The 57,671-nt window shown below is 41.9% G+C and carries 59 protein-coding genes and 5 tRNA genes (2 of these 64 running past the window's edge); 46 read left to right on the forward strand and 18 right to left on the reverse strand.

The features are described from left to right. The 10 genes from NO991_RS12930 to purF all read left to right on the forward strand — a co-directional run. A protein-coding gene (locus NO991_RS12930) for a monovalent cation/H+ antiporter subunit D (protein ID WP_371352105.1) crosses the window boundary here: on the forward strand, positions 1–1,242 show its 3' portion. It extends 276 nt beyond the left edge of the window; only the last 1,242 of its 1,518 coding nucleotides appear in the window; its start codon lies beyond the left edge, outside the window; the stop codon is at positions 1,240–1,242. Continuing rightward, positions 1,242–1,778, forward strand: coding sequence for a Na+/H+ antiporter subunit E (locus NO991_RS12935; protein ID WP_054553165.1), 537 nt, complete (start codon positions 1,242–1,244; stop codon positions 1,776–1,778). The genes NO991_RS12930 and NO991_RS12935 overlap by 1 nt, the downstream gene beginning before the upstream one ends. Further along, the gene (locus tag NO991_RS12940; RefSeq protein WP_054553164.1) at positions 1,772–2,041 is read left to right on the forward strand and encodes a K+/H+ antiporter subunit F; all 270 of its coding nucleotides are present in this window, start codon (positions 1,772–1,774) and stop codon (positions 2,039–2,041) included. The genes NO991_RS12935 and NO991_RS12940 overlap by 7 nt, the downstream gene beginning before the upstream one ends. 8 nt (positions 2,042–2,049) lie before the next feature. Next, positions 2,050–2,382, forward strand: coding sequence for a Na+/H+ antiporter subunit G (locus tag NO991_RS12945; RefSeq protein ID WP_054553163.1), 333 nt, complete (start codon positions 2,050–2,052; stop codon positions 2,380–2,382). A gap of 141 nt (positions 2,383–2,523) precedes the next feature. After that, positions 2,524–3,318 (forward strand): tRNA pseudouridine(38-40) synthase TruA, encoded by a 795-nt coding sequence (truA, locus tag NO991_RS12950; protein ID WP_138619867.1) that lies wholly within the window; start codon positions 2,524–2,526, stop codon positions 3,316–3,318. 158 nt (positions 3,319–3,476) lie between these two features. Then, complete coding sequence (gene accD, locus NO991_RS12955; protein WP_054553161.1) at positions 3,477–4,352, forward strand: acetyl-CoA carboxylase, carboxyltransferase subunit beta; 876 nt, start codon at positions 3,477–3,479, stop codon at positions 4,350–4,352. Positions 4,353–4,377: 25 nt separating this feature from the next. Then, positions 4,378–5,643, forward strand: coding sequence for a bifunctional tetrahydrofolate synthase/dihydrofolate synthase (folC, locus tag NO991_RS12960; protein WP_371352106.1), 1,266 nt, complete (start codon positions 4,378–4,380; stop codon positions 5,641–5,643). An 11-nt stretch (positions 5,644–5,654) separates the two neighbouring features. Continuing rightward, positions 5,655–6,308: an SPOR domain-containing protein gene (locus tag NO991_RS12965; RefSeq protein WP_371352107.1), complete on the forward strand. Its 654-nt coding sequence runs from the start codon at positions 5,655–5,657 to the stop codon at positions 6,306–6,308. 61 nt (positions 6,309–6,369) lie between these two features. Then, the gene (locus tag NO991_RS12970) at positions 6,370–6,864 is read left to right on the forward strand and encodes a CvpA family protein (protein ID WP_036969851.1); all 495 of its coding nucleotides are present in this window, start codon (positions 6,370–6,372) and stop codon (positions 6,862–6,864) included. A gap of 18 nt (positions 6,865–6,882) precedes the next feature. After that, on the forward strand, positions 6,883–8,409 hold the full coding sequence (gene purF, locus NO991_RS12975; RefSeq protein ID WP_054553158.1) for an amidophosphoribosyltransferase: 1,527 nt from the start codon (positions 6,883–6,885) through the stop codon (positions 8,407–8,409). An 82-nt stretch (positions 8,410–8,491) separates the two neighbouring features. Here the strand turns inward: purF and NO991_RS12980 are convergent, their stop codons facing one another. After that, positions 8,492–9,091, reverse strand: coding sequence for a Yip1 family protein (locus NO991_RS12980; protein ID WP_054553157.1), 600 nt, complete (start codon positions 9,089–9,091; stop codon positions 8,492–8,494). 230 nt (positions 9,092–9,321) lie between these two features. Here NO991_RS12980 and miaE point away from each other — a divergent pair, with 230 nt between their 5' ends. Then, the gene (miaE, locus tag NO991_RS12985; protein ID WP_055021736.1) at positions 9,322–10,080 is read left to right on the forward strand and encodes a tRNA isopentenyl-2-thiomethyl-A-37 hydroxylase MiaE; all 759 of its coding nucleotides are present in this window, start codon (positions 9,322–9,324) and stop codon (positions 10,078–10,080) included. A 72-nt stretch (positions 10,081–10,152) separates the two neighbouring features. On the opposite strand, the gene NO991_RS12990 is transcribed toward miaE, so the two are convergent. The 3 genes from NO991_RS12990 to NO991_RS13000 all read right to left on the reverse strand — a co-directional run bounded on the left by NO991_RS12990 (position 10,153) and on the right by NO991_RS13000 (position 12,277). Then, a complete protein-coding gene (locus NO991_RS12990) occupies positions 10,153–10,875 on the reverse strand; it encodes an amino acid ABC transporter substrate-binding protein (RefSeq protein ID WP_371352108.1) in 723 nt (240 codons plus the stop codon). Between the two features lie 120 nt (positions 10,876–10,995). Beyond that, positions 10,996–11,730 carry a UDP-2,3-diacylglucosamine diphosphatase gene (locus NO991_RS12995; protein WP_054553155.1) on the reverse strand — a complete coding sequence of 245 codons (735 nt, stop codon included), beginning with the start codon at positions 11,728–11,730 and terminating at the stop codon, positions 10,996–10,998. Between the two features lie 55 nt (positions 11,731–11,785). After that, positions 11,786–12,277, reverse strand: coding sequence for a peptidylprolyl isomerase (locus tag NO991_RS13000; protein ID WP_054553154.1), 492 nt, complete (start codon positions 12,275–12,277; stop codon positions 11,786–11,788). Between the two features lie 177 nt (positions 12,278–12,454). Between NO991_RS13000 and cysS the strand changes: the two genes are divergently transcribed. Both cysS and NO991_RS13010 read left to right on the forward strand, forming a co-directional pair. After that, entirely contained in the window at positions 12,455–13,834 is a 1,380-nt protein-coding gene (gene cysS / locus NO991_RS13005) for a cysteine--tRNA ligase (protein ID WP_054553153.1), read from the forward strand. A 137-nt stretch (positions 13,835–13,971) separates the two neighbouring features. Then, entirely contained in the window at positions 13,972–14,856 is an 885-nt protein-coding gene (locus tag NO991_RS13010; RefSeq protein WP_209327058.1) for a DMT family transporter, read from the forward strand. A 50-nt stretch (positions 14,857–14,906) separates the two neighbouring features. Here NO991_RS13010 and folD read toward each other — a convergent pair whose 3' ends face one another. Then, positions 14,907–15,761: a bifunctional methylenetetrahydrofolate dehydrogenase/methenyltetrahydrofolate cyclohydrolase FolD gene (folD, locus tag NO991_RS13015; protein ID WP_054553151.1), complete on the reverse strand. Its 855-nt coding sequence runs from the start codon at positions 15,759–15,761 to the stop codon at positions 14,907–14,909. Positions 15,762–16,102: 341 nt separating this feature from the next. On the opposite strand from folD, the gene NO991_RS13020 reads away from it, so the two are divergent. The 12 genes from NO991_RS13020 (at position 16,103) to NO991_RS13075 (ending at position 26,257) form a co-directional block, all read left to right on the forward strand. Then, positions 16,103–16,179, forward strand: a tRNA-Pro gene (locus NO991_RS13020). Between the two features lie 50 nt (positions 16,180–16,229). Beyond that, a tRNA-Arg gene (locus NO991_RS13025) sits at positions 16,230–16,306 on the forward strand. A gap of 23 nt (positions 16,307–16,329) precedes the next feature. Continuing rightward, positions 16,330–16,405 (forward strand) — tRNA-His (locus NO991_RS13030). A gap of 16 nt (positions 16,406–16,421) precedes the next feature. Next, positions 16,422–16,498 (forward strand) — tRNA-Pro (locus NO991_RS13035). Positions 16,499–16,621: 123 nt separating this feature from the next. Next, positions 16,622–16,698: transfer RNA gene (locus NO991_RS13040), tRNA-Pro, on the forward strand. Positions 16,699–17,108: 410 nt separating this feature from the next. After that, entirely contained in the window at positions 17,109–18,413 is a 1,305-nt protein-coding gene (gene tig / locus NO991_RS13045; RefSeq protein ID WP_054553149.1) for a trigger factor, read from the forward strand. A 273-nt stretch (positions 18,414–18,686) separates the two neighbouring features. Further along, positions 18,687–19,304 (forward strand): ATP-dependent Clp endopeptidase proteolytic subunit ClpP, encoded by a 618-nt coding sequence (clpP, locus tag NO991_RS13050; protein ID WP_054553148.1) that lies wholly within the window; start codon positions 18,687–18,689, stop codon positions 19,302–19,304. Between the two features lie 135 nt (positions 19,305–19,439). Then, on the forward strand, positions 19,440–20,723 hold the full coding sequence (clpX, locus tag NO991_RS13055; RefSeq protein WP_054553147.1) for an ATP-dependent protease ATP-binding subunit ClpX: 1,284 nt from the start codon (positions 19,440–19,442) through the stop codon (positions 20,721–20,723). A gap of 143 nt (positions 20,724–20,866) precedes the next feature. Then, complete coding sequence (gene lon / locus NO991_RS13060; protein WP_371352109.1) at positions 20,867–23,251, forward strand: endopeptidase La; 2,385 nt, start codon at positions 20,867–20,869, stop codon at positions 23,249–23,251. A 173-nt stretch (positions 23,252–23,424) separates the two neighbouring features. Continuing rightward, on the forward strand, positions 23,425–23,715 hold the full coding sequence (locus tag NO991_RS13065) for an HU family DNA-binding protein (RefSeq protein ID WP_175580427.1): 291 nt from the start codon (positions 23,425–23,427) through the stop codon (positions 23,713–23,715). Between the two features lie 158 nt (positions 23,716–23,873). Then, positions 23,874–25,775 carry a peptidylprolyl isomerase gene (gene ppiD, locus NO991_RS13070; protein ID WP_300544854.1) on the forward strand — a complete coding sequence of 634 codons (1,902 nt, stop codon included), beginning with the start codon at positions 23,874–23,876 and terminating at the stop codon, positions 25,773–25,775. A gap of 83 nt (positions 25,776–25,858) precedes the next feature. Next, positions 25,859–26,257, forward strand: coding sequence for a GNAT family N-acetyltransferase (locus tag NO991_RS13075; protein ID WP_054553144.1), 399 nt, complete (start codon positions 25,859–25,861; stop codon positions 26,255–26,257). A gap of 94 nt (positions 26,258–26,351) precedes the next feature. Here the strand turns inward: NO991_RS13075 and NO991_RS13080 are convergent, their stop codons facing one another. From NO991_RS13080 to pspF, 6 genes are read right to left on the reverse strand one after another with little or no spacing between them, the layout of a single operon-like run. Further along, on the reverse strand, positions 26,352–27,113 hold the full coding sequence (locus NO991_RS13080; protein WP_054553143.1) for an ATP-binding cassette domain-containing protein: 762 nt from the start codon (positions 27,111–27,113) through the stop codon (positions 26,352–26,354). After that, positions 27,113–28,105: an oligopeptide/dipeptide ABC transporter ATP-binding protein gene (locus NO991_RS13085; protein ID WP_054553142.1), complete on the reverse strand. Its 993-nt coding sequence runs from the start codon at positions 28,103–28,105 to the stop codon at positions 27,113–27,115. Before NO991_RS13085 ends, NO991_RS13080 begins: the two co-directional genes overlap by 1 nt. A gap of 2 nt (positions 28,106–28,107) precedes the next feature. Beyond that, positions 28,108–29,001: an ABC transporter permease subunit gene (locus NO991_RS13090; protein WP_054553141.1), complete on the reverse strand. Its 894-nt coding sequence runs from the start codon at positions 28,999–29,001 to the stop codon at positions 28,108–28,110. Then, positions 28,988–30,022: an ABC transporter permease subunit gene (locus NO991_RS13095; protein WP_054553140.1), complete on the reverse strand. Its 1,035-nt coding sequence runs from the start codon at positions 30,020–30,022 to the stop codon at positions 28,988–28,990. Before NO991_RS13095 ends, NO991_RS13090 begins: the two co-directional genes overlap by 14 nt. Next, positions 30,022–31,629, reverse strand: coding sequence for an ABC transporter substrate-binding protein (locus tag NO991_RS13100; RefSeq protein WP_371352110.1), 1,608 nt, complete (start codon positions 31,627–31,629; stop codon positions 30,022–30,024). The genes NO991_RS13095 and NO991_RS13100 overlap by 1 nt, the downstream gene beginning before the upstream one ends. Positions 31,630–31,644: 15 nt before the next feature. Beyond that, on the reverse strand, positions 31,645–32,718 hold the full coding sequence (gene pspF, locus NO991_RS13105; RefSeq protein ID WP_054562065.1) for a phage shock protein operon transcriptional activator: 1,074 nt from the start codon (positions 32,716–32,718) through the stop codon (positions 31,645–31,647). Positions 32,719–32,906: 188 nt separating this feature from the next. Here pspF and pspA point away from each other — a divergent pair, with 188 nt between their 5' ends. The 9 genes from pspA to NO991_RS13150 all read left to right on the forward strand — a co-directional run bounded on the left by pspA (position 32,907) and on the right by NO991_RS13150 (position 40,147). Beyond that, on the forward strand, positions 32,907–33,569 hold the full coding sequence (pspA, locus tag NO991_RS13110; RefSeq protein WP_054553137.1) for a phage shock protein PspA: 663 nt from the start codon (positions 32,907–32,909) through the stop codon (positions 33,567–33,569). Positions 33,570–33,626: 57 nt separating this feature from the next. Next, complete coding sequence (gene pspB / locus NO991_RS13115) at positions 33,627–33,860, forward strand: envelope stress response membrane protein PspB (protein ID WP_036969793.1); 234 nt, start codon at positions 33,627–33,629, stop codon at positions 33,858–33,860. After that, positions 33,857–34,258 (forward strand): envelope stress response membrane protein PspC, encoded by a 402-nt coding sequence (gene pspC, locus NO991_RS13120; RefSeq protein ID WP_300359876.1) that lies wholly within the window; start codon positions 33,857–33,859, stop codon positions 34,256–34,258. Before pspB ends, pspC begins: the two co-directional genes overlap by 4 nt. Before the next feature lie 62 nt (positions 34,259–34,320). Beyond that, positions 34,321–35,733 (forward strand): YcjX family protein, encoded by a 1,413-nt coding sequence (locus NO991_RS13125; protein WP_371352111.1) that lies wholly within the window; start codon positions 34,321–34,323, stop codon positions 35,731–35,733. Next, a complete protein-coding gene (locus tag NO991_RS13130) occupies positions 35,730–36,764 on the forward strand; it encodes a TIGR01620 family protein (protein ID WP_138617105.1) in 1,035 nt (344 codons plus the stop codon). The genes NO991_RS13125 and NO991_RS13130 overlap by 4 nt, the downstream gene beginning before the upstream one ends. Before the next feature lie 134 nt (positions 36,765–36,898). Further along, positions 36,899–38,080 carry a methionine gamma-lyase gene (gene megL, locus NO991_RS13135; RefSeq protein ID WP_138599307.1) on the forward strand — a complete coding sequence of 394 codons (1,182 nt, stop codon included), beginning with the start codon at positions 36,899–36,901 and terminating at the stop codon, positions 38,078–38,080. A 226-nt stretch (positions 38,081–38,306) separates the two neighbouring features. After that, on the forward strand, positions 38,307–39,104 hold the full coding sequence (phhA, locus tag NO991_RS13140) for a phenylalanine 4-monooxygenase (RefSeq protein ID WP_054553132.1): 798 nt from the start codon (positions 38,307–38,309) through the stop codon (positions 39,102–39,104). Between the two features lie 9 nt (positions 39,105–39,113). Beyond that, positions 39,114–39,458 (forward strand): 4a-hydroxytetrahydrobiopterin dehydratase, encoded by a 345-nt coding sequence (locus NO991_RS13145; RefSeq protein ID WP_036969771.1) that lies wholly within the window; start codon positions 39,114–39,116, stop codon positions 39,456–39,458. Between the two features lie 119 nt (positions 39,459–39,577). Next, positions 39,578–40,147, forward strand: a complete 570-nt coding sequence (locus NO991_RS13150; RefSeq protein ID WP_187490891.1) for a hypothetical protein — start codon at positions 39,578–39,580, stop codon at positions 40,145–40,147. 31 nt (positions 40,148–40,178) lie between these two features. Here NO991_RS13150 and NO991_RS13155 read toward each other — a convergent pair whose 3' ends face one another. After that, entirely contained in the window at positions 40,179–40,475 is a 297-nt protein-coding gene (locus NO991_RS13155; RefSeq protein ID WP_300359870.1) for a type II toxin-antitoxin system RelE/ParE family toxin, read from the reverse strand. 6 nt (positions 40,476–40,481) lie between these two features. Continuing rightward, entirely contained in the window at positions 40,482–40,724 is a 243-nt protein-coding gene (locus NO991_RS13160; RefSeq protein WP_187490893.1) for a type II toxin-antitoxin system Phd/YefM family antitoxin, read from the reverse strand. A 147-nt stretch (positions 40,725–40,871) separates the two neighbouring features. On the opposite strand from NO991_RS13160, the gene NO991_RS13165 reads away from it, so the two are divergent. The 7 genes from NO991_RS13165 to NO991_RS13195 all read left to right on the forward strand — a co-directional run bounded on the left by NO991_RS13165 (position 40,872) and on the right by NO991_RS13195 (position 44,494). Next, positions 40,872–41,219, forward strand: a complete 348-nt coding sequence (locus NO991_RS13165; RefSeq protein ID WP_187490894.1) for a hypothetical protein — start codon at positions 40,872–40,874, stop codon at positions 41,217–41,219. Between the two features lie 288 nt (positions 41,220–41,507). Then, the gene (locus NO991_RS13170) at positions 41,508–41,849 is read left to right on the forward strand and encodes a hypothetical protein (protein WP_166341570.1); all 342 of its coding nucleotides are present in this window, start codon (positions 41,508–41,510) and stop codon (positions 41,847–41,849) included. A 189-nt stretch (positions 41,850–42,038) separates the two neighbouring features. Beyond that, the gene (locus NO991_RS13175) at positions 42,039–42,425 is read left to right on the forward strand and encodes a hypothetical protein (RefSeq protein ID WP_166341568.1); all 387 of its coding nucleotides are present in this window, start codon (positions 42,039–42,041) and stop codon (positions 42,423–42,425) included. A 92-nt stretch (positions 42,426–42,517) separates the two neighbouring features. After that, positions 42,518–42,934, forward strand: a complete 417-nt coding sequence (locus tag NO991_RS13180) for a hypothetical protein (protein WP_166341566.1) — start codon at positions 42,518–42,520, stop codon at positions 42,932–42,934. 67 nt (positions 42,935–43,001) lie between these two features. After that, positions 43,002–43,508: a hypothetical protein gene (locus tag NO991_RS13185; RefSeq protein WP_371352112.1), complete on the forward strand. Its 507-nt coding sequence runs from the start codon at positions 43,002–43,004 to the stop codon at positions 43,506–43,508. 243 nt (positions 43,509–43,751) lie between these two features. Then, positions 43,752–43,868 (forward strand): RHS repeat-associated core domain-containing protein, encoded by a 117-nt coding sequence (locus NO991_RS13190; protein ID WP_206004323.1) that lies wholly within the window; start codon positions 43,752–43,754, stop codon positions 43,866–43,868. Positions 43,869–44,032: 164 nt separating this feature from the next. After that, positions 44,033–44,494: an ankyrin repeat domain-containing protein gene (locus tag NO991_RS13195; protein WP_166341562.1), complete on the forward strand. Its 462-nt coding sequence runs from the start codon at positions 44,033–44,035 to the stop codon at positions 44,492–44,494. 287 nt (positions 44,495–44,781) lie between these two features. On the opposite strand, the gene NO991_RS13200 is transcribed toward NO991_RS13195, so the two are convergent. The 5 genes from NO991_RS13200 to map all read right to left on the reverse strand — a co-directional run bounded on the left by NO991_RS13200 (position 44,782) and on the right by map (position 53,535). Next, a complete protein-coding gene (locus NO991_RS13200; RefSeq protein ID WP_371352114.1) occupies positions 44,782–45,873 on the reverse strand; it encodes an efflux RND transporter periplasmic adaptor subunit in 1,092 nt (363 codons plus the stop codon). Continuing rightward, the gene (locus tag NO991_RS13205) at positions 45,870–48,980 is read right to left on the reverse strand and encodes an efflux RND transporter permease subunit (protein ID WP_371352115.1); all 3,111 of its coding nucleotides are present in this window, start codon (positions 48,978–48,980) and stop codon (positions 45,870–45,872) included. Before NO991_RS13205 ends, NO991_RS13200 begins: the two co-directional genes overlap by 4 nt. Positions 48,981–49,257: 277 nt before the next feature. Further along, positions 49,258–50,085 (reverse strand): 2,3,4,5-tetrahydropyridine-2,6-dicarboxylate N-succinyltransferase, encoded by an 828-nt coding sequence (dapD, locus tag NO991_RS13210; RefSeq protein ID WP_054553126.1) that lies wholly within the window; start codon positions 50,083–50,085, stop codon positions 49,258–49,260. 9 nt (positions 50,086–50,094) lie between these two features. Then, a complete protein-coding gene (gene glnD, locus NO991_RS13215) occupies positions 50,095–52,713 on the reverse strand; it encodes a [protein-PII] uridylyltransferase (protein WP_062566881.1) in 2,619 nt (872 codons plus the stop codon). 12 nt (positions 52,714–52,725) lie between these two features. Next, on the reverse strand, positions 52,726–53,535 hold the full coding sequence (map, locus tag NO991_RS13220) for a type I methionyl aminopeptidase (RefSeq protein ID WP_268842776.1): 810 nt from the start codon (positions 53,533–53,535) through the stop codon (positions 52,726–52,728). 247 nt (positions 53,536–53,782) lie between these two features. Here map and rpsB point away from each other — a divergent pair, with 247 nt between their 5' ends. From rpsB to NO991_RS13245, 5 genes are all read left to right on the forward strand, one after another. Then, positions 53,783–54,511, forward strand: coding sequence for a 30S ribosomal protein S2 (gene rpsB / locus NO991_RS13225; protein WP_054553123.1), 729 nt, complete (start codon positions 53,783–53,785; stop codon positions 54,509–54,511). 103 nt (positions 54,512–54,614) lie between these two features. Next, complete coding sequence (gene tsf, locus NO991_RS13230; RefSeq protein WP_138599316.1) at positions 54,615–55,466, forward strand: translation elongation factor Ts; 852 nt, start codon at positions 54,615–54,617, stop codon at positions 55,464–55,466. Positions 55,467–55,617: 151 nt separating this feature from the next. After that, on the forward strand, positions 55,618–56,367 hold the full coding sequence (pyrH, locus tag NO991_RS13235; protein WP_054553317.1) for a UMP kinase: 750 nt from the start codon (positions 55,618–55,620) through the stop codon (positions 56,365–56,367). 14 nt (positions 56,368–56,381) lie between these two features. Next, on the forward strand, positions 56,382–56,939 hold the full coding sequence (gene frr / locus NO991_RS13240) for a ribosome recycling factor (RefSeq protein ID WP_054553121.1): 558 nt from the start codon (positions 56,382–56,384) through the stop codon (positions 56,937–56,939). Positions 56,940–57,043: 104 nt separating this feature from the next. Continuing rightward, a protein-coding gene (locus tag NO991_RS13245) for an isoprenyl transferase (protein ID WP_371352116.1) crosses the window boundary here: on the forward strand, positions 57,044–57,671 show its 5' portion. The gene runs 152 nt beyond the window's last position; only the first 628 of its 780 coding nucleotides appear in the window; it begins with the start codon at positions 57,044–57,046; its stop codon lies beyond the right edge, outside the window.

The following is a 57,671-nucleotide window of genomic DNA, read 5'->3' on the forward strand; positions in this document are numbered from 1 at the left end:
GCGGTCGTAGTGCTTTATAGCTGTGCAGGTGATGATAAAAAAGGGAGCTTTTTCCATCCGTTAGTGCACTTTTTAGTGTTAGGTGTAAATGGTGCCTTTTTAACGGGCGATGTATTTAACCTGTTCGTATTTTTTGAAGTGCTGTTGATTGCTTCGTATTCATTATTGATGCATGCCGGCAATAAACATAGCACCCGAGCTGCACTGCAATACGTCATTTTAAACCTGATTGGTTCAAGCGTATTCTTAATTGCGCTGGGTGTACTTTATGGTGTGCTAGGCACATTGAACATTGCTGATTTAGCGCAAAAAGTACCACAGCTGACGGGTGATGATGTTTACCTTGCTAAAATTGGTGGCTTGCTGTTAATCGTGGTATTTGCGTTAAAAGGCGCGTTATTACCGTTACATTTATGGCTACCGAATACCTACGCCAGTGCAATGCCATTAGTTGCTGCATTATTCGCGATTATGACCAAGGTCGGTGTGTATGCCATGTTGCGCGTGTATACCGTAATATTTGGTGATAATGCTGGTGAGCTTGCTCATATGGCACAGCCTTGGTTATGGGGCTTAGCACTAGCGACCATCGTAATGGGTGGTATTGGTGTATTAGCGAGTCAAGATTTTAGAAAGCTTATTGCGAATCTGGTGGTTGTATCTGTCGGTACTTTAGTGGCATTGGTTGCGATTCAAAATGTTGCTGCAACCGCGGCATTACTTTACTACTTAGTGCATTCAACCATTATTTGCGCTGCACTATTCTTAATTGCGGATTTAATTGCTCAGCAACGTGGTAAAGTTGCCGACCGGTTAGTCGCAGGGCGCGCCGTTGCACAGCCATATTTACTTGGTACTTGTTTTGTAGTGGCTGCGCTTGCTGTTGTGGGTATGCCACCGTTATCTGGCTTTGTCGGCAAAGTATGGATTTTAAAGAGCACGCTAGATAGCGAAAAAGCCATGTTGTTTTGGCCAATCTACCTAGTGTCTAGTTTAGCGTTATTAGTGGCGGTTTCACGAGCTGGTACTAGCTTATTTTGGGATCACACCCATAAAGACAGTGAAGCAATTGAAGGCACTAAAGCACACCCTGTTAAAGTGATAGCTGTAGTTGCATTACTTACGTGTTCACCTTTAATGGTTGTGTTTGCAGGACCTATTTCAGACTATATGTTAGCAACATCAGAGCAGTTGTTTGATATCAACACTAGCATCAACGCTGTATTACAAGGAGGCCAATAATGCGTTTAGAAGCTCGCTTTCGTTGGTTGCCAACACCATTTCGCAGTGTTTTATTATTCATTGTATGGCTGTTGTTAAATAACAGTGTGTCGCCAGGACACCTGTTTTTAGCTGCATTTTTTGCCATTACTATTCCGTGGATCACATTCCCATTTCGTGATCCTCAGCCGCTTATTGTTAGGCCAGGTCTTGCGTTTAGGCACTTATTGTTAGTGCTGTACGATATTGTGACTGCTAACTTACAAGTAGCCCTGTTGATCCTTGGGCCAACGAAAAAGTTACGCCCAGGTTTTATCAAAGTACCGTTGGATTTAAGCCATGAAATGCCAATCACTATTTTGGCCAGCACAGTATCTTTAACACCAGGTACAGTGAGTGCAGAGGTTTATCCTATTCCTGAATCACTCGAAGAGGGCGAAGAAATTCAGCAGCGCTACTTATTGATTCATGTACTCGATTTAGCTGATGAACAAGCGTTAATTAATACTATTAAGCAGCGCTACGAAGCACCGCTTAAGGAGATTTTTCGATGCTAGATACCGTTTTTCTAATTGTTTTTGCAATGATAGCCATATCTTTATTGTTAAACCTATGGCGTTTAATTGTTGGGCCGTCGGTACCTGATCGTATATTGGCTTTAGATACTATGTTCATAAATACCATTGCTTTAATTATTCTTTATGGCATGAGCATGGGCACCGATTTATATTTTGAAGCCGCATTATTAATCGCCATGCTTGGCTTTGTGAGCACTGTAGCTGTATGTAAATACCTGCTGCGTGGCGATATTATTGAATAAGGTAGCAAATGATGAGTGAATGGATTGTATCAATCTTATTATTAATTGGTGGTTGCTTTATTCTTATAGGTTCAATCGGACTTGTGAAAATGCCTGACTTTTTTATGCGCCTGCACGGCCCAACTAAAGCAACAACGCTTGGCATGGCATCACTGCTAATTGCTGCCATGGTGTATTTTAGCTACACCCACGATGGCATCAGTGTGAAAGAAATTTTGATTTCAATTTTCTTACTGATCACCGCACCTATTAGCGGCTATATGCTGATCAAATCAGCCATCCACCACAAGCTTCGTGCTAAAGATGGCACCAAGGGCCTCGATAACATCGAAGAAGATTAATACTAGCTCGCAACAATAGTTAAGCGAATTGGTGTGATATCTGAGTAACCAGAACAATGTGATCTACTACTGTGGCTTTTATTGCGCTCGTAGATCGCATAAAATGCCCCGTCATTTAGTACAGTAGGTAAATAGAGCATTATGCGAGTAGCACTTGGAGTAGAGTACAACGGCGCGCGTTACAGTGGTTGGCAACGTCAATCACACGTCAATAGCGTACAACAAGAAGTAGAAACGGCGTTGTCGCGTATTTGTAATCATCCAGTCGAAATAGTTTGTGCAGGCCGCACCGATGCGGGTGTACATGGCACTGGGCAGGTGATCCATTTTGATACTCACGCTGAGCGTGAAATGGTCGCGTTTACGATGGGTATGAATACCTTACTGCCAAAAGATATTGCTATTCGCTTTGCCAAGCCTGTAAGCGAAGACTTTCATGCTCGTTTTAGTGCCACAGCGCGTCGTTATCGCTATGTGATTTATAATTACACCTATCGCGGCGCTATCATGAGTGAAGGGGTGACCCATTTTCATCACCCATTAGACGAAACTAAAATGCAAGAAGCCTGTCAGTATTTAATAGGTGAGCATGATTTTACTTCGTTTAGAGCACTACACTGCCAAGCCAATACAGCTAATCGTACTATTCACCATTTATCGGTAAAACGCCAAGGTGATTATGTGATCATTGATATCAAAGCCAATGCGTTTTTACATCACATGGTACGAAACATTACCGGGTGTTTGATGGACATTGGTCTTCATAAGCATGAACCTGTGTGGTTAAAAGAATTACTTGATTTAAAAGAGCGCGCTAAGGCAAGTGCAACAGCAAAAGCCGCTGGCCTTTACTTAGTTGACGTGGATTACCCAGAACATTTTGGCATTCCTAAAACACCATTAGGGCCTTTGTTTTTACCTGATTCAGACGGTTAGACTTTAGTGGACTACTACTAAGACCAGTTTTTTATATCGTCTGCGGGTAATTCATGTTTTAATTGAAAAAATCTGTCTGTTTATTTGTTATCAGAAACACAAGCGAGTGTTTCCAATTAAACAGACTGCGACACAGAACAGCATTAAGAGAGTTGCAAATGAGTTGGTTAGAAAAAATCTTACCTAAAACGACTAAATCATCAGGTCGTAAAGAAATCCCAGAAGGGGTTTGGGCTAAGTGTACAGACTGTGATTCAATTTTATATAAAGCAGAACTAGAAAAAGCACTCAACGTGTGTCCTAAGTGTGATCACCACATGCGTTTAAGTGGCCGTAAACGTCTTGAAAACTTTTTAGATGATGCTGATCGCCAAGAAATTGGTGCAGAGCACGAACCAAAAGACGTATTAAAGTTTAAAGATTCTAAAAAATATTCTGACCGTATTACCCAAGCACAAAAAGCAAGCGGCGAAAAAGACGCACTTGTAGCAATGAAAGGCCGCCTAAAAGGTATTCCTGTTGCTGCTGTTGCTTTTGAGTTCTCGTTTATGGGTGGTTCAATGGCGTCAGTAGTAGGTGCTCGTTTTGTTGAAGCTGTAGATCAATGCTTAGAGCACAACATGCCACTTATTTGTTTCTCTGCATCAGGCGGCGCGCGTATGCAAGAAGCACTTATGTCGTTAATGCAAATGGCTAAAACAAGTGCTGCACTTGCAAAAATGAGCGAAAAAGGCTTACCGTTTATTTCAGTATTAACTGATCCAACAATGGGTGGTGTATCTGCATCATTGGCAATGCTTGGTGATGTAAACGTTGCTGAACCTAAAGCGCTAATCGGTTTTGCGGGTCCTCGTGTAATCGAGCAAACAGTTCGTGAAACGCTTCCTGAAGGTTTCCAACGCAGTGAATTCTTGCTAGAGCATGGTGCAATCGACATGATTGTAGACCGTCGTGAAATGCGTGACACCCTTGCACGTATCTTAGCGAAATTTATGAACTTGCCTTCTACTGAACAAGAGCATAGAGTAGCGTAAATTTCAGCTTAACTGATTAAACGCTATGACAGAAATCCTTCCTAGCCAATCATCAAGCCTTGATGATTGGCTTTGTTATTTAGAAAGTGTCCATCCTGCTAATATCGAAATGGGTTTAGAGCGCGTAGAACGCGTGGCAAACCAAGTCGGCTTACTCGATACATCAAGCAAAATAATCCTCATTGCAGGCACCAACGGTAAAGGGACTACAGCCCGTTGCCTAGAAAGCTTATTACTTGCACAGGGTTACAGCGTCGGTACTTATGCTTCGCCGCATCTTATTCGTTATAACGAGCGCGTACGCATTAATGGCCAAGAGCTTGACGATCAATTCCATGTTGATGCTTTCGATATGCTTGAAAAAGGCCGTGGTGACACGCAGCTTACTTATTTTGAGTACGGTACATTAGGTGCACTGGCTATTTTCAAACGTCACGCCGTTGATTATGTGCTGCTAGAAGTGGGGCTGGGTGGCCGTTTTGATGCGACTAATATCGTGAACCCACATGCTTGTGTGATCACCACCATAGATTTAGACCATAAAGAATACCTAGGTGATACTCGAGAACTTGTTGGTTACGATAAAGCCGGTATTTTCCGTACCAACACACCAGCTATTGTTGGCGATTTAGCGATTCCGCATACAGTGACTGATCATGGTAATGAAATTAACGCTGATATGGTGTTATCAGGCCGTGACTTCATATTCACAGAAGACAGTGAAGGCTTTAACTGGCAGTACCAAGGTAAAGATTGGCGCTTAGCTAAGCCTGCTATCCCTTGTCAAAATGCAGCAACCGCGTTGACCTTACTTGCAAAGCTTGAGCTACTACCAAGCGAGCAACAAGTGCGTGATTGCTTAGCGAATCTGACTGTAGAAGGGCGCTTTCAGCAGTTAAGTGAGCAGCCGCTTATTTTTACCGATGTTGCGCATAACCCTGAGTCAGCTCGATATTTGGCACGCAAATTAAGCGTGTATAAAGATCAAGGGTTTAAAATTCATGCATTAGTCGCTATGCTTGCAGATAAAGATAAGGTGGCTGCAATGTCGGCCGTGGCAAATGTTGTTGACCAGTGGTCGTTAGCAAGTTTAGATTGTTTTCGCGGCGATAAAGTTGAGAATCTTGCTAAAGCACTAGCCGAAACCACATCAACAGCGCCTAGTACGCACTATGAGAGTGTTGAAACTGCGCTAGATACGTTATTACCAAATGTTGATGAAAACACGTTAGTGATTGTGTTCGGTTCGTTTATAACTGTGGCTGCAGCCATCAATTACTTTAAAAAATAGAGAGGAAATCGGTGAACGCAGGGTTTATTAATCGCTTAGTAGGCACCACGATTGTGGTTGTGGCGGCTATTGTCTTCATTCCAAACATTTTGGATGGTGAGAAGGTTCATTATAAAGAAGGCTTTAAAGCTATTCCTGAACGCCCTGAGTTCACTACGATAGACTTGCAAGAGGTGATTGATAATAAAGTCGCCTCTGCCGAGCAACCTTCGCAAATCCCGGTTGAAGATACGCAAGCAAACGATGCTGATCTTGTCGCAAATGAAACCCAGCAAATTGATACTGCACCGCAAATGGTTGAAGCTTCAACTGATGAGCCGGTAATTAACAAAGCTGAGCCGAAAGTTGCAGTGCAAGAGCCTGCCAAGCCAGTCGCTAAAGCCCCTGAGCCAACCCGTAAGCCAGAAGAGAACCTCACACAAATGGCTTATGTTATTCAACTGGGCAGTTTTTCTCACGCACCTAATGTGAAATCACTACAAGAAAAATTAAAAGCGAATGGTTTCAAAACCTTTACGCGTCCAATCAAAACCCCGAACGGCACACTGACAAAAGTCTTTGTAGGTCCTTCACTTAGCAAAAAAGAGTTAGAAAGTAAGCTTCCTGAGTTAAAGCAGTTAACCAAGTTAAACGGCAAAGTTACTCAGTTTGAAATTACAAAATGATCTGGTATTTTGAGTATACCTCTTATAGAATGCGCCCCAAATTAACGACTAGTTGGTTCTTATGATCTGGGTTGATTACGCCATACTTGGCATTATTGCACTATCCACTATCATCGGCTTAATACGTGGCTTTGTAAAAGAAGCAATGTCATTAGCTGTATGGGCTGGCGCATTTATCATCTCTAGTTTGTTTTACCAATATTTAGCATCCTTCCTAACAAGTATTTCAGAACCCCTTTTAAGAAATGCAGCCGCAATAGCCATATTATTCTTTGCGACACTCCTGTTGGGTGGGTTACTAAACTATATTTTAGGTGAACTTGTACAACGTACTGGTTTATCTGGCACAGACCGTGTTTTCGGCATAGTGTTTGGTGCTCTTCGTGGCGTGTTGGTCGTAAGCGCGTTACTCTTCTTTCTTGATGCTTTTACCGGTGCACCTAATACGCATTGGTGGGGCAACTCTATTTTGATTCCAGAATTTGGCTTTGTTGTTGAGTGGTTCTTCTCGTACCTCGAAAACAACTCGAGCTTTTTAAATTCTGTAAACCGTTAATCGGCGAGGATAAATTTAATGTGTGGTATCGTTGGCATAGTCGGAACTTCTCCTGTTAATCAGGCGTTATATGACGGCTTAACTGTTTTGCAACACCGCGGTCAAGATGCAGCTGGCATCATTACCATTGAAAACAACACGTTTAGCTTACGTAAAGCCAATGGCCTTGTAAAAGATGTATTTCATACCCGTCATATGAAACGTCTGCAAGGTACAATTGGTATTGGCCATGTTCGCTACCCGACAGCTGGTTCTTCTAGCTCGTCTGAAGCGCAACCTTTCTATGTTAACTCGCCATTTGGTATCGCACTTGCGCACAATGGTAACTTAACAAACGCAGAAGCATTAAAGCAGCAATTATTTTCAGAAGCTCGCCGTCATGTTAATACAACATCTGACTCTGAAATTTTACTTAACATCGTGGCACATGAGTTAAGCAAATCAAATAAGCTAAAACTTGATGCTGAAGATATCTTCACTGCGATTACTGAAGTGAATAATAAAGTAACCGGTGGTTACGCAACGATTGCAATGATCATTGGTCACGGTATTGTTGCGTTTCGTGATCCGAACGGTATTCGCCCATTAGTATTTGGTAAGCGTGAAACAGCAAATGGTACTGAGTACATGTTTGCATCAGAAAGCGTTGCTTTAAAAACAGATGGCTTTGAGTTTGTTCGTGACGTTGCACCAGGTGAAGCAATTTACGTAACTGAAGATGGTCAACTTTTCTCACAAGCGTGTGCTGAAAAAGCAACTTACTCGCCGTGTATCTTTGAGTTTGTTTACTTTGCACGCCCAGATTCAACAATTGACCGTATGTCTGTTTATGCAACACGTGTAAACATGGGTACTAAGTTAGGTGAGAAAATCGCACGTGAATGGGCTGACAAAGACATCGACGTGGTTATTCCAATTCCAGAAACATCATGTGACGTAGCACTTGAGATTGCATCAGCCCTTAACCTGCCATACCGCCAAGGTTTTGTTAAAAACCGCTACATTGGCCGTACGTTTATCATGCCAGGCCAAGAAATGCGTAAGAAGTCAGTTCGTCAAAAACTGAATGCCATTGACCGTGAGTTCAAAGGTAAAAACGTATTACTTGTTGATGACTCAATTGTTCGTGGTACAACGTCAGCGCAAATCGTTGAAATGGCCCGAGAGTCAGGTGCGAAGAACGTTTACTTCGCATCAGCAGCGCCAGAGATTCGTTTCCCGAACGTTTACGGGATTGATATGCCATCGGCAGCTGAGCTAATTGCTCATGGCCGTGAAGTTGAAGATATCAACGCCAGCATTGGTGCAGATGGTCTTATCTATCAATCGCTAGATGATTTAATCTCAGCAGTAAGCCAAGAAAACCCAGAAATCACCCGTTTTGAAACATCAGTATTTGATGGTCAATACATCACAGGTGATATCGACCAAGATTACCTAAACCACATTGACCGTTTACGTAATGATTCAGCGAAATCAACTCGTGAAAATGCGATGTCAGCAAGTTTAGAGTTACATAACCAAGAAGAAAACAGCGCTGATTAATCAGCCTTGATTTGATTGGTATAAAAAAGGAGCTTCACAGCTCCTTTTTTGTTTATGGAAAGAAAGGAAAATAACAATGAACTCAAGTAAACATAGGGTGGACAATTCCGTTAGTCCATAAAATAGCTGTCGCAGCTAAAATAATTACCAATAAAATCAGCCCGCACGTGACTACTGAACTGGCATAGATAAAACCTCGCTCTTCAGGAATATGCATTAAAATTGGCACTCCTGTATAGAGCAAGTAAACTGAGTAGGCCAGTGCTACAAGACCTACACACACCACAAACCATAGCTCAGGTAAGAATGCCGCAAATGAAGACATAAATACTGGCGTGGCAGTATACGCAGCAAGTTCTAGGGTTTGTGTAAAGGTGGGTTTTGCACCAAAGGTCACTGCCATCCAATGAGCTAAGTATGCAAGTGCAAACACGCCCGCAATTAGTGCAAAGTACATCGCAACCGCGATAAGTAATGCACTATCATGGGTTAGATATACTGCTTCACCTGCGCCAATACTCCAGCCCAAATAAACTGATGAATAGTAGCCCATGAGTGAAGGGATACAAGCAATTAATAAAATGTGCGATAAGCTATAGCGCAAGCTTTCGTGACGGTTATCAATTGTCTGCCATTCTTCGAGTGGGTGAGCGTATAAGCCCCATAAGTGGTTTAGAATCATAATTATTGCCCCTGTAAAAAAGGAATATGAGCTGCTTTATTTTTGTACAGCTTTGATTAAGTTATGGTTCAGTAATTAAATCTTGTCAAGAAGCTGAAATAATCGATATAGCCGATTAAATGTAACTCTTTAGTGCATATAGAAAATTACTTTGCACTGATGTGGGTCATGGAATGCGGGCTAATTTATGTGATAAAATCGAATTAAGATTTTTGATGAGAAGTTATTCAGTGCCTTATTCTGATTTATTAGCGCCCATTCATTCTTTTTTAAAGTGCGAAACGCCTGATGAGTGGATTGCTGCGGCAACCAAAAAAGAAAACTTAGATGTGGTTTTAATTGATCACCTAATTTGTGAATTAAAAGCAGCTCAGTCTGCGATGTTTTTAATTCGTAAGTATGCAGTTGATAAAGAAAGTAGTGATGCGTTGCTTGAGTGGTTAAAACCCTTTGAAACGCTTGTTTATAAGCGTGAAGGTGATTGGCGAGAGCTTGCAGATAAAAACAAGCTGACTAAATCAATGATCCCAAAATCGAATTCACCTTATGGGCAAGACCTTATCGATAAAATGGTGATGCTTATAAAAGAAGAGCTCCATCACTTTTATCAAGTGCTTGAGATCATGGATGAATACGGCATTGAATATAAAAGCATTACCCCATGTCGTTATGCCAAAGGAATGCTGCGCCATGTAAAAACTTACGAGCCTGATGCTTTGGTAGATAAATTAATTATCGGTGCTTACATCGAAGCCCGCTCATGCGAGCGTTTTGCTAAATTAGCCCCGCATGTTGATAAGCGCTTAGGTGACTTTTATATTTCATTATTGCGCTCTGAAGCGCGTCATTACCAAGACTATTTAACTCTTGCACAAGAAATCAGTGAGTTTGATATCACGGAGCGTGTGGAATTTTTTGGTCAGCTTGAAGCTGAGCTTATATCAACTCCTGACGAAGACTTTAAATTTCATAGTGGTGTGCCAGCTTAGGTAAGCTTTTTTGAGTACCTATGTATTACAAGTAAGCTCAGTTCCTTAAAATTTGAATTCTTATTACCGCAACTAGCGCAGGTTTCTGCTTAATAATTGAGTTAATTGACGAGTTTGCTCGTCAGTAAACTCATAGCTTTGAAGAATTTCTTCTAGTTCACCTGAAGCCACAATCGCTTTTAGACCTAAATGTAAGCTACGTTGAAATTGCATTGCTTGGGGATGATGTTTGTCGCTGATCACGTGTAAATTTTGCGTAGCTAAAGTCGGGGTAATATATTCAACTTCTACTTGCTTTGCTTGTTGTAACCGCTCGCTGTTGCTGAGCCAATACAAAGCGACTTCTTTTGTGCCTGCAACTAAATCAACGCGGCCATGTTTTAGTAGTAATAAGCTATCAATTAAGCTATAAGTGGTTGTTACAGTAAGCTCTGGGTGTTGTTCAAACTCTGGGCTAACTGCATAGTCTTCTCCTTTACTAATCGTATAGGGTTTTAGTGAATATAGTGAGCCAGTAAAAGTTATCTCGCTGCCTGCGCGTTTAAAAAGTACTGTGTGAGCTGTCGCAAGAGGTTGTGAATAAATAAAGCTTCGCGTTCTTAACTCAGTATAATAAGCTCCGAGTACTGCCACACGTCTATGTCGTTTTGCCAGTTTTAATGCTCGAGCCCATTGAGTATATTCGATAGAGGCTTTTTGATTTTGTGTTTTCAGTGCTACGATGATCACTTCATGAAGCCAGCCAGGCTTGTGTTGTTCACCAATAAAATAGGGTGGGAATGGTTCAGTGACCAATTGCCAAGTTTGGCAGTGGACTGAAAAGCTGAACAGTAAACAGCAACAGAAAAGGCTTAATCGGTTCATAAACAGAGAAGGTATTTAACATTACTGTTTACAGCATAGTTAAAAATACGCTTATTTAAAGGGCGTATGGACTAGTTTTTGTTTTTCAGGGGTAGCTCTTAAGTATGAACCTTGTTCATACCAGTCACCCAGTACAGTGCGGGTTAGCGTTTTACCATTTATATTATAGTGATGCACATTGGGGCGGTGGGTATGACCGTGGATCATATTAGCAACCTGATGCTTTTCAAACATGGCTAAAACCGCATCTTCAGTTACATCTAAAATCTCTAATGCTTTGCCAGCTTGGCTTTGTTTTGATTTTTCGCGGGCGTTGCGGGCAATTTTCTTACGATACCAAAGCGGCATAGCAAGCATTAGTTTTGGCCACCACCAACCACGGCTTTTTTTACGAAACTTTTGGTATTCAATATCTTGAGTGCACATTTCATCACCGTGCAAGATAACTGTAGGAGTTCCGTATAAATCAATAACAACTTGTTCAGGTAGTAAAGTCATACTTGCGCTTTTAGCATAGTCTTCTCGCATAATGAAATCGCGATTACCATGGATAAAAAACACCTCAGTACCACTTTCACTGACTTGGCTTAAACGTGCGGCAACACTCTTTGAAAGGTCAGTTTGATAGTCATCACCGACCCATACTTCAAAAAAATCACCCAAAATATACAGCGCATCAACGTCATCATTAATAATCTTGTTATCAAGAAAATCAAAAAATGCCGCAGTGATGTCTGGGCGGTTTTCTGTTAAATGGAGGTCGGCAATAAAATAACTTTGTTTCATGGTTACTCGCAAAAAAGCGGGCAACAGGCCCGCTTAAAAAGACTAAACGATTAAATTAGCTAACCGTTACTTTTTCGATGATGACATCTTCAAGAGGTACGTCTTGGTGGAAACCAGCGCTGCCAGTAGCAACACCTTTGATTTTGTTTACCACGTCCATACCTTCAACAACTTCTGCGAACACGCAGTAGCCCCAGCCTTGTGATGTTTCACTGCTGAAGTTTAAGAAGTCATTGTCGTTAACGTTAATGAAGAACTGCGCAGTTGCTGAGTGTGGATCCGGCGTACGTGCCATTGCTAATGTGCCCACTTTATTTGCAAGGCCGTTGTTTGCTTCATTTTCGATAGGGTTGTTTACTTCTTTTTGAACCATACCCGGCTCAAAACCACCGCCTTGTACCATAAAACCATCGATTACTCGGTGGAAGATAGTACCGTTGTAAAAGCCAGCGCTGGCATACTCTAAGAAGTTTTTAACTGTGTTTGGTGCATCGCTTTCGTGCATCTTGATTGTGATGTCACCAAAGTTTGTGTGTAGTACAACCATGAGGTTTCCTATATCAGGTTTAATAATGGGGCTATTTTATAGTAGTTGTGTTTGATTAACAAAGAGCTTGTTTAAAACGATTAACAAACTGCTTATTCAATTGATAAAGCGCTAGAGCAGCGGCTTTGCAAGTGTTACCATAGAGAATCTCGAAACACCGTTAAGGACATTTTATAAATGGTACAAATTTACAACACACTTACGCGACAAAAAGAGCAGTTTAAACCCCTTGTTGATGGCAAAATCGACATGTACGTGTGTGGTATCACCATTTATGATTACTGTCACATCGGTCATGCTCGTACTTTCGTTGGTTTTGACGTGATTGTTCGTTACCTACGCCACATTGGTTACGATTTAAAATATGTTCGTAACATCACAGATGTTGATGACAAAATCATTAAGCGTGCTAACGAAAATGGTGAGTCAATTAATGACTTAACGACTCGTATGACTAAAGCCATGCATGAAGATTTCGACAGCTTAAATATGCTGCGTCCGGATGTTGAGCCTACAGTAACAAACCATATGGATGAAATCATCGCGATGGTTGAGCGTCTAATTGCCAAAGGCCATGCGTATGTTGCTGCAGATGGTGATGTATTGTTTGACGTATCAACCTTTGAGCAATATGGTGCTTTATCACAACAAGACCTAACCATGCTACAGGCTGGTTCACGTGTTGAAGTTGCACAAGATAAGCAAGATCCACTTGATTTCGTGCTTTGGAAAAAAGCCAAGCCAGAAGAGCCGTCATGGTCTTCACCATGGGGTGAGGGTCGTCCTGGTTGGCATATCGAATGTTCAGCAATGAGCTCTAAGCACTTAGGCGAACATTTTGATATTCACGGTGGTGGTTCAGATTTACAGTTCCCGCACCATGAAAACGAAATTGCTCAGTCATGCTGTGCAAATAACGGCAAATACGTGAATACGTGGATCCACACAGGTATGGTACAGGTTAATAAAGAGAAGATGTCTAAGTCATTAAACAACTTTTTTACCGTACGTGACGTATTAAAAGAGTACGATGCTGAATCAGTTCGTTATTTCTTAATTTCAGGTCATTACCGTAGCCAGCTTAACTATTCGCAAGAAAACCTTGAGCAAGCACGTTCGTCACTTGAACGTATTTACACTGCATTGCGTGGCGTAACGCCAATCGAGTGCGATTTAGCTAGCAATGAATATGTGGCTAAATTCAGAAAAGCGATGGATGATGACTTTAACACACCAGAAGCACTACCCGTGTTATTTGAACTAGCAAAAGAGCTAAACCGTGTTAAAGACAGCGATGCAGAGCAAGCTGGTAAGCTCGCTTATGTACTGCGCAGTGTTGCAGAGGTACTAGGCGTTGCACAACAAGACCCAGAAGCCTTTTTACAAGGTGGCCAAGCTGATGATGAAGTAGCACACATCGAAGCGTTAATAGCAAAACGTAATGAAGCCCGCGCAAACAAAGATTGGGCGGCAGCTGATGAAGCCCGCGATGCATTGAATGCACTTGGTGTGGTACTCGAAGATTCTGCTGGTAAAACAACGTGGCGTAAAGCCTAAGTATCCATCGAAAGATAACTCATTAAAAAAGGTTGCCTACGAGGCAACCTTTTTTGTTTTTAATTAGATACAGCTATTGACCTCAACTGCACTTGAGCTTTTACCTTGCCATCTCTTCGTATTAACAAGGACAGACATTGAATATTTTACTTGCCATGATCCCCGCCTTTTTATGGGGCACCACCTATGCAGTAACCAAATATGCCACACCTGATTGGCCGCCACTTTTATTAGGCGCATTGCGTGCACTACCTGCAGGGTTGTTACTTTTATTACTTAAACCTAGTTTGCCAACCCGTTCGCAGTGGCCAAGTTTGTTAACGCTAGGTGCTGTGAATATCGCGTTGTTTTTTGCCTTTATTTTTATCATGGCAGTAAACCTTCCTGCAGCTATAGCTGGGGTAGGGATGGTGTCTGTGCCGGTTGTTGCTTTGATATATGCTTGGCTTACTAAAGGACAGCGCCCTGCAAAAATTCAAGCATTCTGTGCTATGGCGCTGGTGGTATTGGCATGGTTGTTGTTTGACCCAGCACACGTGTCATTAAATGTATTGGGAGTGGCTGCTTTATTTGGGGCCTTACTGACTATTGTGATTGGTAGCACCTTGGTACAGAGTTTGTCGGTGCATATTCATTGGTGGGTTGTGCTTACCTGGCAGTTAATCATTGGCGGCACTATTTTATTATTGGCTGCGTTTATTGATGGCAGTTTACTTCACCCAGAACAATACCAAGTGGTATTTGAGCCTATCTCAGCGCTGCAATATTCGGCATTATTTTGGTTAATCGTGCCCAATACTGCCATCGCTTATATTCTGTATGTTTGGTTATTAGGACGCATGACTGTAGCTGAGTTTTCATTCGGAACGATAGCTAACCCAATTGCGGGAATCGTATGCGCTGTTTTACTCATAAACGAACAATATCAAGACTGGCAATACCTATTGATGTTTATGATGATTGTGTTTTCAGTGCTCCCCCAGATGTTAAAGCTCAGACTGTTCAAACTACAAAAAACTTAAAATCAAAAAAGGCTGCCAATTGGCAGCCTTTTGCAATAATTTAGCTCTTCTTAGCTGTGGTACTTTTCACACGCTTCAAGGGTGTTTTCGATTAAGCTTGCCACAGTCATTGGACCAACACCACCTGGTACTGGTGTAATGAAATGTGCTTTTTGTTCAGCGATATCGTATTCAACATCACCAACAAGCTTGCCAGATTCAAGGCGGTTAATACCTACATCGATTACGATAGCACCTTCTTTAACCCAATCACCCGGAATAAACTCAGGTTTACCCACCGCTACAACTAATAAATCGGCGCGGCGAACATGCGTTTCTAAATCTTGAGTAAACTTATGACACACCGTTGTTGTACAGCCTGCAAGTAAAAGCTCAAGTGACATAGGACGACCAACAATGTTTGATGCACCAACAACAACTGCGTGCATACCTTTGTAGCGAACACCGGTAGAGTCAAGTAGGGTGATAATCCCTTTTGGCGTACAAGGGCGAAGTGCCGGCATACGCTGAGCTAAACGACCAATGTTATAAGGGTGGAAACCATCAACATCTTTATGTGGTGTGATGCGTTCAAGAATTTTTTCAGCATCAAGACCTTGTGGTAAAGGTAACTGTACTAAGATACCGTCTACTTCTTTGTCTTCGTTTAGTTGATCTATTAATGCAAGTAAGTCTTGCTCAGTTGTGTCGCCAGGTAAATCGTAAGACTTAGATACAAAGCCGACTTCTTCACATGCTTTACGTTTAGAACCAACATACACTTGGCTAGCTGGATCTTGACCAACTAACACAACTGCTAGTCCTGGAGCGCGTAATCCATTCGCTACACGCTCTGCAACTCGCTCTGCTACATTGCTGCGTACTTGTTTAGCTATTGCCTTACCATCGATGATGTTTGCCGTCATGGGTGACCTTTAATTGGGGTTAGTTAACTTGATACTGATACATCTAAATATGATTATCCAATAAAGGGGGCGTGGATACACAAATCATGTTTGTTTGATCATATTTATTTATGCTGCGTATTTTCGCAGAAAAGCATCATAGCGCCAAGATGCAATCTTATATAAAGCGCTACTTTATAAAAAAGAGTTCAAATTTTAGCTTATATTTGCAATATTTAACCATTATGAACTAAAAGTGACCGATTGAATTATTTTCTTAAAAAAATGTTTGACCTGACTCGGTCAAATCACTATTATGCACCCCGTTGTTAACGAGGTCACTCGCAAACAACAGTAAGCATCGGCGATTAGCGCAGTTTGGTAGCGCACTTGGTTTGGGTCCAAGGGGTCGCAGGTTCAAATCCTGCATCGCCGACCACTTCTTCTTTAAGAAGCGGCGCTTACAGGCAAACTTATGAAGTTTTCGATGCGCCCGTAGCTCAGCTGGATAGAGCAACGCCCTTCTAAGGCGTTGGTCGAAGGTTCGAATCCTTCCGGGTGCGCCATTTGAAAATATGTAAATACCGTGGTGATTGTAGCTCAGTTGGTAGAGCCCCGGATTGTGATTCCGGTTGTCGTGGGTTCGAGCCCCATCAGTCACCCCAATTTACTCTAAGATATCGGCGATTAGCGCAGTTTGGTAGCGCACTTGGTTTGGGTCCAAGGGGTCGCAGGTTCAAATCCTGCATCGCCGACCACTTTTAGAAAGTTCAAGGTCAAAGAACGATTGGTTTGGGTATATCCAATTCAGTCGAAGGTGTAAATTTTGCATCGCCGACCACTTCTTAAGCGGTATTTATTTTCAAAACTTCTCTCAGTATCGGCGATTAGCGCAGTTTGGTAGCGCACTTGGTTTGGGTCCAAGGGGTCGCAGGTTCAAATCCTGCATCGCCGACCACTTTTAAAGAATTATGGTCAAAGAACGATTGGTTTGGGTATATCCAATTCAGTCTCAGGTTCAAATCCTGCATCGCCGACCACTTCTAAATTTCTAAACACATCCTTTAATTCAGCTTAATTCTCCTTTGTTATTTTGTTGCGTTCGTTTTTTACGCATTTAAACGCTGATTGCTGCTATATACGCCAAATAATTGCCCCCCAGACTCGACTATCATAAATATTAGGTTATAATGCCGCGTCTATTGTTTAACATAGTGCCCATAGGGGCAAAGCAGCAATGGTATCTCATGGTTACAATGCGCCGTTTTAAGTTGAAATTTTCAGCGTTAAAACTTGCTATCACTCATGGAGATCACCTTGTTTGTAAGGAAGGCGAACAGTCGCCAAAATTGAAGATTGAGGTAAATCATGCAAGTTTCTGTTGAGACGACTCAAGGCCTTGAGCGCCGTCTGACCATCACCGTTCCTGCAGAGAACGTTGAGACTGAAGTAAAAAAACGCTTACAACAACTGTCTAAAACCCAGCGTATCGATGGTTTCCGTCCTGGTAAAGTACCAGCGTCTATCATCAACAAGCGTTACGGTGCTGCAGTACGTCAAGAAGTTGCTGGCGAATTAATGCAACGCAACTACATCGAAGCAATCGTTTCTGAAAAAATTAACCCAGCTGGTTCACCTACTTTCGCTCCTAAAGCGTTAGAAGCTGGTAAAGATTTAGAATTCGATGCAACTTTCGAAGTTTACCCAGAAGTTGAAATCCAAGGTTTAGATAAAATCGCTGTTGAAAAGCCAGCTGTATCTGTAACTGACGAAGACCTAGCTAACATGCTAGAAACTCTACGTAAGCAACACGCTTCTTGGGCTGAAGTTGACGCAGCTGCTGGCGAGAACGATCGTGTAACTATCGACTTCGTTGGTTCTATCGAAGGCGAAGAGTTCGAAGGCGGTAAAGCTGAAGACTTCCCACTAGAACTTGGTCAAGGTCGTATGATCCCAGGTTTCGAAGACAACATCGTTGGCAAAAAAGCGGGCGAAGAAGTTGTTGCTGAAGTAACTTTCCCTGAAGAGTACCACGCTGAAAACCTTAAAGGTAAAGCAGCTACTTTCGCAATCACTGTTAAGAAAGTTGAAACTCAAGAGCTTCCTGAGCTTAACGACGAGTTCGCAACTAAATTCGGTGTAGCTGAAGGCGGTGTTGACGCTCTTAAAGAAGAAGTTAAAAAGAACATGACACGTGAGCTTGACCAAGCAGTTAAAGCTAACGTTAAAGATCAAGCTATCAAAGGTCTTTTAGCTAACAACGAAATCGAAGTGCCAAAAGCGCTAGTAGATCAAGAAATTGATGCACTACGTCAGCAAGCTGCACAACGTTTCGGTGGCGACGCTAAAAACATGCCTGAGCTTCCAGCTGAATTATTCCACGAGCAAGCTGTAACTCGCGTTAAGACTGGCCTATTACTAGGTGAAGTAATCAAAGCGAACGAGCTTAAAGTTGACGACGCTAAAGTTGAAGAGTTAATCGCAACTGTAGCTTCTGCATACGAAGATCCAACTGAAGTAGTAGAGTACTACAAAGCAAACGATCAGCTTATGCAGCAAATGCGCAACGTAGCGATGGAAGAGCAAGCAGTTGAAGCTATCCTAGCTAAAGCAAACGTGACTGACGTTGAAAAAGCATTCGACGACATCATGAATCCACAGCAAGGTGCTTAATAAGTCATTGACTTAAGCTCTCGCTAGCGATTAAATGGCTCGTGTTACCCTGTATTTATACAGCGTACTCGGGCCATTTTAGTTTGTGGTATCAGTTTCAAAAAAACCAACAATACTGATGTTATTTCAGAACTTTTTTCGACGAGGATTGAATTTGTTCTGATAAGTTCCTATATAGTTATAAAGATTGAATAGACAGCTTAATTTACATTAGTATAAATGTGCTTTCCTTATAGTAAGGATGAGTCGCAGCGGATAAGGAATTAAATAAGAATGAATAGCGGTATGATAGACCCTCTAAACGCACTAGTCCCTATGGTTGTTGAACAAACAGCTAAAGGTGAGCGCTCATATGATATTTACTCACGTCTTTTAAAAGAGCGCATTATTTTCTTAACTGGCCAAGTAGAAGATAACATGGCTAATTTGATTCTTGCGCAAATGCTGTTTTTAGAATCAGAAAACCCAGAAAAAGATATTTATCTTTATATCAATTCGCCAGGCGGTTCTGTGACTGCGGGTATGGCAATTTACGATACAATGAATTTTATCAAGCCTGATGTAAGCACAATTTGTGTTGGCCAAGCGGCAAGCATGGGTGCATTTTTGCTATCAGGTGGTGCTAAAGGTAAGCGTTTTTGTTTACCTAACTCACGTGTAATGATCCACCAACCATTAGGTGGTTTCCAAGGTCAGGCATCTGACTTTGAAATTCATGCCCGTGAAATCTTATCAATTAAAGATAAGCTAAACCGTTTAATGGCTGAACATACTGGCCAGCCACTCGATGTGGTTTCTCGTGATACCGATCGCGACAACTTCATGAGCGCAAGCGAAGCGGTTGAATACGGCCTAGTTGATTCAGTATTTTCAAGCCGCGAATCGAAGTAATCTGAATAGCTAATAATAACGTATTGTTAGCTATCACCCTTTACTATGCGAAAACTAATATTCTTTGATATAGTTAAACATAGTGAATTAGCAGTGGCCTAGTGCTACTGCCAACGTAATAAATGAGGTAGCTGAATGTCTGACACTCCTACAGACGGCGACAAAAGTAATAAATTGTTATACTGCTCTTTCTGCGGCAAAAGCCAGCACGAAGTTCGCAAACTAATTGCTGGTCCTTCAGTATATATTTGCGATGAATGTGTTGAGCTGTGTAACGATATTATCAGGGAAGAAATCAAAGACATTGCGCCGAAGCATAATGCGTCTGATAAACTGCCTGTGCCGAAAGAAATTCGTAATCACTTAGATGATTACGTGATTGGCCAAGACCACGCGAAAAAAGTGCTGTCGGTTGCGGTATACAATCACTACAAACGTTTACGCAATCAAACAATCAATGCGGATATTGAGCTTGGTAAGAGTAATATTCTACTAATCGGTCCTACAGGTAGTGGTAAAACATTACTTGCTGAAACCATGGCCCGTTTACTTGATGTACCATTCACGATGGCGGATGCAACGACACTAACTGAAGCAGGTTATGTAGGTGAAGACGTTGAAAACATCATTCAAAAGCTACTGCAAAAATGTGATTACGACGTAGAAAAAGCACAACGTGGTATTGTTTACATCGATGAAATCGACAAGATTTCTCGTAAGTCTGACAATCCATCGATCACCCGTGACGTATCGGGCGAAGGTGTACAACAAGCCTTACTTAAGCTAATTGAAGGGACGGTTGCATCTGTACCACCACAAGGCGGCCGTAAGCATCCACAGCAAGAATTCTTGCAAGTTGATACATCTAAGATCCTATTTATCTGTGGCGGTGCGTTTGCAGGCCTAGATAAAGTGATTGAACAACGCAGCCATAAAAATACCGGTATTGGTTTTGGTGCTGAAGTTAAGCAATCATCAGGTAGCCGTAGCTTAAGTGAAACATTTAAAGATGTTGAACCAGAAGATTTAGTGAAATACGGTTTAATCCCTGAGTTCATTGGTCGTCTTCCAGTTGTTGCGACATTAACTGAACTAGATGAAGCAGCGCTTATTCAAATTCTTAGCGAACCAAAAAATGCATTAACTAAACAGTTCTCTGCATTGTTTGCGATGGAAGATGTTGAGCTTGAGTTCCGCGAAGATGCACTTAGCGCAATTGCTCATAAAGCAATGGAGCGTAAGACTGGTGCTCGTGGCTTACGTTCAATCGTTGAAGGCGTATTACTTGATACTATGTATGAATTACCTTCGATGGATGATGTTAGCAAAGTGGTTATTGATGAAACCGTTATTAAAGGTGAGTCAGACCCAATTTTGATTTACCAAAGCGGTAACCAAGACAAAGCTGCATCAGAATAAAGCTGTAATAGTTTAAAAGTTAAGCAGTTGAACACGAAAAAGGAGCCAAAGGCTCCTTTTTTTATAAATATGTTGAACTTTCCCTTACATATCCCCATATACTTGAGTAATCTTTAAAATAAATGAAGTGCGAAGAGAATATAATGACGCTTGAGAGAACAGATCGAGTCGAAATCCCCGTGTTGGCACTGCGCGATGTAGTGGTTTATCCACACATGGTGATCCCGCTATTTGTTGGTCGTGAAAAATCAATAAAATGCCTAGAAGCGGCGATGGACAAGGACAAACAAATTTTCCTAGTGGCGCAAAAAGACGCCTCTGTTGATGATCCGCAGCAAGATGATATCTACCGTGTTGGCACCATTGCCACAGTACTTCAGTTATTAAAGTTACCTGATGGCACCGTTAAAGTGCTTGTTGAAGGCACACAACGTGCAAGCGTTGAAACGTTTTTAGATAACGATGATTTCTTTGTGGCTGAAGCACAGTTCATCGAATCAAGCCATATCGACGAGCAAGAACAAGATATCTTTATTCGCAGCGCAATTAGCCAATTTGAAGGCTATGTAAAGCTTAATAAGAAGATCCCACCTGAAGTACTTACTTCTGTGTCTGGCATTGATGAAGCTGCGCGTCTTGCTGATACCATGGCAGCACACATGCCGCTTAAGGTACCTGAAAAGCAAAAAGTGCTTGAGATTGCCGATGTGACTGAGCGTCTTGAATACTTAATGGCGCTGATGGAAGGCGAGATTGACTTACTGCAAGTTGAGAAAAAAATCCGTACTCGCGTGAAAAAGCAGATGGAAAAGTCGCAGCGTGAGTATTATCTCAACGAGCAAATGAAAGCGATTCAAAAAGAGCTTGGCGAACTTGATGATGTACCCGATGAATTCGAAGCAATTAAAAAACGCATCGAAGAGTCTGGTATGCCTAAAGAAGCGCAAGAGAAAGCAAACGCTGAGTTATCTAAATTAAAAATGATGTCGCCGATGTCGGCGGAAGCAACCGTCGTGCGCTCGTATATTGATACGCTAATCAATGTACCTTGGAAAAAACGCTCTAAGGTGAAAAAAGACTTAGCTGGCGCACAAAAGATTTTAGATAGTGATCATTACGGCTTAGATAAAGTTAAAGAGCGTATTATTGAGTATCTAGCGGTGCAACAACGCACTAATAAGCTTAAAGGCCCAATTTTATGTTTAGTCGGTCCTCCTGGTGTAGGTAAGACTTCGCTAGGTCAGTCAATCGCACGCTCTACAGGTCGTAAATATGTGCGTATGGCATTAGGTGGCGTTCGTGACGAAGCGGAAATCCGTGGTCACCGCCGTACTTACATTGGTTCTATGCCTGGTAAGTTAATCCAGAATATGACTAAAGTTGGTGTAAAGAACCCATTATTCTTATTAGATGAAATCGATAAGATGTCATCAGATATGCGTGGCGACCCTGCATCAGCATTACTTGAAGTACTTGATCCTGAGCAAAACAGCCATTTTGCTGATCACTACTTAGAAGTTGATTACGACCTATCTGACGTGATGTTTGTGGCAACATCAAATAGCTTTAATATCCCAGGTCCGTTATTAGACCGTATGGAAGTTATTCGCCTTTCGGGTTACACCGAAGACGAGAAGCTAAACATTGCTAAACAGCACTTGATTCCAAAACAAGTTAAGCGCAATGGTTTAAAAGAGCATGAAGTTGAAATTGCTGACAGCGCAATTATTGGCATTATCCGCTACTACACACGTGAAGCGGGCGTTCGTAACTTAGAGCGTGAAGTGTCAAAACTATGCCGTAAAGCAGTTAAAAACATCCTGCTTGATAAAGACACTAAAAAGGTCCTTATCGACGATAACAACCTTGAAGAGTTCTTAGGTGTACAACGCTTTGATTATGGTAAAGCAGAAGACGGTGACCGTATTGGCCAAGTAACGGGTCTTGCGTGGACTGAAGTAGGTGGTGATTTACTGACTATTGAATCAGCGGCTGTACCAGGTAAAGGCAAGTTAACTTACACAGGTTCGCTTGGTGATGTAATGCAAGAGTCAATTCAGGCTGCGATGACGGTTGTTCGTAATCGTGCTGAAAAACTTCGCATTAATAGCGACTTCTATGAAAAACGTGACATTCATGTTCACGTGCCAGAAGGTGCAACACCAAAAGATGGCCCAAGTGCTGGTATTGCCATGGTAACTGGTTTGGTATCGAGCTTAACGGGTAATCCAGTGCGCTCAGATGTAGCAATGACAGGTGAAATCACATTACGTGGTGAAGTATTACCAATTGGTGGCTTAAAAGAAAAGCTACTGGCAGCGCATCGTGGTGGAATTAAAACCGTTATTATACCAAAAATTAACGAACGTGACTTAAAAGAGATCCCAGACAACGTATTAGAGGGCCTTGAAATTCACCCAGTTACATGGATTGATGACGTTTTAAAACTGGCTTTGAAGCACCCAGTAGAGAGTTTTTCTGTCGAAACTGAAAAAAACCAGAAAAAAACCGCAAAAAAGTGCATTTAGGGGCTTTTCAAATGCAAAGGGTATGATAAGTTAAGCACTAGTTTTCAAGCCTAGGCCTTATGTAGCCTAGGGTTGAGAAAAATATAATAAACTGAGCATAAACTTAATTTGCTCATAAATTTTCAAAACAGTGATGTTATTTTTTATAAAAACAATCGCTCTTGATAATAACAATGAAAGAGGATGATATTGTGAATAAATCTCAATTAATCGATCAAATCGCAGCTGACGCTGACATTTCTAAAGCGGCTGCAGGTCGTGCACTAGATTCATTCATCGAGGCTGTTTCAGGCGCTCTTAAAGATGGCGATTCAGTAGCGCTAGTTGGCTTTGGTACTTTCTCTGTACGTGAGCGTGCAGCGCGTTCAGGTCGTAACCCGCAAACTGGTGAGACTATCCAGATTGCTGCAGCAAACATTCCTTCTTTCAAAGCAGGTAAAGCGCTGAAAGACGCAGTAAACTAATCATTAAAGATTAGTTGGTGAGAGATACCTAATCACACTTAAATTGAATTTAGGTAACTTATCACCAGTTACTTCAAGTGAAAAAGCGTATCTGGTAAGATACGCTTTTTTTACATGAGCAGGGTTAATTTGTACCTGATCAGAATAGAGATAGATAAATGCTTGAGAAAATCAGAGAAGGTTCGCAGGGACCTGCAGCCAAAATTATTTTAGGCGCGGTGATTTTATCTTTTGCTTTAGCTGGGATCGGTGGTTATTTAGGACAAACCACAGAGCAACCCGTTGCAGAAGTAAATGGAGTTAAAATTAGCCAAACCGAATTCAGCCGTGCATACCAAAACGAACGTAACCGTTTAGAACAACAATTTGGTGAATACTTCGCACAAATCGCTGCTGATCCAAATTACATGGCACAAATTCGCCAAGGCGTAATCGACCGTTTAGTACAACAAGAATTGCAAACTCAACTAGCGGCAGAATTAGGTCTTCGTGTAAGCGACGAAAGTGTTCGTAAAGCAATTTTAGAAATGCCTTACTTCCAAGTAGGCGGCCAGTTTAGCAACGACCGTTACTTACAAGTTATTCGTCAAATGAATTTCCAACCAGATGCTTTCCGTGAATATTTACGTGAAGATATGACACGCAGCCAATTAGTGGGTGCCGTTGCTGGTACAGATTTCATCTTAGAAAATGAATTAAACAACAGCGTTGCTCTACAACAGCAAACGCGCAGTATTGATTACTTAGTTGTTGCTAAAGAATCATTACAAGCTGGTATCGAAGTAACAGAGCAAGAAATTGTTGATTACTATGAGTTGAATCAACCGCAATTCTTAGCACCAGAGCAAGTGTCTGTAAGCTACATTGACTTAAATGCAGCGAGCTTAACGCTTGATTCAAGTGTTTCAGAAGAAGATATCAAAGCTTACTATGATCAAAACAGTGCCCAATATGTTGAGCCTGAAAAACGTCGTGTATCGCACATCTTAATTGATAACAGCGAAGACGATGATGCAGCAAAAGCGAAAGCTGAAGAGCTACTAACGCAGTTACAAAACGGTGCTGATTTTGCTGAGCTAGCTGAGTCATCTTCTGATGACGTAGTGAGTGCAGAAATGGGCGGTGACCTAGACTGGATTGAGCGTGATATGATGGACCCTGCGTTTGAAGATGCAACGTATGCTCTTGAAAACAAAGGTGACACTTCTGACGTTGTAGAATCAGAGTTTGGTTATCACATCATCAAACTTACTGATATTCAAACACAGCAAGTTAAACCATATGCTGACGTAAAAGATGAGCTTCGCGCTGAACTTGAGCGTACTAAGAAAATTAATGCGTTCTATGAAAAGCAAACTCAAATGGGTGAGCTTGCGTTCGAAATTTCAGATACTTTAATTGATGCAGCAGAAGCAGCAGGCGTTGAAGTGCAGAAAACAGAACTTGTGACTCGCAATGCATTACCTGAGCCGCTAAACAACCCACAAGTTGTTACTGCTATTTTCTCACCTGAAGTGTTAGAAGATCGCATGAACTCAGAAGTAATTGAAGTAGGTGATGAACATGCTGTTGTTGTTCGTGTAAACGATCACAAAGCTGCGACTACGAAAGCACTAGCAGATGTGTCTGAGCAAATTAAGGCGACGTTAGTTTCACAAAAAGCATCGGAGCTTGCTAAAGAAAAAGCACGTACTCTATACGCTGAGATCGAAGCTGGTAAGAGCCTAAACGAAGTTGCACAAGCTGAAGGCCTAACAGTACGCCAAGAAGCTGCACTTGCTCGTCAAGCTTACACAGTGTCACCAGCTATTGTTCAACAAGCTTTCAAAATGGCTCACCCACAAGGTGCACCAGAGGTTGAAGTTGTTGACCTAAACAATGGCGATGCGGCAATTGTTGCGCTAAAAGCAGTTAATCCAGCGACTGAAGTTGAGATTAATGAGCAACAAAAGCAAAACATCACGATGGCTCAAGTGAATAAAAACTACATGGTATTTATTGCAGCACTAAAAGCACAAGCTGAAGTGCAAGTACCAAAAGCGACTCAAGCTGCTGAATAATTAGCAAACTGAGTTAAATAAAAGGCGCCTACTGGCGCCTTTTTTGTTAACGTTAAAGGTAATGCAAGTTATAAGGAGCTTTTATGGAGTACAGTCTAATAGAGCAGCTACCAAGCGCAGAAGAATACTGTGATATGCGCCTTAAAGCTGGCTTATCAGCACGTTCATTAGCGGCTGCAAAGGCGGGGTTACCAAACTCTCTTTATGCTATTTGTATTCGTAAAAACGATGAGTTGATTGGCATGGGCCGCGTTATTGGTGATGGCGGCTGTAATTTTGAAGTGGTTGATATTGCTGTATCACCTGAATATCAAGGGCAAGGGTTAGGGCGTGTCATTATGGAACATGTTGACCGCTACATCGAATCTGCCGCTTATGAAGGTAGTTACGTCACTATGGTCGCTGACAAACCTGGCTTTTACGAAAAGCTTGGCTACAAGTTTGTCGCACCACAAAGCCAAGGGATGTATAAAAAGTTTTGATAAGAGTAAAGCTGCAAGGGGAGTGATCGAATCACTCAGTAGGAGGCGTTTTAACGCCGAATCAAACTGACAGCTTACGGCTGATAGCTCACTATCAACAGTTCAACAACTTCTGCGTTACCACCGATTGGGGGTCTTGGAAAATCGCTTCGGTTTGGCCGTATTCAACAATCTCACCGTGATCAAGTACCACAAGTTGGTCGCTAATATGACGCACCAAACTTAGGTGATGCGTAATAAGTACATAGCTAAGGCCTGTGTCTTTTTGTAGACGTAGCAATAAGTTTACCGTTTGTGCGCGTACAGACGGGTCAAGGGACGATAACGCTTCATCGAGCACGACAACCTTAGGGTCTAAAATTAAAGCCCGTGCAAGCGCTATACGTTGTAATTGACCACTACTAAACATATGCGGGTAATAGTGCTGGTGATCTAAAAGCAAGCCCACTTTTGCGAGGGTTTGCTTTATTTTATCTTCACGCTCTTCTTTGTTTAAATCAGTGTTGTACTGTAAACAGTCATTGAGCATATCGCCAATGGTTAAACCTGGATTCAAAGACGCTTCAGAGTCTTGGAAAATCAACCTAATATGGCGACAGTCGTTATCACGCAAGCCATCATTTTCGATGATATTGCCATCAAGTAGAATTTGCCCTTTATCTGCGTTATCAGCCCCAGCAAGCAATTTGGCGAGAGTACTTTTACCTGAGCCAGTTTCGCCAATAATGGCGATCGTCTCGCCTTGCCCTAAGCAAAACGAAATATCTTTTAATACAGTAAAGCTTCTACGTGAAAATAAACCGGCACGTAAATTAAAACTCTTTGATAATGCTTGAACTTTGAGTAGGGGCTGCATTATTTCATCGCCTTAATTAATGGGAAATGACAGGCGTAACTCTGGCTATGATGCTTGGTCAATTTCGGGGTAACGACACACTCTTTTTGTGCTTGTGGGCAACGTGGGCCTAAGCGGCAGCCAATAGGTAAATGTTGTAAAGTTGGAATGGTGCCTTTTAAAGCATAAAACGGCTCCTTATGGGCAAGCCCTTGCTCATAATCAGGCAAACTTTTTAACAGTGCTTGGGTATAAGGATGTCGCGGCTGGCTAAAAATTTTGTTAGTCGGCCCAGCTTCAACCATCTGACCGCAGTATAAAACATGCATGCCATGAGACCACTCTACAATTTCCTCAAGCTCGTGAGAGATCATCAAAATCGACATGTTCTTTAGCTGGTTTAAGCTTTTTAGCAGTCTAAATACCTGCGCACGCGTGGTGCTCTCAAGAGCGGTCGTTGGCTCATCGGCAATCAATAGTTTTGGGGTACGCGCAATGGCCATGGCAATCATCACTTTTTGACAAATACCTTCAGAGAGCTCATGAGGGTAGCTGTCGAGCACCTTCTTATGGTCTTTAATACCAACCTTGTGGATTAACGCTTTTACTCTGTCTTTTCGTTGTCTGTTTCGTTTTAAGAAAAAACCACTGGTTGCTTGTTCAGGTAAGGTCTCGGCAATTTGGTCGAATATCTTGGCAGTTGGATCTAGGCAGCGGCTTGGATCTTGGTAGATCATAGCAATGTCTTGACCTACGAGTTTACGGCGTTGCTCGTTAGATAAGCGCATTAAATCCACGCCACGCCAATGCATGCGGTCTGCAGTGATATGCCAACGTTTGTTTAAAACTCCAACAATGGCTTTTGCAATTAAGCTTTTACCTGAGCCAGACTCACCAACCAAAGCATGTACTTCGCCTTCTTTTAAGGTCATGCTGACTCTATCCACCGCACGAATCACGGTATCTGAAGTGCGTAACTCTATAGTGAGGTTACGAATATCGAGTAATTGCATAATTAGTCGGCCTTACGTTCTTTAAGCACTTGGCGTAAACCGTCACCTACTAAATTGGTAGACAGCACTGCTAAAAATAATAATACGCCTGGTAAGCCAACAGTCCAAGGGGCAAGGTAAATTAAACCTAGATTTTCAGCCAAAATAGCGCCCCATTCTGTGGTGGGGGGCTGGGCGCCCAATTTTAAAAAGCCAAGTGCCGAGATATCCAAAATCGCAGTAGAAAGCGCCATGGTAAAAATAACCACAATATGCTCGTAAATGTTCGGAAAAATACCACGAGCAAGAATATGCCAATTGGATGCGCCATCAAGCTTGAATGCTGTTATGTAATCTTTGTTCAGCTCTTCGACAATTAAGTTACGCACCGAGTGAATAAACTGAGGCAATAAGGCTAATATAATCGCCCATACTGTATTCATTAAGCCAGGGCCAAGAATCGCAATAATAATGATGGCCAGTAATAATGATGGAATTGATAAGGTAATATCAAGCAAGTGATTTAAAAAGCTTGAGCGAATACCTTTGCTAATTCCTGCAAAGGTGCCCACTAACACACCTATCACTGTGGTGATCAAAGCTGCGACAACCGATAAACCAAAGGTGTAAGTTGCACCATTCATTAAACGTGACAATACATCTCGGCCTAAATCGTCGGTGCCTAATAAAAAGCGTACGTCACCTGCATCATGCCACGATGGCGGTAATAGCAGTGCATCGCTGTGTTGCTGGTTCACGCCATAAGGTGCAAGGAGTGGTGCAGACACTGCCAGTAACACTAAAGCAATAAACAACCATAAGCCGACAAGGGCAGGGTGATTGGTTTTAAATTTCTTCCAAAATCGCGCTAACGGCGATTTATTCGACTCTTCAGAGAATAAATTAAACTTTGCCATGTGCTTGGTTCCGCGATAATGGGTCGAATAAGGTATAAGTGAGTTCAGCAATAATGGTAGCTAAAATAACGAACATAGAAACAGCGAGTAAGCCACCTTGAATTGCAGGGTAGTCACGCTGATAAATACTATCGATAAGCCAACGACCAATGCCCGGCCATGAGAAAATAACCTCGGTGATCATCGCAAGGGTGATCAAGGTACTAAACTGTAGACCTATTTGTTTAATCACCGGTAGCAGCGCATTACGCAGAGCGTGGTGAATAATCAGCTGCGCACGGTTTAAGCCCTTTGCGCGCGCTGTTTTAATATAACTTTGATCGAGTACTTTCAGCATTGAATCACGGGTAAAGCGAACTAGTACTGTGGTCGGATACATAGCAAGTACTATGGTAGGTAGTGTTAAATGATGGATTGCATCTAAAAATGCCATGCCATCATAGGGGAAATCAGCTAAAAAGATATCAATAAGTATAAAGCCGGTAACTGGTTCTATTTCGTAAAGAAGGCCCATTCGGCCCGACATAGGAAACCAGCCTAGTTGCAGGGAAAACACCATAATTAGTAACAATGCTAACCAAAAAACGGGCATTGAATAGCCAAAAAGTGTGCCGGAATTTATCAGTTTATCAGGCCAACGTTTGTAGTAGGCAGCGGCTAAAATACCACTTGGTACGCCAACTATGACGGATACAATGAGCGCATAAAGACTCAATTCGAGTGTTGCTGGAAATAAGTCTTTTATATGTTGAAATACACTCTCACCAGATGCAAAAGAAATTCCCCAATCCCCCTGAATAATGCGTTCTAAAAAGGCAAAGTATTGCACCACGTAGTTGTCGGTAAAGTGAAACTTTTCCTCTAACACACTGGTTTGCGAGAACGTACTATTAGTAATACCGCTTAAGTTAGTTAGCGCATCACCCGGGAACATAAAGCTCAATGAAAAGGTAAAAATACTCAGCGTCAGCATCATAAACATTAACAACGCTAGACGACGAAGAATATAATCAAGGATCATTATTCTTTCCTCGCGTTAGCTAGTGAAATGCCGCCGAATGGGCTTAAATTTATACCTTTTACGTCACTACTTGCTGCTTGAAAGCGCATACCATGGGCTATCGGCAAAATAGGCAGCTCTTGCACTATGATCCGCTGCGCCTGATTGTAGTATTGTTTTCGTTTTTCAAGATCTGTGGTGTCGAGGGCTTGAGTAAGTAATAAATCAAATTCAGGATGACACCAATTGGCAGGGTTTTTACCACTAAATGTTGCGGTGCAACTTAACAATGGGCTCATAAAATTATCAGGATCTGGCGTATCAGCAGCCCAACCAAGTAACACACTATCGTGTCTATGCTCACCAACGCGTTGTAAAAAGGTGTTCCACTCATACTCGACGATATTAACGTTTACACCAATCTTGCGTAAATCACTTTGCATCAGCTCAGCCATTTTACGGGCGTTTGGATTATAAATACGGCTTACCGGCATAGCCCAAATATTCATATCAAAGCCATTTTTGTAGCCAGCTTCTGCGAGCAAGGTTTTGGCAAGAGCTGGGTTAAATTCAGGCATGGCTTTTTGCGCTTCAAATGCCCACGAAGCCGGAGGCAGTAATGACTGCGCTTTAATGCCGTTACCGTAATACACCGCTTGCATGATTTTATCGACATCAATGGCGCTGGCGAGTGCTTGGCGTACACGTACATCATCAAAAGGCGGGCGCTCAGTATTAAAGGCCCAGTAACCAATATTTAAGTTTTGCTCTTTTTGAACTTTAATGTCTTCACGTTGCGATAAAATACTTAACTGCGCGCTGCTTGGGTGCGCAGTCACATCACACTCTTTAGTGAGCATTTTCGCAACGCGAGTGGTGCCGTTTGGCGTAATGTCATACACCAGTTGTTCAAGTGCTACAGGATGTTTCCAGTAGTCAGGGTTTCGGTAATAGCGAATTAAGCGGTCTCGACGATATTCTTTATATACATAAGGGCCAGTACCCACAGGGTATTGGTCAAATAAGTTTTCTTGGTTTCGCTCTTTAAGCTGCATGGCGTATTCTTCCGATAACACCACGGCAAAGTCGGTTGCAAGGTTTGCTAAAAAGCTGCTTTCAGCATTATAAAGCTCAAACCGTACTTGGTAATCAGAAACACGCACAATGCGACGAATAAGCTGATCAATACCCACACTTTGAAAATAAGGGTAACTGGCATCACCAACAAAGTGATAAGGGTTATAAACGTCGAATAAGCGGCTGAAAGTAAAAATTACATCATCAGCGTTAAAATCACGGCTTGGGGTAAAGTATTTTGTGGTATGAAATTTAACCCCTTTACGCAGGGTAAAGGTAATTGCTTTGCCGTCAGGGCTAATTTTCCAATCAGTTGCCAGCTCTGCTTTAAAATCGGCAGACACCGGATCAATACTTAACAGGCGATCATATAACTGATTGGCGATAATATCGATGGTCGAACCTGTCGTTGTCACTTGTGGATTAAACGACACAGGGTTTGCTTCAGCGCAATAGACTAAGCCCTGGTTTTTTTGTTCTGTGGTTTTTTCTTCGTTATCTAGGCAGCCTACTAAGCACACCAAAGACAAAGCAAGTAACGGTTTAAACACCTGATTAGCCTCTAACTATTGCTGCTGATCTAATAAATTGTATTTTTTCAAATAGCCACGTAATTGATGATACGTTAATTCTAAATGTTCTGCAGTTTTCTTTTGGTTAAATTGGCTATGTTCAAGTGCTTTTTTAATGACATCAATTTCAAAGTCGTTAGACAGCTGCTTTAAATTACAAGGAAATTGAATGTCGGGCTTATTGAGTGTCACAACGTCTTGATTTTGTGTTGTGGCGATAGGCGCAGCTTCGACATTTGCAACTGGGGCACTGCTAACGGCAGCTTTTACGCGCTGTTTAGGTCTAAATTTACTCGCAAATGGATCTAAAATAATCTGGTGAACGGGAATATGTTCGTTACCATGACGATATAAACTACGTTCAACCACATTCTTTAATTCACGAATATTACCCGGCCACTCATAAGATTGTAGCGTTTCGATGGCGCTACGCGTAAAGCCACTAAATAGCTCCCACTCAAGGTCGCGGGCCATGTTAATTGCAAATTGTTCTGCCAGTAACATGATATCTTCTTGGCGTTCACGCAGCGGGGGTAGGGTAATCACATCAAAAGCGAGGCGGTCGAGTAAGTCGCTTCTAAATTCGCCTTGCTCAGCAAGGGTTGGTAAGTCTTCATTAGTCGCACAGACTAAACGGGTATCGACTTTAACGGTTTGCTTACCACCAACGCGTTCAAACTCGCCGTATTCAATAACGCGTAGTAGTTTTTCTTGTACCATCGCCGAGGTATTGGCTAATTCATCAAGGAATAGCGTACCGCCATTAGCACGCTCAAAGCGGCCTTCGTGGCGTTTACTGGCACCGGTGAATGCGCCACTTTCATGACCAAATAATTCACTTTCGAGCAGGTTTTCGTTAAGCGCTGCACAGTTAAGCTTTATATAGTTTTGATCCCAACGCTTAGATAAGAAGTGCAAACGGGCAGCAATGAGTTCTTTACCCGTACCGCGCTCACCAATAATAAGGACCGGCTTTTCTAAACTAGCTAGTTGCGAAACTTGATCAAGTACACTTAAAAAACTGTCAGATTGGCCGAGTAAATTATCCTGTTGGCGAAATTGGCTCATATTCCCTAACTCTTAGTCATTTTTACTAAGATCTAGTGTATTTCATTATCTATTAGAACTAAAGAAATTTATAAATTTAGTTTAACTGTTTGAATATATTAAGTTATTCTAAGTTTATAAAAGTTGGCAAGCATATTGATACTAGATATACCAACTGATTAAGTTAAAACACCAAAGAGGTAAATGTTATGGGAATTTTTTCACGTTTTGCAGACATCGTTAATTCTAATATCAATGCCATCTTAGATAAAGCAGAAGACCCAGAAAAAATGGTTCGCCTGATCATCCAAGAGATGGAAGATACATTAGTAGAAGTTCGCTCTACATCAGCGAAAACACTTGCTGAGAAAAAAGAGCTAGTACGTCGCGTTGAAACTTTAAAAGTTCAAGTTGCAGACTGGCAAGAAAAAGCTGAATTAGCACTAAGTAAAGACCGTGATGATTTAGCGCGTGCAGCACTGATTGAAAAGCAAAAGTCAGCAGATGCAGTCGCAGCGGTTGAAACTGAGCTTGAGCATGTAGAGTCTCACATCGAGAAACTACAGCAAGAAGTGAGCACGTTACAAGAGAAGCTAGCTGATGCAAAAGCGCGTCAAAAAGCAATCATCTTACGTCAACGCTCTGCTGAGTCACGTCTTGAAGTTAAAAAAGCACTCGACAGCTCTAAAGTTGAAGACGCTTTAAACCGCTTCGAACGTTACGAAACTAAGATCGATGGTCTAGAATCACAAATAGAGTCTTATGATCTTGGTAAAAAATCATTAGCTGACGAAATTGCTGGTCTTCAGCAAGACGAAAAGATTGATGATGAGCTCGCTGAGCTTAAGAAAAAACTAGCAGATAAAAAATAATAAATGGGGGCATGTCCCCCAATGCTTAAACACATAACGGATTGACAGGAGAGTACCATGTTCGACGCAGAAGTTTTGATGGCACCGATTATTGTTTTTATGGTGGTTGTTGCCCCACTTTGGCTAATTTTACATTACCGTAGCAAAAAACAAGTGAGCCAAGGTTTAAGTGAACACGAGCACCGCCAATTATTAGAGCTTGCACAAAAAGCAGATAAAATGGCAGAGCGTGTTGAAACATTAGAAGCCTTACTTGATCAAGAGGCTCCGCAGTGGAGACGTAAAGTATGAGTATCAAACGCGAACTATATAAAGATCCTGAACGTGGCAAGTTAGGTGGTGTATGTGCAGGTATCAGTGATTACTTTAACATGGAGCTTTGGCTGGTACGTATCTTAGTTGTTTCGGCAGCGTTATTATCAGGTGGTCAATTTATTGTTGTTGCTTACATTGCTGCTTGGTTTATTTTAGATAAAAAACCAGCAGAAAAAACAGAGAAAAGCACAGACAGCATTCACCAAGACCCGCTTGAAGTAAAATTTAAAGTATGGCAAAAAGGGGAACCACCTCGCCGTGCATTGCAAGACTTAAAAGATCGTCTTGCTCGAGTTGATGGTCGTTTACAAGAGATGGAACGCTATGTCACATCAACAGAATTTACGGTTAGCCGTGAAATCAACAAACTTTAAAGGATATATACGCACCTTGTTTGCATCGTGATACCCAGCGCAAATAAGGTGCTAGACACTTTATGAGCCAATCATTTGCAAAGAACACCTTTAATTCGTTAAAAAATAAAGCGGAAAAAGCCCTTCACCGTAGTTTAGATCAACACGTGAAGTTAGCCGTTACAGGCTTAAGTGGCAGCGGCAAAACCGCTTTTATTACCGCCTTGGTTAAACATTTAACCAGTCAAGCTGACGAAAAAAACTTACCTTTTTTTGATGTGATGCGCGAAAAGCGTCATATCGCTACAAAAATTGTGCCGCAGCAAGCACTGACAATACCGACATTTGAATACACAAATGCATTATCAGCGTTATTACCTGTTGAAGGTGAGCCAGCTTGGCCTGCCTCTACCGAGCGTATAAATACGCTACGTTTAGCTATTAAGTACCAAAGTAATTCGGGGCTACGCGGTCACTTTGCACCGCAATCAACACTCTATTTAGACATTATTGATTACCCAGGTGAATGGCTACTTGATTTGCCAATGCTAGAGCAATCATTTGCTGATTGGTGTGAGTCACAATACTCACTCTTGCAGCAAACCGCACGCAACGAAAAAGCGAAGCCATTTTTAACAGCCCTTGCTGAACTTGACCTATCAGCCAGTGTTGATGAGAGCAAACTTGCTGATGTCGCTGCGCTTTATCAGCAGTTATTAGTGGGCCTTAAAAAAGACACCAAACTTGCCATGCTGCAACCTGGTCGCATGCTGATGCCAGGCGAGCTTAAAGGAGCGCCGCTACTGCAGTTTTTTCCGGTTGCGAATGTGCCTGACGAAATAATCGAAGGGTCGAATCTAGCGCATCTTAAAAAGCGCTATAAAGCCTATGTAAAAGAGGTTGTAAAACCTTTTTACGAGCAGCATTTTCGTCATTTTGACCGACAAATTGTGCTAGTGGATGTGCTCAGTGCTTTGAATGAAGGCAGCGAAACCCTGCATGAGCAAAGCCGTGTTATTAACCAATTGTTGGCCCATTTTAATTATGGTGAAGCAAGCTTCTTTAAACGTTTGTTTAAACCAAACATCGACAAGCTACTGTTTGCGGCCAATAAGTCAGATCATATTAGTGCGCAATATCATAAAGACTTAGCGCTATTGCTTGATTCAATCGTGCATGACCAATCGAATCATTTAAAGTTCGAAGGCGTGCAAATCGAAACCATGGCAATGTCATCTATCTGCGCTACAGAGCCGCGCCAAGTGGCTGAAAAAGGCCAACAGTTAGCTTGTATTTATGGCAAGCCTTTAGGCGAACAAGAATGGCTAACGTATTTACCACCGCAACCACCGTCACGCCTGCTCAACAAACAAGAGTGGCCAAAACAGGGCTTTGAGTTCTTATCGTTTTCGCCACTGCCATGCCCTGATAAACGGTTAAAACATATTCGTTTAGATCATGTCATGCAGTACCTGATAGGAGATAAACTAACATGAGTGAGCAACCAAAGGAGATGAACTTTCAGGCAGGTCGCCGTATTTCAAGCTCTGCAAGTAATGAAGCGCCAGCGAAGGAGTTAACTGTTGCTAAAGTGATAGAAAACGCCGAATTTATCGACACTGAAGAAGATCAGCAAGATAGCATTGAGCTTGAGCCCGTGTATAAAAAGTCTAAATGGCAAACCCTAAAAGGGGTGTTTGTTGTTAGCTTTTTAATTTTAGTGCTACTTGAGTTTGCGATGTCATTGTTTGTGACGTTCCAGCAATCAATTATTTTAGGTTCGGTGTATTTAACGGCTGTTCTCAGTGGTGTGCTACTAATTGCCCGTGTTATTTGGCGCGAGTACCGCATGCTAAGAAGTTTAAAGCGCAATCAATTACATCGTACCGAAGCCGACCGTTTACTCAATAGCGAGCAAGTAGGAGAAGCACTGCCGTGGCTTGAAAAGCTTAATAAACATCAAACGCTTACAGGGTTTGAAGAGTTTAAGCAACAAATAGCAAGTCACCATACCGATAAAGAAATCATGACCTTATACGCCGATAGCTTATTGGTCAGCCAAGATCAGCAAGCGAAAAAACTGATTAACCGTTTTGCCACTGAGTCTGGTTTATTGGTTGCGCTAAGCCCTCTGGCTTTAGTTGATATGATGGCGGTGCTATGGCGTGGCACTAAGCTCATTGAGCAAATTGGCCGTATTTACGGTATTGGTTTTGGTTATGCAAGCCGTATTAAATTGTACCGCTTATTAGTGAAACAAGTGTTGTTTGTTGGTAGTGCAGAGTTAGTTTCAGATTTAGCTGCAACGGCACTAAGCGCTGAATTACTGGGGAAATTGTCGGGCCGTGCAGCGCAAGGACTAAGTGCAGGTATTTTTACTGCGCGTATAGGGTATAAAGCGATGGAGCTTAGTCGCCCGTTACCTCGCTTAGAGCATAAGCGCAGCTTGCTAAAAGAAACCGCCAATAGTATTGCCCGTAAAATTGCCTCACGTACCAGCGACAAAGAGACCGAAAATACAAAATGACAACTTTTGTGTACAGTTAATAAAAACGGCTGAGTGATATTTAGCCATCTGAGCATCCGGCATGCTTGTGCATTGTGGGTATCTACGTTTTATTTATGAGTATGAAGTACTGATAATAAAAACGAGAACACACAATGACTAAGCATCACTTACATACACAATGTATTCATGGTCCAGAAAAACCAAATGATCCACATGGCGCACTGAGTGCGCCACTTTATCAAACCTCTACCTTCTCTTTTGCTAATGCAGCCCAAGGTGCAGCCCGATTTGCTGGTGAAGAGCAAGGCTTTATTTATACCCGTTTGGGTAATCCGACAACCCAAGAGCTAGAACAAAAAGTGGCTCAGTTAGAAAACTGTGAAGCAGCGGCTGCTACAGCAACGGGTATGGGGGCGGTGTCTGCGTCTGTGCTTAGCTTTTTACAACAAGGTGACCACCTAGTTGCATCAAGCGCGTTATACGGTTGTACTTTTGCATTTTTTGCTCACATGTTGCCGCGCTTTGGTATCGAAGTTACTTTTGTTGATATGACCAACGAGGCTGAACTTCGCGGCGCGGTTAAAGCCAATTCAAAAATGATTTTTGCTGAAACGCCAATTAATCCGACCATGGCGGTGCTTGATCTAAGTTTAATTGCTGATGTTGCCAAGCAGCATCAACTGATAAGCGTTATCGACAATACTTTCTTAACGCCTCTGCTCCAGCAACCTACCTCGTTTGGCATTGATATTGTGGTACATAGCGCAACTAAATACCTAAATGGCCATGGTGATGTGGTGGCAGGACTTGTGTGCGGCACAGAGGAGCATATCAACCTGATAAAAATGACGGTGCTAAAAGATATTGGTGCAACGATTAGTCCTCATGATGCATGGTTAATTAACCGCGGTTTAAAAACCCTTGCTGTACGCATGGAGCGCCACTGTGCAAGTGCCCAAGTAGTTGCTGAATATTTAGAGCAGCATCCTTTAGTTAGCAAAGTTTATTACCCAGGGCTTAAATCACATCCGGGTCATCAATTTATTGGTTCACAAATGAAAGCCGCTGGTGGTGTTATTGCCTTTGAAATAAAAGGCAGCCTTGAAGATGGCGAAACATTTATAAATAACACTCAGCTTTGTACCCTTGCTGTGAGTTTAGGGGATGCTGAAACCCTCATTCAACATCCTGCATCGATGACACATTCACCTTATACACCTGAAGAAAGAGCAGCTGCAGGGATCAGTGATGGCTTAATTCGATTATCAGTTGGTCTTGAGGATGTTAACGATATTATTAACGATCTTAAAACCGCATTTACATTCATTGGTTAGGTTGTAATTTTAAGTTTACGTTTGCGCTTGCTTTTACCCCTTTGAAAATGTGACGTGTAAACTTTTAGATCTTCTAGTGTAATTTTAACTTTACGTTAAGGCTGTTTCTGCAAACCTTAGAAACAGCCTTAACTATTAAAATTTCGCTTACTTTTACATAGTATCGGCTTAACAAGTTAATGAGATTCTGATCAATGCTGATCAAGATTTAACGAAGAAGGTTATTATGGCTAAAGCAAGTAATTACACCTCCAAGCAACCTGATGAAAATGGGGTTATCCATTGGAGCGAAGAAGAAAATAAAATATGGTCTGAGCTAGTTGCTCGCCAACTCGCTTGCATAGAAGGTAAAGCCTGTGATGAATATTTAGCAGGTCTTAAGAAAATTAATTTACCAACAGATCGTATTCCACAACTTAGTGAACTCAACGAAGTGTTACTCGAAACAACGGGCTGGCAAGTTGCGCCAGTTCCGGCACTGATCGATTTTGATGAGTTCTTTCGATTACTAGCAAATAAGCAGTTCCCAGTAGCGACTTTTATCCGCAGCCGTGAAGAGTTTGACTACTTACAAGAGCCAGATATCTTCCACGAGATTTTTGGTCATTGTGCGATGCTTACCAACCCAGCATTTGCTGAGTTTACACACAAATATGGTCAGTTAGGTTATGCCGCTGAAAAGAAAGATCGTGTTTATTTAGCACGCCTTTACTGGTTTACCGTTGAGTTTGGTTTAATGCAAACCGAACAAGGTCTGCGTATTTATGGTGGTGGTATTTTATCAAGCCCAGGCGAAACACAGTATGTGTATTCAGATAAGCCAGAAATCAATGCGATGAACGTGCTTGATGTATTACGTACACCTTATCGTATTGATATTATGCAGCCTGTGTACTACACCATTAACTCAATCAATGACTTATTTGATATTTCACAAATGGATATCATGTCGCTGGTGAGTAAAGCAAAAGAATTAGGGCTACATGAGCCAAAGTTTCCTCCTAAAGAAAAATTAGCAAGTTAAGGATTTATAATGTCTTCATTAAGCACACAAAAGTGTGAAGCGTGTCGTGCGGATGCGCCTAAAGTATCTGATGCTGAATTAGCAGAATTGATCAAAATGATCCCAGATTGGGTTCCTGAAGTGCGCGACGGCATTATGCAATTAGAGCGTGTTTACAAGTTTAAAAACTTCAAACAAGCACTTGAGTTCACTAATAAAGTGGGCGATATGGCTGAAGAAGAAGGTCACCACCCAGGCTTGTTAACCGAGTGGGGCAAAGTAACCGTTACTTGGTGGAGCCACTCTATCAAAGGATTACACAAAAATGATTTTATCTGTGCTGCTAAAACAGACGATGTATTCGCTGCACTGTAAATTTTAAGTTCTGCCCAGAACGATAAAAGGCGTAACCTCAGGTTGCGCCTTTTTGCTTTTTTAGAGCCCAAGAATTAACATTAGGCTCTTATCTATGCAAGAACACTAGAAAGTAAAGAATGAAAAACAAAGCGCTTATTCTGCCATTCCTACTCATTTTACTGCCCTTAATTGATAGCTTGTTTATCCCGCAAACATTTGGCATTCAATGGCACAGCCCTAAACTTATGTACCAAATAGGCGTAGCGCTGATGATTGTAAAGCTCACTATGGTTGCCATTGGGCTTTGGTTATTACTCAAAGCAAAGCGCCTTTATATGGAAGCCAGTAAATCGACCCGTATTGTTAAATTTTCAGTCTTTTTACTCGGCGGCTTACAGGTGGTGATAATGACAGCAATATGTTTTTGGTATTTAGTGGCGGGCACGCAAGCGAAATATTTTATGCTGCAAGACAACATTGCTGTATTTACCGCTGATTATGGCGTATTTGCACCGGTACATCATGAGTTCTCATTTATATGCTTTAATGCCAATGGTTTTTACCACATGCAACCAATAGCCCAGCTACCTTGGCTCGGAACCTTTACCTTTACTAGCCAAGATTCGCGTTTGATCATTCAACATAAAAACCAAAGCGGCGCGAATACTCAAGAAATTTCATTAAAAGGGTATGGCTGTTTGCAGTGAGAGGTGTTGGCTTTGTGGGAGGTGACTGCGATTATAAGTGGTTTTCAGGAAGCTGAGATTGGTTTAGTACGGCAACAATCATTATAAAACCATCTTCTTTAATAAAATAAGCGGTATGTTTACCAACAGGAAAGTAAAAACCATTTGGATAAATGTCATTACAACTACGCCCAATTTCTGGATTGTCAGCAAGCAGCTGAAATGTTGTAAGCAGTTTTTCTTTGTAACTGCGCCATTGTAACGGCGAGAAATTATTAACGGTGTAATCTTTGATTTTTAGCAAATGAGACTGGGCTAACTCACTTAGTTTGTAACTTCTCTTTTGCATAATGTTTTATAAAGTATCTAAGAAGTCTTTACCATCAACTACATTACCTTGAGCTAAGTCTCTTTTTGCGTTTTCAAAGCAATACTTAATATAGTCAACTTTCATAGCTTCTAATTCTTCATAATCCCTTATAGACATGACCACTACGGCGTCCTTGTTGTTTTTACTAATTTTAATAGGCTCACGTTGAGCGTTTAAAAGTAGTTCACCAAAATTACGTTTTGCATCATTTGCTGTTAGTGTATTCATGGCTGAGCTCTAAAATAAAGTGATAGGGGAATTATAGTAAAAAGCATGAAATGGTCAAAATAATTAAATCGCACGATTAGTTTGGGTTCTGTAGTTTTACTTACAAGGCACTGATTATATAAGGCACGTCACATACATAAGAGAATTATGAAATTTATATTAGATGACATAGTAATCGAGCATATTGAAAACTCTGATCCTATTTCAATAAAAGTAGGAAAGGTTGGCTGTAGCCATGGTTATATTGACTTAGAAGTAAATATGCTATCTATCTCTCAAGCAAATGAAGCACTTACAACAGGTGGAAAGCCAAAAAGCTTAAAATTTGGTTCAGCCCTCAAAGGATGTAAGTTTAAATTTAGTAAGCAAGAGACAAAATTTTACACAGGTTCAATGCTTTGGTGGTGTTTGCCACTAAGCTTTCGCTGGGAACCTCTTTATTGCTATGAAATAAAAGAGGTTTTTAGAATGATTCACTATTTTAAAGCATTATAAAGCGAGTATTTTAAACGCGAATCGTAGCTGTTAACTTAGTTCTGCGTAAGTGTATATTTACTGAGCTTTATAGTGGGAACAATAATTGTATCGATACTATTACAAACGTTATTTATCCCACCTTTATGATTTGTCGAAGTGCCTCTGAGTATAGCCTTTGCGATTGTTGGTACTGTCATCGGAATTAAGGTAGGTACTCTGGATAGCAAGGAAGCCAAAGGGCCCTGAACTTGTTTTTTCTTCTAAAAAGTCAAAAAATTAAGAACTTAATTTAAAGGTGGAATAAAGATGATTAAGAAACTGATAGTTATATTTTTCTTTTTGTTTCTTCCCATAATCGGTATTTTGCTACATGTGTTTACGCAGTTTCTACATCTTTCTCAATGGGAGATTATAAACATCATCGTTTCTGTAATTTTTTCAGTGCTTTTTGTTATGAAGCAGTATTTGTTATCGAAAACGTTAGGAGCATTACTGGTTACTTCAATAGTCTCTAAAAATGCATACTTACTACTTGAATCTTCAGATGAAATTACAACAGCTATTATGCAAGTAGGTTTCGTTATAGTTTATCAAGCTGCACTGGGCTTACTCGCTTTGTACTTTCTTCATAAGAAAACTAATTTGTAAAGTTGTCAGGTCTTGCTTTCTGCTTTATAAGGCAAAAAACAAGACTTGACCCTCATAACAGTAATTTCAATAAAAAAGGAGCTAGGAAAAAGCACCATATTGATGGTTCAACGACATTTACTAGAAAAGATGGAGAATTCAAAATAGAGTTGAACGGGAAAACTTTAACATACGGAAAAAATTAGAGTTATGAATTTAAGCGATTCAGAACAACAAGTTCAAAATTTGTTGAACTTAGGTTCTAAGCAATTTGAAAAGGCAAAGAAAGATATTAAAGCTATCGGGGTTGAGTGTTTGGAATTAGAAGAAGATCAATTTTCAATATATGACGAAGTCCTATTCTATTCTGAAGTTATCGAAGGTGTAGCCTATAAATACTCTAAACAGACTATTTCCGGACGCTCTGAAAAGTTACTTAAACTACAAAAGTTAACACTATTTGAAAATACTGATTTTAAATCTTGGTTTTCAAAATATCATCTAAAGTACCATGAGTACGCCATGTATTTGCTGGTATTAGAGAGCTTAAGAAAGCTAATAGTATCTGACCTTGAGCTCGAAAGTGACTATAAATAATCTTGGTTCGTTTGCCGCTCAAAAGGGTCACCCATCAGAAAACTCCGGCCAAGCAGGCAGCTGTGTTTTTTTGATCTTTAGTTCAAAATCAGATGAACCTGTATGCTTATGTGGGGAATGACCCTATTAATCTGACTGATCCGACAGGAGAGTATGCAGTATGGGGAGCTGCAATCGCAGCGGCTTTAGATGTAGTTACCCAAGGAGTTATGATAGCCGCAGGTCAGCAAGAAAGCTTTGATGGAGGCTCCGTATTAGTCTCTGCTGCTGGTTTTGCTGGAGTTGGGATAGCAAACCAAGTATCTAAGCTTGGTAAAGCTGGACAGGTGCTTGGTAACATAGCTGCTGATGCGTCTATTAGCGCTGGTAGTACAGCGCTTAAAGGTGGAGACGTAACATTGACAGGTGTTGCTATTGATGTTGTTGCGGGGCAAACCGCTGGCAAAGCGGCTGGGAACTATGCTTCAAATAAGGTGGCAAACTCTGCTGGGCAAAAATTAAATGCTTAATCTGCGAATAGACTTCAAAGAATTGCAAATAAACCCGGAGCTAGAAATGCTCAAATAAATAGAGCAAATGCAGCGCAACAAGCTGTCCAAAATGCTCCAATCGAAGCTGGGGCGGCAGCTAGTGTTGCTGGTTCTAATGCTGCATCATCAACAGCGAAGACAATATGCAATTCAAACGGAGGTAAGTGTTAATTTGGAAAAGAAGCTATTAACTTTTGAGCGTCTAATATTGTCGCTCAAGTCTGACAAATTGCAGTTATGCGTATATATCGGATTATATGTAGGGTTGTTTGTTATTTTATATTTAGAAAATGGCATCAGAATAGCCATATTGGGTTCTTTAGTTCCCCTAACTATTGGTGTAAATAGTTTACTAGTGATGGATCTGAAACATATTGCTAGTGATTTTTCATTTAAGAAGTTTTCTAATATAACTTTAGTCACCTTGGTTCTAGTAACAAATGGGCTTATTTTGTGGTTCGCGTGGCCTAACTGGATTTTGGTTTTAATGCCTTGGCTGATACCGCTAGTATTAAAGATTGGAATTGACGGTTATCTTAAATTTAAATCGTAAATTATAATTTTTGAATCCAAAGCCTCGCTAGTCGGAGCTAGGATTCAACCAAACTAGCAATACTTGCTCTCAATCCAAAGCCAGCAGAATCTGGTTTTGTTTTTTTGGTTCAATGAAAACGGTCGTTTGGTGTCAAATTCAATTGGGTGATTTGCTCAGGCGAAAATCCGTGCCGAAGAAGTTGGAAATCTCTCATCTGAAAAAATGAAGGGGTCAAGTCTTGCTTTTTGCCCTTGGTAAGTCTTGCTTTATCACTACAAAGCACGGGTTTACCACCCTGAATTAGGGCGTTTTATGCAGACTGTTCCCATTGGATATAAAGATGAGATGAATATGTATGTGTATGTAGGTAATTGGTGAGGTAGTAGTTTTAGATAGACATGAGCAAAGTGGCAATAATGAGACTTATCACGGTCATGTACAAAGTACTATCACAGATCAGAAAACAAGAAATGCGGCTTCAAAACTACCAAATGTTGTGGTGAACAAAAAAGGGAAATGGAAAGTTAAAAAGAGAAACTAAAATGAATGAAAAGTTTGTGAATACATTATCAATACTGCATAAAACGGCATCTGTTGTTGAGGCAACTAACTTCTTAAATGAAGGAGTTAGTGCAGACATTAAAGCGCAAGGGGGTATTACACCGCTGCACTTTAATGAAAATTATAAAGTCTTGAAACTTCTTATTGATAGAGGAGCTGATGTCGATGCTTCAAGGGATGATGGACAGACTCCACTTCATATACAAAATGATTCTAAAATTGTTCAACTGTTGATCGACAATGGTGCAAACGTTAATGCGTTAAATATGTATGGTGATACTCCTTTGCATTTATCGGAAACTTTGGAAAAAGTGAAGCTTTTAGTATCAAATGGGGCGGATATTAACATTTTGAATGAAGATAATGAGCTACCTGACGATTGTTATGGTGAAGACATGGAAAGTCAAAATATGATTAACTTTCTAGTAAGTATGCGAGATTAATGTGTTCGTTGAATCCAAAGCCTCGCTAGTCGGGGCTAGGATTCAACTATCGAGATCAAATAAACGTTGCTCTCAATCCAAACCCAGCGGAAGCTGGGTTTGTTTTTTTGGTTCAATGAAAATAGTCGATTGGTGCCAAATTCAAAAGAATAAAGGGGTCAGGTCTTGCTTTTTGCTTCCTACAAAGTCAAAAAACAAGCGCAACTCTTAATAATCATTACTACCCTTTATTAGAACAGCCAGCTCTTAAAATATTAAATAGCTGGCAGTCATCTCAAGCCTAACAGTTATTGCTTTACCTGAACTTCTACTTCTTGCCCGGTTTGCAACTGCTCGGCGCCGCGTACTGCGACTTTATCGCCCGCATTTAAAGTGATGTTTGAAGTCGGGGTGACTTCAACCAGTTTGTCTTTACCATTACCGACTTTTACGGGAATTTGCAGGGCTTTGTTGTCGTTGTCGATTTTGACGATATGGGTGCCTTTTTTGCGTAAAATCAGCGCATCGCGATTCACCAGTAGTACATCCCCTTTGCTTTTTAGTGGCACGGCTACATCAACCAGTTGGCCAATTGCCCATGTTTGCTCGGCATCATTTGCTAGTAGGGCACGCACTTCTACGGTTTGTGAACGCGGATCGGTTGATGGGATCACCGCTGTTACGGTGGCTGTTGTCATATCAGGGGCTGATAAGTCGCCGGCTTGAATCGGTAACTCTATGCCTTTGTGTAAAAACTTTAAGTATTTAACAGGCACGTACAGTCTTACTTCTAGGTTATTAATATCGAGCAGGGTGACCATTTCATCAGCACGATTTATTTCGCGACCAGCGCGTTTAAAACGCTCGCTGATCACGCCGTCAAATGGGGCGCGAACGGTTGCACGCGAAAGCTGATCGTCTATTACTTTTAATTCAACCTTAGCCAGTGCGATATCAGATAACGCAAGGTCATGCTTATTTTGCATATCATCGACTTGGCTTGCTGCAGCACTGCTGGCTTTGGCGAGTTTTTGTAAACGAGCGAGCTCTTGTTGATATAAGCGTAGGTTTATTTTGGCGCGATTGAGCATTTCTTGCTGGCGTGCTTTTTCCAGTTCAAGCGGTAAGGTGTCCATACGAACTAGGGTGTCGCCACTTTTCACCAGAGTACCTGGCTCAACAACATATAATAAACGCCCGCTAACGCCTGCTGTTAGGGTTACATCGTCTTTGCCATACAAAGTGCCGCTGACTTCAATTTCGCTTGTCAGTGGAGCTTGTGTGACGGTTTCTACCGTAACCGGTACGACTGCAAAGGCGTTAAATGCGATAAGACTGAATAGCGCACAAAAGCGAGCGGTTAATTTACGAAAAGGTGTGTTCATTGTTTTAATACTCATTGATTCGATACCAAGCTTAAAGGCGTTTTTTCTGGTTGCTGTTTGTTATTAGCGGGCGGCAGTTGTCTGCCAAGTTGCAATAAACTTGGCATTAATATCAGGGTAAATAGGGCACTAATGGCCATGCCACCGACGATCACAGTGGCAAGGCCACGGTAAATTTCTGATCCTACCCCCGGCATTAGCATCAAAGGCAGCATGCCAAATAAGCTGGTTAAGGTACTTAAGTAAACGGGTCTAGCGCGCAGCAGCACTGCTTGGCGAACGGCGTCTTCTCGACTGAGCCCAGCGGCCATTGCGACACGGGTTTGGTCAACCAATAAAATGGCATTATTTACCACCAGACCCAGCAAGATAATAAAGCCAATCATGGTCAGTAAGTCGAGTGATTGGAAGGTAAATAAGTTAAGTACGAATAGGGCCAGGACACCGCCTGCAATTGCCAATGGCATGACCAGTAAAACTAACGCGCTGTCTTTGGCTGACTTAAACAATGCGGTCATTAGCAAGAATAAAATAAACAGAGCCAAGATAAAGTTGATTGTCATTTCTTGCATGGCTGAATTCATCTTTTGTGCGTTCCCCGCCAAAATCGCACCAGAGCTGTCAGGCAAGCTTGCACGAACTTTTGGCATAACTTGCTCAGAGAGAATAGTTTGCGCTTGTTGTAAGCTCATGTCTGCTGGTGGCGTGACAACAATACTCACGGTACGGCGGCCATTAACACGTCTAAGCTGTGTTGGCCCCACGGTGCGCTCAATATTGGCAAGCTCACCTAAAGTTTGAATACCTGATTGCGGGGTTACAATAGGCAGTGCTTTAAGCTCCTCTGGAGTTTGCCACGGTATGCCGCGCAAAATCACGTTCATGCGTTCGTTGCCATCAAAGTATTCATTAACAAATAACCCACCTGTATAGGCTTGCACTGCTTGAGATACATCACGACGAGTTAGCCCTGCTTGGGTTATACGGCGGTCATTGGGTGTGAGCCTAAGTTCTGGCTCTGCCATATCGAGTCGTGGTTGTGGCCTTGCGGTGGCATTCGGCATTGCTTCGGTGACAGCTTGCAGCGCCACATTAGCACCGGCTATTAGCTCGTCCATATTCGGACCCGTTAAATCGATATTGATATTACGACCATCACCGCCATTAGCAACTTGGATCATCGACCCTCTAAAGAAGAATACTTGGGTGTCGGGTAAATCGATGAAGATTTCTTCTCGGGCTACCTTCATTAATTCTTCAACACGTTGCGGATCGGCAGAATAAATAAAGCCGCCAGCATTCGAACCAAAAGCATAAAAGTTAAAATCTTTTATCCCCGGCTCTTTTTCACCTGTGTAATAAGGCATTAAGCGCTTTTTAATACGCATCAGCAGCTCTTCTTCCATAAACTGCACATTGCCGCCTGGCGGGGTATTCAAGTTAAAGAAAAAGCCATCGGTTGGTGCGCGCGGCATAAAATCAGTTTTCGGGAGCATGGTCATGGTCGCGACGAGTGAGCCACCCAATAACGACACTATCCATACTATTTGTTTAACGCGGGTATTGGTAAGCGCCATGATGAAGTTAGTTAGCTTATGCCAATATTTACTATAAGGGTCCGCTTTGAGCTCTTTGTCTGGCCAAAAATGGTTAGCCAACGGAATAAGTGTAATTGCGCAAATCATAGAGGCAATAACAGCAATAGATAAGGTGAGCGCCAAGTCAGAGAATAACTGCCCCTCAATACCTGCCATAAATAAAATTGGCAAGAAGATAGCAACGCTGGTGGTGGTTGAGGCAAATAAAGCGCCTGTTACTTGAGCTGCACCTTTTAGCGCGGCTTTTTTACTATCAAAGCCTTCGCTTCTGAGCCTTGCGATATTTTCTTGCACTATGATGGCGGCATCAAGTACTAAGCCAACAGCAAAGGCAAGGCCCGCCAATGAAATAACATTTAAGCTGCGGTCAAAAATATTCAATGTTAAAAACGCGACTAACAAAGAGACAGGAATTGTCGCTGCAATCACAAATGTGGCCTTTAAGCCTCTAAAGAACAGCCACAAGATTAAACACGACAGCAGAACACCTAGGCCTAAGTTACTTTTAACCAACGACAAAGCATTACGAATATGCACAGAGGCATCAAAACTTAATTCAATCGATAAGCCATTCTCAGCCAGCGGCCCTTCGTTTAGCTCTTTAATGGCAAGGTTAATTTCGTCGAGTAGGGCAACGGTATTGGCTTCGTTAGCGCGCGAAATACGAATGTAATACGCGGGTTTACCATTTCGGCCACTCATTCCTAAACGGTCAGAAAAAGTGCGTTCTACACTTGCGATATCGCCAAGGTAAATGGGTCTATCGCCTGAATAACCAACGCGCATTTGTGCCATGCTTGATAAATCATATTGCCCAGTAAAACGTACTGTATATTGACGTCGGCCAACATTGGCAAGGCCACCAGAGGTATCGCGTGAGCTGGCTAATACGTTACTGATTTGGTCAAGGCTGACGCCAAGTGCGGCAGCTTTGTGGGGGTCAAAGGTGATACGTAACTCTTTTGGTCGCTCACTGGCTAAGTCAACGCGGGCAACACCAGGAATACGTGCCAAACGGGGCTCAACAAATTCATCGATTTGTTTTTGGAACTGCGCCATGTCTAAATCAAGGCTGTCGCTATTAAAATCTTTTGGGGTGACCAGTAACGTTGCTGCGGCTTCCCCATTATTACCGCCAGCAAACACTACAGGATCAAATGCATCTAACGGCAGGGGCGGCGCTTGGTTAAGGCTTGTTAACACATCAAGCATGGCCTGTTGCATGTTTTGCCCAACAGCAAAAGTCAACGTGATCGAGCCATTGCCACGGTTAATGTAAGTATTAACCTCTAAGGCACCCGGGGTGTTCTTTACTGCGTTCTCGAGCGGCTCAATGATCACCGATTCAATCTCTTCAGGTGCAGCTTGGCGCCAGCCAGAGAAAATAGTGATCTGCGGTTGCTCAATATCTGGTGTGAGCTGAATTGGCAGCTTAAAAATACTCAACATGCCAAACAACATAATCAACACCAAGATGACAATAACACTCGCAGGGTTTTTCAGCGAACTACGTGTCAGATTCATTGTGTGTGTTCCAAAATCAGTTTGTGTGCATTGTAGTGCGATGTAAAAAAAGTGCCAGTGAGGTAAATGAAATGTGTTTCAGAAGTAACGCTGAATAGCCGTAATTAAGCGATAAAGTGTGTATTTGAAATAAGATGTAACAATTTAGCTGAGGCGCTTTAAGTTAAAAGCCTTAAGTCCTAAGGTTTAAGCTCTAAGTACAAAAAAGCGCGAAACTAGTTAGCATCGCGCTTCTTATATCTAAAATTTAAAGCTGACGGCTTAAAGCTCCGCTTTATTATTCATCAATCGAGCGAAGTAGGGCATTAATACCTACTTTTTCGCGAGTTTGCTGATCCACTTTTTTCACGATGATGGCAGCATATAGGCTGTGCGAACCATCTTTTGACGGTAAGGAACCAGGAACAACAACCGCACCGGCTGGTACTCGGCCGTAATGGATTTCGCCAGTTTCACGGTCATAGATACGTGTGCTTTGGCTGATATAAACGCCCATCGAGATAACGGCGCCTTCTTCAACTACCACGCCTTCAACAATTTCAGAACGTGCGCCAATGAAGCAGTTGTCTTCAATAATAGTTGGGTTAGCTTGTAGTGGCTCAAGTACACCACCAATGCCTACACCGCCAGATAAGTGAACGTTTTTACCAATTTGTGCACATGAGCCAACCGTTGCCCATGTATCAACCATGGTACCTTCATCAACGTAGGCGCCAATGTTGACATAAGATGGCATAAGCACCACGTTTTTACCTACGAAGCTGCCTTTACGTGCCACAGCATTAGGCACAACACGCATGCCGCCTTGTTGGAATTGCTCTGGTGTATAGTCGCTAAATTTAAGGGGGACTTTGTCGTAAAACTGATTAACACCATCGCTCATTGGTTGGTTATCACGAATACGGAAAGACAATAGCACCGCTTTTTTTAACCATTGATGCACAACCCACTCACCACTGATTTTTTCAGCAACACGGGCAGCGCCGCTATCAAGTAATTCAAGCGCGTCGATAATAGCTTGTTTTACTTCACTTGATACCGTGCTTGGGCTGATGCTATCGCGGTTGTCCCAGGCGTTTTCGATCATGGTTTTTAAATCTGACATAAGATCCTCTTATTCGGTTTCTGCGTTGAGTTTTTTACGCAATGCTTGATGAATTTTAGCCTGTTCTTCGTCTGTTAATGCTTGGTATTCGTTATTTGATACCACGAAGAAATCTTCTGCACGTTCACCAACTGTGGTGATCCGTGCGGCATGAATATGTAATAAGTGCGCTTGAAATACTTCCGCAATTTTTGTTAATAGACCCGGAATATCCACCGCTTGAATTTCAATTAAGCTGCGGTCTTTACGGGCATGCGGTCTAAGCACAATTTTTGGTTTGATATTAAAGTCTTTGAAGCGCTGAGAGCGATTCTTTTTAAGGCGAATTTTCTTTTTCGGGTCGCTAATTGCAAGATCTAAAGCACGTTTAATGCCTTGCGAACGGTTACTCGCAATCGGGTCACCATTGACCTCTAAAATAACAAAGCTAAATAGCACGTAGCCATCTTTTGTGGTCAGTACCTGCGCATGTTGAATTTGCGCTTTTTTCGAACCAATCACACTAACTAAACGTGAGAATAAACTGCCCGAGTAAGGGCTATAAGCAAATACTTGTGTACCACCATGCATTGCGGTGTTAGACACGGCAACGCTAGGCTGGCTTAAATCGTCACAGCTTAGTAGGTGCTCTGTGTGCCACGAAATCTGTTGCTCACTAAAAGCGGTAAAGTAATTGGCTTTAAAGCGACTCCAAATTAAGTCGATTTGATCTTCGTTACAACCGTGGTTCAGTAAGCGCTGTTTGGCTTGCTGTTTTTTATCACGTATTTGGTCACGTTGGTCCATTGGGTTTTCAAGCCCTAAACGAAGCGCTCGCTGGGTGTGTAAATACAGCTCACGTAGTAGGGTATTTTTCCAATCGTTCCATAGGTTATCGTTAGTTGCGCGAATATCGGCTAACGTTAAGCAGTACAAGTAATCAAGCTGGCGCTCATTTTTCACTTTACTTGCAAAGTCTTTAATCACATCTGGGTCATTAATATCTTTGCGCTGTGCTGTAACCGACATAAGTAAGTGATTAGCCACTAACCACGAAATAAGCTTGCCATCTGAGGCTGGGAAGCGGTGTAGTTTAGCAAACGCGATTGCATCAACTGAGCCAAGCTCAGAGTGATCGCCACCACGGCCTTTAGCAATATCATGGAAAATACCGGCTAAATAAAGTAATTCAGGCTTATCCATGCGAGTGACAATTTCACTACATAACGGAAATTCGCTGACTTTTGATTTATCAAAGTATTTATAAATATTGTTGATGAGTTTATGAGTATGTTCATCCACGGTGTAGGCATGGAATAAATCAAACTGCATTTGCCCAAAAATATTACGCCACTGTGGTAAGTAGGCAGCAATAATGCCGTGCTTATGCATCAGCGTAAATGCGCGGCCCATACCGTTAGGGTGTTTGATTAAACGCAAAAATGCTTCGCGGCAGGCGGCGTAGTCTTGTAAATCCCCCAATAAACGACGGCGAACTTGGCGCATTGTACGTATGGTACTTGGGTAAATATGGGTGATCTCTGGGTTATCAGCAATATGCTCGAACAACACAAATAGCTGATCACGGCGGAAGAACACCGATGGATTCTTAACACGAATTTGATGGCCAATACGCTCAAAGTTACGGTCAAGCTCAATCACAGGTAACTCACCGGCACCCGGTAAAATGCTTTGCTCAAAGTATGAAAGCAGCATTTGGTTAAGCTCACGTACGCGGCTCATGATCCTAAATAAGCGTTTCATCATGCGCTCGACCGAGGCTTTACCGTCACTACCAAAGCCTAGAATTTCTGCGGCATGAGGTTGATGATCGAACAATAAGCGGTTTTCAGAGCGACCCGCAGCGATGTGTAGCGCAAAACGAATGTTCCAAAGGTTTTCTAAACATTCAGACAGTTCTTGGTATTCTTCGTGAGTAAGATAGCCGTGATTTATAAGTTCTTGTAATGTTTCGGCTCTAAAGTGCTTTTTAGCAACCCAAATAATGGTCTGTAAGTCGCGCAGGCCACCTGGGTTTTCTTTGATGTTAGGTTCAAGGTTATAAGCTGTACCATGGCATTTTTTATGGCGTAAGCTTTGTTCTTGTACTTTGGCTAAAAAGAATTCGTCTGAGCGCCAAATAGGCGTATCTATTAGATGATTTTTTAATTTTTCGAATTCGATATGGTTACCGAAAATTAATCGGCTTTCGAGTAAGCTGGTGGCAAATGTCACATCTTCGCGTTTTTGTTCTAATGCTTGTTCTATAGTGCGAACGCTGTGACCAATTTCTAAATTAAGATCCCAAAGCATGGTAACGAACTGGCCAATTTTCTCGCAGACGGCTTCACTTGGCTGCTCGCTTACTAGCAACATAAAGTCGATATCGGAATAGGGGTGTAGTTCGCCACGACCATAACCACCCACAGCAATTAGGGCAAGATCACTTTCGTGAGCGAGGTCGTAATCGTGAAACAGTTTAATTAATAAGCGGTCGATAAACTCAGCGCGGGCATTAATTAAGTTGCTAACGGGTTGTTTTGAGAATTCGTTCTGTAGCCATTTATAAAAATAACTAGAACAGTCGCGATAATCGCTAAGTTGCTCAGCTTGGCTGAGCAACTTTTTTACTTTATTGGGTAATGCCACTGGGGCTGGCTCCTAGTGTTCGATGATCCTGTCAATAGTATCATCTGATCGGAGCGTTAAAATTTCAACACCATTTTCAGTCACTAACAGTGTATGTTCCCACTGTGCAGACAATGAACGGTCTTTTGTTACGACAGTCCAGTTGTCTTTAAGTAGTTTACATTGGCGTTTACCAGCATTAACCATAGGCTCGATTGTTAAGCACATACCTGCTTTTAATACTTCGCCAGTACCTGGTTTACCGTAGTGCATTACTTGAGGTTCTTCGTGGAACTCAGCACCAATGCCGTGGCCACAGTATTCACGTACGATTGAATAGCTAAAGCCTTCTGCGTATTTTTGAATTGCAGCACCAATATCACCTAAGCGTACGCCTGGTTTTACCATTTTAATTGCAAGGTATAGGCTTTCTTGGGTGATATCTGCAAGACGCTTGCCTTGAATGTTAGGTGTACCAACGTGGAACATCTTAGATGTATCACCGTGATAGCCATCTTTGATCACAGTCACGTCGATATTGACGCTATCGCCTTCTTTAAGTGGTTTGTCATTTGGAATACCGTGACAAATTACATGGTTCACTGAGGTGCAAATTGATTTTGGGAAACCGTGATAATTAAGCGGTGCTGGAATAGCATCTTGAACATTAACAATATAATCATGACAAATTGTATTTAGTTCATCTGTGGTTACACCTGGCACCACATGCGGTTCTATCATTTCTAGTACCTCGGCGGCTAAGCGCCCGGCAACACGCATTTTTTCGATTTCTTCAGGGGTCTTGATCACAGCACTCATTGAGGCTCCAAAGTTGTTTTTCAGGTCATTTTTTAGTGCACAAATTTTGCACTAGACGTTGAGTTTTCAATTTTAATATGGTATAAAGCGCGCCGTCTTTTTACAAATAAATTCTTAACTGATTTTTTGTATTTAAGGCAAACACAATTTTATTTTAACACACACACGTATCGTCACATACACTTGGGTGCACTTAAGTTACAAATTAACTACGGTGTTGGTGCTATGGGATATGTGGAGGCCTAACCCTAAATTATAGAGGATTATACAAATGGCAAACGTTTCAATGCGCGATATGCTTCAAGCTGGTGTTCACTTTGGTCACCAGGCACGTTACTGGAACCCTAAGATGAAGCCTTTCATCTTCGGCGCTCGTAACCGTGTTCATATCATCAACCTAGAGCAAACTGTACCAATGTTCAACGAAGCACTTAAGTTCTTATCGAACGCAGCTTCTAACAAAGGTAAAGTACTTTTCGTTGGTACTAAGCGCGCAGCAAGCGAAGCAGTTAAAGAAGCCGCTCTTCAAAGCGAGCAGTTCTACGTAAACCACCGTTGGTTAGGTGGTATGTTGACTAACTGGAAAACAGTTCGTCAATCAATCAAGCGTCTTAAAGACCTTGAAGCGCAAAGCCAAGACGGTACTTTCGAGAAATTAACTAAGAAAGAAGCGTTAATGCTTACTCGTGAAATGGAAAAGCTTGAAAAGAGCCTTGGTGGTATCAAAGACATGGGCGGTCTTCCAGACGCGCTTTTCGTTATCGATGCAGACCACGAGCACATCGCTATCCGTGAAGCTAACAACCTAGGTATCCCAGTTGTTGCTATCGTTGATACTAACTCTAACCCAGACGGTGTTGATTACATCGTACCTGGTAACGACGATGCGATCCGTGCTATCCAACTTTACACTGGCGCTGTATCAGCTGCGATCACTGAAGGTCGTGAGAACAACATCGTTGCTCAAGCTGAGAAAGACGACTTCGTAGAAGCTGAGTAATTAGCTGTCATCAAGTCTTCATCTAATTAAGATGAAGACTTGTTATTCTTGTTAAGCGGCCTATACCGCTTCCCTATAACAGAATTCAATTGAGGATATTCTAATGGCTGTAACTGCTGCCCTAGTTAAAGAATTACGCGAGCGTACTGGCGCTGGCATGATGGATTGTAAAAAAGCGTTAACTGAAACTAACGGTGACATCGAGTTAGCGATCGAAAACATGCGTAAGAGCGGTGCTGCAAAGGCTGCTAAAAAAGCAGGTAACATTGCTGCTGAAGGTACAATCTTAATCAAAGAAGGTAACGGTTTCGCTGCACTTCTTGAAGTTAACTGTCAAACTGACTTCGTTGCTAAAGACGCTAACTTCCTTGGTTTCGCTAACCAAGTTCTTGACGCTGCTGCAGAATCTAAAGCAGACATCGAAGCACTTAAAGCACAATTCGAAGAAACTCGTGTTGCGCTAGTTGCTAAAATCGGTGAAAACATCAACGTTCGTCGCGTTGAGTACATCGACGGTGACAAGCTTTCTTCTTACCGCCACGGCGACCGTATCGGTGTTGTTGTAGTTGGTGAAGCTGACGAAGAAACACTTAAGCAAGTTGCTATGCACGTAGCTGCGTCTAAGCCTGAGTTCGTAAACCCAGAAGACGTACCAGCTGACGTTGTTGAAAAAGAAAAAGCAGTTCAAATCGATATCGCGATGAACGAAGGCAAGCCTGCTGAAATCGCTGAGAAAATGGTTATCGGTCGTATGAAGAAATTCACTGGTGAGATCTCTCTTACTGGTCAAGCTTTCATCATGGAACCTAAAAAATCAGTTGGCGAAATTCTTAAAGAGAAAGGCGCAACTGTTACTAACTTCATCCGTTTAGAAGTTGGTGAAGGTATCGAGCGTAAAGAAGAAGACTTCGCTGCTGAAGTAGCTGCACAAATCGCTGCTGCAAAAGGCGAGTAATTTTCTAACTTAGTGACGTAGGGCAATAAGATGAAATTAATCTGCTATTAGCTTTTGCGTCACTGATGAAAATTCTTTAAAATAACCGCGTTTTATGTGTAACCATAGCGCGGTTATTTTTTATCTCATTACTAAGGCTGGCCCAAATATTATGACTATCAATCGTAAACCTATTTTTAGACGTGTTCTTCTTAAACTTAGCGGTGAAGCATTAATGGGAGACGAAGGCTTCGGCATCGACCCAAAAGTACTTGACCGTATGGCTCAAGAAATTAAAGAACTTGTAGAGCTCGACGTAGAAGTAGGTTTAGTTATCGGTGGCGGTAACTTCTTGCGTGGTGGTTCATTAGCAGAAGCGGGTATGAACCGCGTAGTTGGCGACCACATGGGTATGCTTGCGACTGTAATGAATGGTTTGGCAATGCGTGATGCACTGCACCGTGCATTTGTAAATTGTCGTTTAATGTCTGCTATCCCACTGAACGGTGTGTGTGATGCTTACAACTGGGCAGAAGCTATCAGCCTATTAAAATCTGGCCGCGTTGTAATTTTCTCAGCGGGTACAGGTAACCCATTCTTCACGACTGACTCAGCAGCGTGTTTGCGTGGTATTGAAATTGAAGCAGATACTGTAATCAAAGCGACTAAAGTGGATGGCGTTTACTCTGATGACCCAGTGAAAAACCCAGACGCTACACTATATCGCCACTTAAGCTACAATGAAATCATTGATAAAGAGCTTAAGGTTATGGATTTAGCTGCATTTACGCTGGCGCGTGACCACAACATGCCATTAAGCGTATTTAACATGAATAAATCAGGCGCGCTTAAGCGTGTTATTATGGGCGAAGATGAAGGAACGCTTATCTCTTCACAAGCCTCAGATGAAACTAGCAAATAGATTAGGATTGAACCGTGATTAACGATATCAAAAAAGATGCGTCAGAACGTATGCAAAAAAGTGTTGCGGCACTAGGCAGTCAATTATCTAAAATTCGCACAGGCCGTGCGCACCCAGCATTACTTGACGGTATTCAAGTGTCTTACTACGGTGCTGACACGCCATTAAACCAAGTTGCTAACGTAACAATTGAAGACTCTCGTACACTTGCAATTAGCGTGTTTGATAAGTCACTAGCGCAAGCAGTAGAAAAAGCGATCATGGCTTCAGATTTAGGTTTAAACCCAATGTCTGCAGGTACTGTTATTCGTGTTCCACTTCCTCCACTTACAGAAGAGCGTCGTAAAGACCTTATCAAAATCGTACGTGGTGAAGTTGAAAGCGGTCGTGTTGCTGTACGTAACATCCGTCGTGACGCAAATGGCGACATTAAGAGCTTATTGAAAGAAAAAGATATTTCTGAAGATGAAGCACGTCAAGCAGAAGACGAGATCCAAAAGCTTACTGATAAGTTCATCAAAGAGATGGACGCACAACTAGCTGCAAAAGAAGCTGAGTTAATGGAAATCTAATCGCTGCTGTTTATCTTTCAGACACTGATTCTGTAAGTAAACAGGCGTAACTAAATTTATTAGTTTTGAAACGCCGTCTAGGGTATACTAGACGGCGTTTTTTTATGGAATACTCGATATTTATGGTTCTTAACGCTGATAAAATTTCCCAGCAAAGTTTGCCTAAGCATGTCGCTATAATCATGGATGGCAACGGACGTTGGGCACAAGCGAAAAATCGCCCACGTGTTTATGGGCACAAAAAGGGCGTTGATGCGGTTCGTCAATCAGTGCAATTTTGTACTCGCTTAGGTATACAGTCGTTAACACTATTCGCATTTAGTAGCGAAAATTGGCGACGTCCAGAAGACGAAGTAAATACGCTCATGGAGCTATTTTTATTTGTACTGGGCAAAGAAGTTAAAAAACTTCATAAAAATAATGTAAAGCTAAACATAATTGGTGATTTATCACGCTTTTCAGAAGGTTTGCGCAATAAAGTTGATGCAGCCCATGAATTAACTCGTAATAATACGGGTCTACAGTTAAACGTGGCAGCTAATTATGGTGGACGTTGGGATATTACTTACGCCGCAACAACGCTTGCAAAAAAGGTCGCAGCCGGTGAAATGGCCGCAGAAGATATTACTGAAGAGCTAATGGCTGAACAAATGAGTATGGCCGACCAAGGTGAGCTTGATTTAATGATCCGCACCGGTGGAGATTTACGCATCAGTAACTTCCTTTTATGGC

This window comes from Pseudoalteromonas sp. DY56-GL22 (genome assembly GCF_041414715.1).
Taxonomy (GTDB): Bacteria; Pseudomonadota; Gammaproteobacteria; order Enterobacterales; family Alteromonadaceae; genus Pseudoalteromonas; species Pseudoalteromonas simplex.

Excerpts from the sequence above, each read along its gene's own strand:
- NO991_RS13195 (WP_166341562.1), top strand. The coding sequence starts at position 44,033 with ATGAATGAAAAGTTTGTGAATACATTATCAATACTGCATAAAACGGCA.
- accD (WP_054553161.1), top strand. The coding sequence starts at position 3,477 with ATGAGTTGGTTAGAAAAAATCTTACCTAAAACGACTAAATCATCAGGT.
- NO991_RS12980 (WP_054553157.1), bottom strand. The coding sequence starts at position 9,091 with ATGATTCTAAACCACTTATGGGGCTTATACGCTCACCCACTCGAAGAA.
- NO991_RS13080 (WP_054553143.1), bottom strand. The coding sequence starts at position 27,113 with ATGCAGCCCCTACTCAAAGTTCAAGCATTATCAAAGAGTTTTAATTTA.
- NO991_RS13085 (WP_054553142.1), bottom strand. The coding sequence starts at position 28,105 with ATGCAATTACTCGATATTCGTAACCTCACTATAGAGTTACGCACTTCA.
- NO991_RS13200 (WP_371352114.1), bottom strand. The coding sequence starts at position 45,873 with ATGAGTATTAAAACAATGAACACACCTTTTCGTAAATTAACCGCTCGC.
- rpsB (WP_054553123.1), top strand. The coding sequence starts at position 53,783 with ATGGCAAACGTTTCAATGCGCGATATGCTTCAAGCTGGTGTTCACTTT.
- pspA (WP_054553137.1), top strand. The coding sequence starts at position 32,907 with ATGGGAATTTTTTCACGTTTTGCAGACATCGTTAATTCTAATATCAAT.
- NO991_RS12940 (WP_054553164.1), top strand. The coding sequence starts at position 1,772 with ATGCTAGATACCGTTTTTCTAATTGTTTTTGCAATGATAGCCATATCT.
- NO991_RS13075 (WP_054553144.1), top strand. The coding sequence starts at position 25,859 with ATGGAGTACAGTCTAATAGAGCAGCTACCAAGCGCAGAAGAATACTGT.
- NO991_RS13165 (WP_187490894.1), top strand. The coding sequence starts at position 40,872 with ATGAAATTTATATTAGATGACATAGTAATCGAGCATATTGAAAACTCT.
- pspC (WP_300359876.1), top strand. The coding sequence starts at position 33,857 with ATGAGTATCAAACGCGAACTATATAAAGATCCTGAACGTGGCAAGTTA.
- folD (WP_054553151.1), bottom strand. The coding sequence starts at position 15,761 with ATGACGGCAAACATCATCGATGGTAAGGCAATAGCTAAACAAGTACGC.
- pspB (WP_036969793.1), top strand. The coding sequence starts at position 33,627 with ATGTTCGACGCAGAAGTTTTGATGGCACCGATTATTGTTTTTATGGTG.
- pyrH (WP_054553317.1), top strand. The coding sequence starts at position 55,618 with ATGACTATCAATCGTAAACCTATTTTTAGACGTGTTCTTCTTAAACTT.
- NO991_RS13185 (WP_371352112.1), top strand. The coding sequence starts at position 43,002 with ATGCAGCGCAACAAGCTGTCCAAAATGCTCCAATCGAAGCTGGGGCGG.
- clpX (WP_054553147.1), top strand. The coding sequence starts at position 19,440 with ATGTCTGACACTCCTACAGACGGCGACAAAAGTAATAAATTGTTATAC.
- phhA (WP_054553132.1), top strand. The coding sequence starts at position 38,307 with ATGGCTAAAGCAAGTAATTACACCTCCAAGCAACCTGATGAAAATGGG.
- NO991_RS13175 (WP_166341568.1), top strand. The coding sequence starts at position 42,039 with ATGAATTTAAGCGATTCAGAACAACAAGTTCAAAATTTGTTGAACTTA.
- purF (WP_054553158.1), top strand. The coding sequence starts at position 6,883 with ATGTGTGGTATCGTTGGCATAGTCGGAACTTCTCCTGTTAATCAGGCG.
- NO991_RS13155 (WP_300359870.1), bottom strand. The coding sequence starts at position 40,475 with ATGCAAAAGAGAAGTTACAAACTAAGTGAGTTAGCCCAGTCTCATTTG.
- NO991_RS13150 (WP_187490891.1), top strand. The coding sequence starts at position 39,578 with ATGAAAAACAAAGCGCTTATTCTGCCATTCCTACTCATTTTACTGCCC.
- NO991_RS12970 (WP_036969851.1), top strand. The coding sequence starts at position 6,370 with ATGATCTGGGTTGATTACGCCATACTTGGCATTATTGCACTATCCACT.
- truA (WP_138619867.1), top strand. The coding sequence starts at position 2,524 with ATGCGAGTAGCACTTGGAGTAGAGTACAACGGCGCGCGTTACAGTGGT.
- ppiD (WP_300544854.1), top strand. The coding sequence starts at position 23,874 with ATGCTTGAGAAAATCAGAGAAGGTTCGCAGGGACCTGCAGCCAAAATT.
- NO991_RS13145 (WP_036969771.1), top strand. The coding sequence starts at position 39,114 with ATGTCTTCATTAAGCACACAAAAGTGTGAAGCGTGTCGTGCGGATGCG.
- folC (WP_371352106.1), top strand. The coding sequence starts at position 4,378 with ATGACAGAAATCCTTCCTAGCCAATCATCAAGCCTTGATGATTGGCTT.
- lon (WP_371352109.1), top strand. The coding sequence starts at position 20,867 with ATGACGCTTGAGAGAACAGATCGAGTCGAAATCCCCGTGTTGGCACTG.
- dapD (WP_054553126.1), bottom strand. The coding sequence starts at position 50,085 with ATGTCAGATTTAAAAACCATGATCGAAAACGCCTGGGACAACCGCGAT.
- megL (WP_138599307.1), top strand. The coding sequence starts at position 36,899 with ATGACTAAGCATCACTTACATACACAATGTATTCATGGTCCAGAAAAA.
- NO991_RS12945 (WP_054553163.1), top strand. The coding sequence starts at position 2,050 with ATGATGAGTGAATGGATTGTATCAATCTTATTATTAATTGGTGGTTGC.
- NO991_RS12935 (WP_054553165.1), top strand. The coding sequence starts at position 1,242 with ATGCGTTTAGAAGCTCGCTTTCGTTGGTTGCCAACACCATTTCGCAGT.
- tsf (WP_138599316.1), top strand. The coding sequence starts at position 54,615 with ATGGCTGTAACTGCTGCCCTAGTTAAAGAATTACGCGAGCGTACTGGC.
- NO991_RS13095 (WP_054553140.1), bottom strand. The coding sequence starts at position 30,022 with ATGATCCTTGATTATATTCTTCGTCGTCTAGCGTTGTTAATGTTTATG.
- NO991_RS13170 (WP_166341570.1), top strand. The coding sequence starts at position 41,508 with ATGATTAAGAAACTGATAGTTATATTTTTCTTTTTGTTTCTTCCCATA.
- NO991_RS13205 (WP_371352115.1), bottom strand. The coding sequence starts at position 48,980 with ATGAATCTGACACGTAGTTCGCTGAAAAACCCTGCGAGTGTTATTGTC.
- NO991_RS13090 (WP_054553141.1), bottom strand. The coding sequence starts at position 29,001 with ATGGCAAAGTTTAATTTATTCTCTGAAGAGTCGAATAAATCGCCGTTA.
- NO991_RS13180 (WP_166341566.1), top strand. The coding sequence starts at position 42,518 with ATGAACCTGTATGCTTATGTGGGGAATGACCCTATTAATCTGACTGAT.
- cysS (WP_054553153.1), top strand. The coding sequence starts at position 12,455 with ATGGTACAAATTTACAACACACTTACGCGACAAAAAGAGCAGTTTAAA.
- NO991_RS13000 (WP_054553154.1), bottom strand. The coding sequence starts at position 12,277 with ATGGTTGTACTACACACAAACTTTGGTGACATCACAATCAAGATGCAC.
- NO991_RS12995 (WP_054553155.1), bottom strand. The coding sequence starts at position 11,730 with ATGAAACAAAGTTATTTTATTGCCGACCTCCATTTAACAGAAAACCGC.
- NO991_RS13130 (WP_138617105.1), top strand. The coding sequence starts at position 35,730 with ATGAGTGAGCAACCAAAGGAGATGAACTTTCAGGCAGGTCGCCGTATT.
- tig (WP_054553149.1), top strand. The coding sequence starts at position 17,109 with ATGCAAGTTTCTGTTGAGACGACTCAAGGCCTTGAGCGCCGTCTGACC.
- NO991_RS13160 (WP_187490893.1), bottom strand. The coding sequence starts at position 40,724 with ATGAATACACTAACAGCAAATGATGCAAAACGTAATTTTGGTGAACTA.
- NO991_RS13065 (WP_175580427.1), top strand. The coding sequence starts at position 23,425 with ATGAAAGAGGATGATATTGTGAATAAATCTCAATTAATCGATCAAATC.
- NO991_RS13125 (WP_371352111.1), top strand. The coding sequence starts at position 34,321 with ATGAGCCAATCATTTGCAAAGAACACCTTTAATTCGTTAAAAAATAAA.
- clpP (WP_054553148.1), top strand. The coding sequence starts at position 18,687 with ATGAATAGCGGTATGATAGACCCTCTAAACGCACTAGTCCCTATGGTT.
- pspF (WP_054562065.1), bottom strand. The coding sequence starts at position 32,718 with ATGAGCCAATTTCGCCAACAGGATAATTTACTCGGCCAATCTGACAGT.